Source organism: Pseudonocardia sediminis (genome assembly GCF_004217185.1).
In the GTDB taxonomy this organism is placed as follows: Bacteria; Actinomycetota; Actinomycetes; order Mycobacteriales; family Pseudonocardiaceae; genus Pseudonocardia; species Pseudonocardia sediminis.
This window is the reverse complement of record NZ_SHKL01000001.1, coordinates 228,385-284,752: the sequence shown is the minus strand read 5'-3', so window position 1 is coordinate 284,752 and position 56,368 is coordinate 228,385. Positions and strand designations below refer to the sequence as shown.

The 56,368-nt window shown below is 72.7% G+C and carries 55 protein-coding genes and 2 tRNA genes (2 of these 57 running past the window's edge); 17 read left to right on the top strand and 40 right to left on the bottom strand.

The window, feature by feature from the left end:
- On the bottom strand, nt 1-1,356 hold the 5' portion of the coding sequence (locus tag EV383_RS01385; protein WP_341273699.1) for a Na+/H+ antiporter. The gene continues 213 nt to the left of window position 1, outside the view; 1,356 of the gene's 1,569 nt are visible here — the first part of the coding sequence; its start codon is at nt 1,354-1,356; its stop codon lies off the left edge, out of view.
- Nucleotides 1,357-1,409: 53 nt separating this feature from the next.
- On the opposite strand from EV383_RS01385, the gene EV383_RS01380 reads away from it, so the two are divergent.
- Nucleotides 1,410-1,682: a UBP-type zinc finger domain-containing protein gene (locus tag EV383_RS01380; protein ID WP_130288223.1), complete on the top strand. Its 273-nt coding sequence runs from the start codon at nt 1,410-1,412 to the stop codon at nt 1,680-1,682.
- Between the two features lie 18 nt (nt 1,683-1,700).
- Here the strand turns inward: EV383_RS01380 and EV383_RS01375 are convergent, their stop codons facing one another.
- From EV383_RS01375 to EV383_RS01345, 7 genes are all read right to left on the bottom strand, one after another.
- Entirely contained in the window at nt 1,701-2,867 is a 1,167-nt protein-coding gene (locus EV383_RS01375; protein ID WP_130288222.1) for a serine hydrolase domain-containing protein, read from the bottom strand.
- Between the two features lie 200 nt (nt 2,868-3,067).
- Nucleotides 3,068-3,898: an HpcH/HpaI aldolase/citrate lyase family protein gene (locus EV383_RS01370; RefSeq protein ID WP_130288221.1), complete on the bottom strand. Its 831-nt coding sequence runs from the start codon at nt 3,896-3,898 to the stop codon at nt 3,068-3,070.
- Between the two features lie 60 nt (nt 3,899-3,958).
- Nucleotides 3,959-4,522, bottom strand: a complete 564-nt coding sequence (locus tag EV383_RS01365; protein WP_130288220.1) for a Uma2 family endonuclease — start codon at nt 4,520-4,522, stop codon at nt 3,959-3,961.
- A 59-nt stretch (nt 4,523-4,581) separates the two neighbouring features.
- Nucleotides 4,582-5,055, bottom strand: coding sequence for a MaoC family dehydratase (locus tag EV383_RS01360; RefSeq protein WP_242622837.1), 474 nt, complete (start codon nt 5,053-5,055; stop codon nt 4,582-4,584).
- 79 nt (nt 5,056-5,134) lie between these two features.
- Nucleotides 5,135-7,063: an AMP-binding protein gene (locus EV383_RS01355; protein ID WP_130288219.1), complete on the bottom strand. Its 1,929-nt coding sequence runs from the start codon at nt 7,061-7,063 to the stop codon at nt 5,135-5,137.
- A 71-nt stretch (nt 7,064-7,134) separates the two neighbouring features.
- On the bottom strand, nt 7,135-8,697 hold the full coding sequence (locus EV383_RS01350; RefSeq protein WP_242622836.1) for an acyl-CoA carboxylase subunit beta: 1,563 nt from the start codon (nt 8,695-8,697) through the stop codon (nt 7,135-7,137).
- Nucleotides 8,694-9,833 (bottom strand): acyl-CoA dehydrogenase family protein, encoded by a 1,140-nt coding sequence (locus tag EV383_RS01345; protein WP_130288218.1) that lies wholly within the window; start codon nt 9,831-9,833, stop codon nt 8,694-8,696. The genes EV383_RS01350 and EV383_RS01345 overlap by 4 nt, the downstream gene beginning before the upstream one ends.
- Before the next feature lie 104 nt (nt 9,834-9,937).
- Between EV383_RS01345 and EV383_RS01340 the strand changes: the two genes are divergently transcribed.
- A complete protein-coding gene (locus EV383_RS01340; protein WP_130288217.1) occupies nt 9,938-10,540 on the top strand; it encodes a TetR/AcrR family transcriptional regulator in 603 nt (200 codons plus the stop codon).
- A gap of 7 nt (nt 10,541-10,547) precedes the next feature.
- Here the strand turns inward: EV383_RS01340 and EV383_RS01335 are convergent, their stop codons facing one another.
- On the bottom strand, nt 10,548-11,528 hold the full coding sequence (locus EV383_RS01335) for a zinc-dependent alcohol dehydrogenase family protein (protein ID WP_165438196.1): 981 nt from the start codon (nt 11,526-11,528) through the stop codon (nt 10,548-10,550).
- A gap of 285 nt (nt 11,529-11,813) precedes the next feature.
- Between EV383_RS01335 and EV383_RS01330 the strand changes: the two genes are divergently transcribed.
- A complete protein-coding gene (locus EV383_RS01330; RefSeq protein ID WP_130288215.1) occupies nt 11,814-13,262 on the top strand; it encodes a lipopolysaccharide biosynthesis protein in 1,449 nt (482 codons plus the stop codon).
- Here the strand turns inward: EV383_RS01330 and EV383_RS01325 are convergent.
- From EV383_RS01325 to EV383_RS01290, 8 genes are all read right to left on the bottom strand, one after another.
- Nucleotides 13,259-14,800 carry a DICT sensory domain-containing protein gene (locus EV383_RS01325; protein WP_165438195.1) on the bottom strand — a complete coding sequence of 514 codons (1,542 nt, stop codon included), beginning with the start codon at nt 14,798-14,800 and terminating at the stop codon, nt 13,259-13,261. The two genes, EV383_RS01330 and EV383_RS01325, sit on opposite strands and share 4 nt — an antisense overlap.
- 211 nt (nt 14,801-15,011) lie before the next feature.
- A complete protein-coding gene (rutA, locus tag EV383_RS01320) occupies nt 15,012-16,064 on the bottom strand; it encodes a pyrimidine utilization protein A (RefSeq protein WP_130288213.1) in 1,053 nt (350 codons plus the stop codon).
- Between the two features lie 13 nt (nt 16,065-16,077).
- The gene (locus tag EV383_RS01315) at nt 16,078-17,130 is read right to left on the bottom strand and encodes an LLM class flavin-dependent oxidoreductase (RefSeq protein WP_207223400.1); all 1,053 of its coding nucleotides are present in this window, start codon (nt 17,128-17,130) and stop codon (nt 16,078-16,080) included.
- Entirely contained in the window at nt 17,120-18,514 is a 1,395-nt protein-coding gene (locus tag EV383_RS01310; protein ID WP_130288212.1) for an MmgE/PrpD family protein, read from the bottom strand. Before EV383_RS01310 ends, EV383_RS01315 begins: the two co-directional genes overlap by 11 nt.
- A 54-nt stretch (nt 18,515-18,568) precedes the next feature.
- Nucleotides 18,569-20,230, bottom strand: a complete 1,662-nt coding sequence (locus tag EV383_RS01305) for an amidase (protein ID WP_242622835.1) — start codon at nt 20,228-20,230, stop codon at nt 18,569-18,571.
- On the bottom strand, nt 20,227-21,390 hold the full coding sequence (locus tag EV383_RS01300; protein ID WP_130288211.1) for an acyl-CoA dehydrogenase family protein: 1,164 nt from the start codon (nt 21,388-21,390) through the stop codon (nt 20,227-20,229). Before EV383_RS01300 ends, EV383_RS01305 begins: the two co-directional genes overlap by 4 nt.
- Nucleotides 21,390-22,613: a CaiB/BaiF CoA transferase family protein gene (locus tag EV383_RS01295; RefSeq protein WP_130288210.1), complete on the bottom strand. Its 1,224-nt coding sequence runs from the start codon at nt 22,611-22,613 to the stop codon at nt 21,390-21,392. Before EV383_RS01295 ends, EV383_RS01300 begins: the two co-directional genes overlap by 1 nt.
- On the bottom strand, nt 22,610-23,134 hold the full coding sequence (locus EV383_RS01290; RefSeq protein WP_130288209.1) for a MaoC family dehydratase: 525 nt from the start codon (nt 23,132-23,134) through the stop codon (nt 22,610-22,612). Before EV383_RS01290 ends, EV383_RS01295 begins: the two co-directional genes overlap by 4 nt.
- Nucleotides 23,135-23,279: 145 nt before the next feature.
- Here EV383_RS01290 and EV383_RS01285 point away from each other — a divergent pair, with 145 nt between their 5' ends.
- On the top strand, nt 23,280-24,074 hold the full coding sequence (locus EV383_RS01285; protein ID WP_130288208.1) for a FadR/GntR family transcriptional regulator: 795 nt from the start codon (nt 23,280-23,282) through the stop codon (nt 24,072-24,074).
- Nucleotides 24,075-24,099: 25 nt separating this feature from the next.
- Here the strand turns inward: EV383_RS01285 and EV383_RS01280 are convergent, their stop codons facing one another.
- Both EV383_RS01280 and EV383_RS01275 read right to left on the bottom strand, forming a co-directional pair.
- Nucleotides 24,100-24,687, bottom strand: coding sequence for an NADPH-dependent FMN reductase (locus EV383_RS01280; RefSeq protein ID WP_130288207.1), 588 nt, complete (start codon nt 24,685-24,687; stop codon nt 24,100-24,102).
- Nucleotides 24,688-24,713: 26 nt separating this feature from the next.
- A complete protein-coding gene (locus EV383_RS01275; RefSeq protein WP_130288206.1) occupies nt 24,714-25,289 on the bottom strand; it encodes a TetR family transcriptional regulator in 576 nt (191 codons plus the stop codon).
- A 94-nt stretch (nt 25,290-25,383) separates the two neighbouring features.
- On the opposite strand from EV383_RS01275, the gene EV383_RS01270 reads away from it, so the two are divergent.
- Nucleotides 25,384-26,421, top strand: a complete 1,038-nt coding sequence (locus EV383_RS01270) for an NAD(P)-dependent alcohol dehydrogenase (RefSeq protein ID WP_130288205.1) — start codon at nt 25,384-25,386, stop codon at nt 26,419-26,421.
- Nucleotides 26,422-26,437: 16 nt separating this feature from the next.
- Here EV383_RS01270 and EV383_RS01265 read toward each other — a convergent pair whose 3' ends face one another.
- The 4 genes from EV383_RS01265 to EV383_RS01250 form a co-directional block, all read right to left on the bottom strand.
- Nucleotides 26,438-28,045, bottom strand: coding sequence for an AMP-binding protein (locus EV383_RS01265; RefSeq protein ID WP_207223399.1), 1,608 nt, complete (start codon nt 28,043-28,045; stop codon nt 26,438-26,440).
- Nucleotides 28,046-28,246: 201 nt separating this feature from the next.
- On the bottom strand, nt 28,247-29,209 hold the full coding sequence (locus EV383_RS01260) for a TIGR03557 family F420-dependent LLM class oxidoreductase (protein ID WP_130288204.1): 963 nt from the start codon (nt 29,207-29,209) through the stop codon (nt 28,247-28,249).
- Nucleotides 29,210-29,261: 52 nt separating this feature from the next.
- Entirely contained in the window at nt 29,262-29,447 is a 186-nt protein-coding gene (locus EV383_RS01255) for a hypothetical protein (protein WP_130288203.1), read from the bottom strand.
- 81 nt (nt 29,448-29,528) lie between these two features.
- Nucleotides 29,529-30,467 (bottom strand): NADP-dependent oxidoreductase, encoded by a 939-nt coding sequence (locus tag EV383_RS01250; RefSeq protein WP_130288202.1) that lies wholly within the window; start codon nt 30,465-30,467, stop codon nt 29,529-29,531.
- Between the two features lie 445 nt (nt 30,468-30,912).
- Between EV383_RS01250 and EV383_RS01245 the strand changes: the two genes are divergently transcribed.
- The 3 genes from EV383_RS01245 to EV383_RS01235 are packed head-to-tail and all read left to right on the top strand — an operon-like array spanning nt 30,913 to nt 32,424.
- Entirely contained in the window at nt 30,913-31,323 is a 411-nt protein-coding gene (locus EV383_RS01245) for an STAS domain-containing protein (protein ID WP_165438194.1), read from the top strand.
- A gap of 33 nt (nt 31,324-31,356) precedes the next feature.
- Nucleotides 31,357-31,797: an ATP-binding protein gene (locus EV383_RS01240; RefSeq protein WP_130288200.1), complete on the top strand. Its 441-nt coding sequence runs from the start codon at nt 31,357-31,359 to the stop codon at nt 31,795-31,797.
- Nucleotides 31,798-31,803: 6 nt separating this feature from the next.
- Nucleotides 31,804-32,424 (top strand): DUF7002 family protein, encoded by a 621-nt coding sequence (locus EV383_RS01235; RefSeq protein ID WP_130288199.1) that lies wholly within the window; start codon nt 31,804-31,806, stop codon nt 32,422-32,424.
- On the opposite strand, the gene EV383_RS01230 is transcribed toward EV383_RS01235, so the two are convergent.
- Genes EV383_RS01230 through EV383_RS01205 form a run of 6 tightly spaced genes read right to left on the bottom strand, consistent with a single transcriptional unit; the run spans nt 32,403 to nt 39,199 of the window.
- The gene (locus tag EV383_RS01230) at nt 32,403-32,879 is read right to left on the bottom strand and encodes a (2Fe-2S)-binding protein (protein ID WP_130288198.1); all 477 of its coding nucleotides are present in this window, start codon (nt 32,877-32,879) and stop codon (nt 32,403-32,405) included. The two genes, EV383_RS01235 and EV383_RS01230, sit on opposite strands and share 22 nt — an antisense overlap.
- 1 nt (nt 32,880) lies before the next feature.
- Nucleotides 32,881-33,693, bottom strand: a complete 813-nt coding sequence (locus EV383_RS01225) for an FAD binding domain-containing protein (RefSeq protein WP_130288197.1) — start codon at nt 33,691-33,693, stop codon at nt 32,881-32,883.
- On the bottom strand, nt 33,690-36,014 hold the full coding sequence (locus tag EV383_RS01220) for a xanthine dehydrogenase family protein molybdopterin-binding subunit (protein WP_130288196.1): 2,325 nt from the start codon (nt 36,012-36,014) through the stop codon (nt 33,690-33,692). Before EV383_RS01220 ends, EV383_RS01225 begins: the two co-directional genes overlap by 4 nt.
- Nucleotides 36,011-36,775, bottom strand: coding sequence for an SDR family NAD(P)-dependent oxidoreductase (locus tag EV383_RS01215; RefSeq protein WP_130288195.1), 765 nt, complete (start codon nt 36,773-36,775; stop codon nt 36,011-36,013). Before EV383_RS01215 ends, EV383_RS01220 begins: the two co-directional genes overlap by 4 nt.
- Before the next feature lie 14 nt (nt 36,776-36,789).
- A complete protein-coding gene (locus EV383_RS01210; protein ID WP_130288194.1) occupies nt 36,790-37,590 on the bottom strand; it encodes an MBL fold metallo-hydrolase in 801 nt (266 codons plus the stop codon).
- Nucleotides 37,591-37,603: 13 nt separating this feature from the next.
- Nucleotides 37,604-39,199 carry a class I adenylate-forming enzyme family protein gene (locus tag EV383_RS01205; RefSeq protein WP_130288193.1) on the bottom strand — a complete coding sequence of 532 codons (1,596 nt, stop codon included), beginning with the start codon at nt 39,197-39,199 and terminating at the stop codon, nt 37,604-37,606.
- Between the two features lie 122 nt (nt 39,200-39,321).
- Here EV383_RS01205 and EV383_RS01200 point away from each other — a divergent pair, with 122 nt between their 5' ends.
- From EV383_RS01200 to EV383_RS01190, 3 genes are all read left to right on the top strand, one after another.
- The gene (locus EV383_RS01200) at nt 39,322-39,942 is read left to right on the top strand and encodes a TetR/AcrR family transcriptional regulator (RefSeq protein ID WP_130288192.1); all 621 of its coding nucleotides are present in this window, start codon (nt 39,322-39,324) and stop codon (nt 39,940-39,942) included.
- A complete protein-coding gene (locus tag EV383_RS01195) occupies nt 39,939-40,523 on the top strand; it encodes a TetR/AcrR family transcriptional regulator (protein WP_130288191.1) in 585 nt (194 codons plus the stop codon). The genes EV383_RS01200 and EV383_RS01195 overlap by 4 nt, the downstream gene beginning before the upstream one ends.
- Nucleotides 40,524-40,606: 83 nt before the next feature.
- Complete coding sequence (locus EV383_RS01190) at nt 40,607-41,254, top strand: maleylpyruvate isomerase family mycothiol-dependent enzyme (RefSeq protein WP_130288190.1); 648 nt, start codon at nt 40,607-40,609, stop codon at nt 41,252-41,254.
- Between the two features lie 38 nt (nt 41,255-41,292).
- On the opposite strand, the gene EV383_RS01185 is transcribed toward EV383_RS01190, so the two are convergent.
- Nucleotides 41,293-41,871, bottom strand: coding sequence for a hypothetical protein (locus tag EV383_RS01185; protein WP_130288189.1), 579 nt, complete (start codon nt 41,869-41,871; stop codon nt 41,293-41,295).
- Nucleotides 41,872-42,027: 156 nt separating this feature from the next.
- Here EV383_RS01185 and EV383_RS01180 point away from each other — a divergent pair, with 156 nt between their 5' ends.
- Nucleotides 42,028-42,843, top strand: coding sequence for a crotonase/enoyl-CoA hydratase family protein (locus EV383_RS01180; RefSeq protein WP_130288188.1), 816 nt, complete (start codon nt 42,028-42,030; stop codon nt 42,841-42,843).
- A 66-nt stretch (nt 42,844-42,909) separates the two neighbouring features.
- On the opposite strand, the gene EV383_RS01175 is transcribed toward EV383_RS01180, so the two are convergent.
- Nucleotides 42,910-43,656, bottom strand: a complete 747-nt coding sequence (locus EV383_RS01175) for a hypothetical protein (RefSeq protein ID WP_130288187.1) — start codon at nt 43,654-43,656, stop codon at nt 42,910-42,912.
- A 293-nt stretch (nt 43,657-43,949) separates the two neighbouring features.
- Between EV383_RS01175 and EV383_RS01170 the strand changes: the two genes are divergently transcribed.
- Entirely contained in the window at nt 43,950-44,831 is an 882-nt protein-coding gene (locus EV383_RS01170) for an SDR family oxidoreductase (protein ID WP_130288186.1), read from the top strand.
- Between the two features lie 25 nt (nt 44,832-44,856).
- Here EV383_RS01170 and EV383_RS01165 read toward each other — a convergent pair whose 3' ends face one another.
- Complete coding sequence (locus EV383_RS01165; protein ID WP_130288185.1) at nt 44,857-45,252, bottom strand: TOBE domain-containing protein; 396 nt, start codon at nt 45,250-45,252, stop codon at nt 44,857-44,859.
- A gap of 97 nt (nt 45,253-45,349) precedes the next feature.
- A complete protein-coding gene (locus tag EV383_RS01160) occupies nt 45,350-45,796 on the bottom strand; it encodes a winged helix-turn-helix transcriptional regulator (RefSeq protein WP_130288184.1) in 447 nt (148 codons plus the stop codon).
- 104 nt (nt 45,797-45,900) lie between these two features.
- Here EV383_RS01160 and EV383_RS01155 point away from each other — a divergent pair, with 104 nt between their 5' ends.
- Nucleotides 45,901-46,290: a tautomerase family protein gene (locus EV383_RS01155; RefSeq protein ID WP_165438193.1), complete on the top strand. Its 390-nt coding sequence runs from the start codon at nt 45,901-45,903 to the stop codon at nt 46,288-46,290.
- Nucleotides 46,291-46,415: 125 nt separating this feature from the next.
- Here EV383_RS01155 and EV383_RS01150 read toward each other — a convergent pair.
- The 4 genes from EV383_RS01150 to EV383_RS01135 form a co-directional block, all read right to left on the bottom strand.
- Nucleotides 46,416-46,488 (bottom strand) — tRNA-Arg (locus tag EV383_RS01150).
- 55 nt (nt 46,489-46,543) lie between these two features.
- Nucleotides 46,544-46,633: transfer RNA gene (locus EV383_RS01145), tRNA-Ser, on the bottom strand.
- Nucleotides 46,634-46,704: 71 nt separating this feature from the next.
- Nucleotides 46,705-48,708 (bottom strand): acetoacetate--CoA ligase, encoded by a 2,004-nt coding sequence (locus EV383_RS01140; protein ID WP_130288182.1) that lies wholly within the window; start codon nt 48,706-48,708, stop codon nt 46,705-46,707.
- A gap of 142 nt (nt 48,709-48,850) precedes the next feature.
- Nucleotides 48,851-49,546 (bottom strand): dienelactone hydrolase family protein, encoded by a 696-nt coding sequence (locus tag EV383_RS01135; protein WP_130288181.1) that lies wholly within the window; start codon nt 49,544-49,546, stop codon nt 48,851-48,853.
- Between the two features lie 61 nt (nt 49,547-49,607).
- On the opposite strand from EV383_RS01135, the gene hisC reads away from it, so the two are divergent.
- Complete coding sequence (hisC, locus tag EV383_RS01130; RefSeq protein ID WP_130288180.1) at nt 49,608-50,660, top strand: histidinol-phosphate transaminase; 1,053 nt, start codon at nt 49,608-49,610, stop codon at nt 50,658-50,660.
- A gap of 82 nt (nt 50,661-50,742) precedes the next feature.
- Here the strand turns inward: hisC and EV383_RS01125 are convergent, their stop codons facing one another.
- Together EV383_RS01125 and EV383_RS01120 are read right to left on the bottom strand one after the other, a co-directional pair.
- The gene (locus EV383_RS01125; RefSeq protein ID WP_130288179.1) at nt 50,743-51,021 is read right to left on the bottom strand and encodes a GlsB/YeaQ/YmgE family stress response membrane protein; all 279 of its coding nucleotides are present in this window, start codon (nt 51,019-51,021) and stop codon (nt 50,743-50,745) included.
- Between the two features lie 277 nt (nt 51,022-51,298).
- Nucleotides 51,299-52,009, bottom strand: a complete 711-nt coding sequence (locus EV383_RS01120; RefSeq protein ID WP_130288178.1) for a response regulator transcription factor — start codon at nt 52,007-52,009, stop codon at nt 51,299-51,301.
- Between the two features lie 272 nt (nt 52,010-52,281).
- Between EV383_RS01120 and EV383_RS01115 the strand changes: the two genes are divergently transcribed.
- Nucleotides 52,282-53,670 (top strand): glycoside hydrolase family 16 protein, encoded by a 1,389-nt coding sequence (locus EV383_RS01115; RefSeq protein ID WP_130288177.1) that lies wholly within the window; start codon nt 52,282-52,284, stop codon nt 53,668-53,670.
- A 112-nt stretch (nt 53,671-53,782) separates the two neighbouring features.
- On the opposite strand, the gene EV383_RS01110 is transcribed toward EV383_RS01115, so the two are convergent.
- The gene (locus tag EV383_RS01110; protein ID WP_130288176.1) at nt 53,783-55,828 is read right to left on the bottom strand and encodes a M3 family metallopeptidase; all 2,046 of its coding nucleotides are present in this window, start codon (nt 55,826-55,828) and stop codon (nt 53,783-53,785) included.
- Nucleotides 55,829-55,919: 91 nt separating this feature from the next.
- On the opposite strand from EV383_RS01110, the gene EV383_RS01105 reads away from it, so the two are divergent.
- On the top strand, nt 55,920-56,368 hold the 5' portion of the coding sequence (locus EV383_RS01105) for an acyl-CoA dehydrogenase family protein (RefSeq protein WP_165438192.1). The gene runs 1,879 nt beyond the window's last position; 449 of the gene's 2,328 nt are visible here — the first part of the coding sequence; its start codon is at nt 55,920-55,922; its stop codon lies off the right edge, out of view.

The following is a 56,368-nucleotide window of genomic DNA, read 5'->3' as shown; positions in this document are numbered from 1 at the left end:
GCCGCTCATCTGCGCGGTGTGGCGGAGCTTGCCGGCGATGTGCTCGCCGTTCTCGGTGCCCGCGGTCAGCTCGTCGAGACGGGCGATCGAGGCCTGCACCGCGTCGTACTGCGTCTGGGCCTCGGCGAGCAGGTCGGCCTGCCCGCCGGTGTCCCGGACGCCCAGGCGCCGGATCACCATCGGCAGCGTCAGGCCGTGCAGCAGCAGCGTCGCGACGGTGACGAAGAAGGCCAGGAACACGATCGTCTCCCGGCCCGGGACCTCCGCCGGGATCGCGAACGCCGCGGCGAGCGTGACCACCCCGCGCATCCCCGACCAGGAGATCACCGCCGGGACCCGCCACGGCGGCGGGGGGTCCCGCCTGCGGACGCCGGAGAACAGCACCCGCGGCAGGTACGTCGTCGGGAACACCCAGACGATCCGTGCCGCCACCGCGACCAGAGTCAGCACGACCCCGGCCAGCGCCAGCGGGCCGGGACGCCCGGCGGCGGCGAGCACCGAGGTCAGCTGCAGGCCGATCAGCGCGAACACCACCGACTCCAGGATGGTGTCGCTGGCCCGCCAGACGGCCTGCTCCTGCAGCCGCGTCGCGTACCCGCTCTGCGGTGCCCGGTGGCCCAGGTAGATCCCCGCGACGACGACGGCCAGGACGCCCGAGGTGTGCGCCACCTCCGCCACGAGGTACACCGCGAACGGGACGACGAGCCCGAGCGCGCTCTCCACGTCGGCGTTGCCCAGCCGCTGACGGACCCAGTGCACCACCCACCCGGCGACGAGCCCGATCGCGGTCCCGCCGACGGCCGCGAGCAGGAACATCCCGCCCGCCTCCCAGACCGTGACCCCGGTCCCGGCGGCGACCGCGACGAACACGCGGAACAGCGTCAGCGACGTCGCGTCGTTGACCAGGCTCTCCCCGCCCAGGATCGTCATCACCCGCCGGGGCAGCCCCAGCCGGCGTCCGACCGCGAGCGCGGACACCGCGTCCGGCGGCGCGACGACCGCCCCCAGCACCAGCGCCGCCGGCAGCGACAGCTCCGGCACCACCCACCACGCGGCCACCCCCACCGCGGCCGCGGTGAACACCGGCAGGCCGATCGCGAGCAGCGCGATCGGCCGGGTGTTGGCACGGAACCCCAGGTAGGAGGCGTCGAGCGCGGACGAGTACAGCAACGGCGTCAGCACCAGCAGCAGCACGACGTCCGGCTCGAACTCGATCACGCCGACGCCGGGCAGGAACGACGCCGCGATCCCGGCCACGACGAGCACCAGCGGAGCGGGCAGGTCGAACCGCCGGCACAGCCAGGTGATCGCCAGTGCGCCGAGGACGAGGCCGAGCAGGCCGAGCTCGGCGATCACGGTCGGGACGCGTCGGGAGGGGGCAGGGTCATGAGGAGCAGAATGGACCAACGATGAGCTGCGCACACACGACCGAGATCGACGTCGCCTCCTGGACCGAGCCCACCCCCGACGGATCCGACGGCTGCGTCGACTGCCGCGCGATCGGCGCGGACGTCTGGGCACACCTGCGGATGTGCCTGAGCTGCGGGCACGTCGCCTGCTGCGACTCCAGCCCGCACCGGCACGCCACGGCGCACAACCAGGAGACCGAGCACCCGCTGATGCGCTCGTTCGAGCCGGGCGAGTCGTGGCGCTGGTGCTACCCGGACCAGCGGATCGTCTGATCCGGGCGGCACCGGCGTCTACAGCGTCCGGGCCGCGTCCTCGAACTTCTCGAACAGGTCCAGGACGTGCTGGTCGGCGAAGGGCAGGATCTGGGTGACGACCAGGCCGCAGTTGCCCTTCTCCCAGTCGACCCAGTAGTAGGAGTTGCACAGCCCGGCCCAGAACAGGCTGCCCGCCGAGCGTCCGCCGGGGGTGTCCTCGACGTTGAGCATCCCCAGCAGGGACCACTTCTTCGTGGTGCCCGGCAGGAAGTCGACGTCGTTGGAACTGCCCGGGTCGACGGTCGCGATCTTGCCGATGGTCAGGTTCTCGATCTGGTTGCGCCGGGCCATGTCGACGGTCTCGGCGTCCAGGATGCGGACCCCGTCGAGCTCCCCGCGGCGCAGCAGCATCCGCAGGAACCGCAGGTAGTCGGCCGGCGAGCCGTACATCCCGCCGCCGCCCATCTGGAACTCCGGCTCCTGCGGGATCTCGAAGTCGATCGCGACGAGACCGTCCGGGGTGCGGACGTTCATCCCGGCCAGCCGGGTCCGGTGCTCGCCGCTGAGGGTGAACGTCGTGTCGCGCATGCCCAGCGGGTCCAGCACGTTCTCCCGCAGGTAGTCGCCGATCCTCTGCCCGGACACCGCCTCGACGGCCTTGGCCACCCAGTCGATGTTCATCCCGTACTCCCAGCGGGTGCCCGGGTCGAACAGCAGCGGCGTGGTCAGCGTGGCCTCCTGGCACGCGATGATGCCGGGCAGCTCGTTCTCGGTCTGGTAGCGCAGGACGTTCGCGTTCCAGAAGTGGTAGCCGTTGCCGGCCGTGTGCGAGAGCAGGTTCCGCAGCGTGACGTCGGTGCGGGCCGGGCGGATCCGCGGGGTGCCGTCGTCGTCGTAGCCCTCCAGCACCTGCGGGGCGGCGAGCTGCGGGATCAGCCTCCCCATCGGGGCGTCGAGGTCGAGCTTCCCGCGCTCGACGAGCTGCAGCGCCGCGACGGCGATGATCGCCTTCGTGGTCGAGGCCAGCCACGCCACCGTGTCGGGCGCGATCGGCTCGGTACCGACGCGGTGCCCGAACGCGCCGGAGTAGGTCTCGCCGTCGGCGTTCGCGACGAGCCCGACGACGCCGGGCACCGTCCCGCTCCCGGCCGCTTCGGACAGAAGGTCGTCGATCTGCTGTGCCGCGCCGACGGTCTGGGTCATGACAGGTGCCTCCACGCTGAGGTCAGGACGTACGTCGCAAGGACGCTAACCCTGCACCTGTGACCCACACCACCATCGAGGAGAACGACACCGCAGCCACCCGGCCTCTCCTCGCACGGATTCCGGTGCCCTCGCACACGAAATATCGCGTGCGAGGGCACCGGATCGGCTGCGAGACGGGGTCGGATCGGCCGGGCGGGTCAGGCGGGGCGGCCGGCCCGGGCCAGGACGGCTCGGGCCAGCGTCAGGTGCACGGCGTCGACCATCTGGCCGTCGACGAGGCCGACCCCGGACTCTCCCGCCTCCAGGACCTTCTCCGCGTGCGCGATCTCCTCGTCGGTCGGGGTGAAGACCTCGTGCGCGAGCGTGACCTGCGACGGGTGCAGGCAGATCTTGCCGCGGTAGCCCAGCTCGAGGCCCTGGCGCGCGTCGGCGCGGAACGCGTCGTCGTCCTTGACGGCGGTGACCACCTGGTCCAGCGACGCGACCCCGGTCAGGCTCGCGGCCAGGGCGACCTGGCTGCGCGCGTAGAGCACCTCCAGCCCGGCCGCGGTGCGCCGGCCGCCGATGTCGGCGATGTAGTCCTCGGCGCCGAAGTAGGCCGACTCCGGCCCGGCGGCGAGCAGCTCACGGGCGTCGGCCACACCGAGCCCGCTCTCCAGCCCGGCGACGATCACGGTCCCCGGCTCCAACGCGTCGCGCAGCGCCGTCAGCTGGGCGACGTGCTCGTACTTGGGCAGCAGGACACCGTCCACGTGCCCGGCGGTGACCAGCTCGGCGAGGGCCGTGACGTCGTCGTCGTGCCAGGGGGTGTCGGGCGCGTTGATCCGGATCAGCACCGCGTCCGCGCCGGGCCGGGAGGCCGAGAGCGTCTCCGCGGCCGTGGCGCGGGCACCCTCCTTCTCCGAGGGCGCGACGGCGTCCTCCCAGTCGAGGACGACGGCGTCGGGGTGCACGCGCTCGACCTTGGCCACCATGTCCGGACGGGTGGCGGGGACGAACAGCAGGCTGCGCGGGACGAAGTCGGTCATGGGACGGAGCCTGCCCGATGCATCGGCAGGGGTGCAGCGTGGATCAGGAACGAGGGCGGATCAACGACGGGTGAGGGACTCCAGATCGAGCGAGACCGGGTGCCCGGCCACAGTGAGGTCGACGGTGCCGGTGGCCTCGGCGACGAGCTCGTAGTCACCGTCGACGAGGACGTACGCGGTGAGGGTCGTGGGCGCGTCGAGGTCGAGGATCCAGTACTGCGGAACGCCGGCGTCGGCGTACTCGGAGAACTTCAGCACCCGGTCCACCCGTCGGCTGCCGTCGGAGAGGATCTCGACGGCCAGGTGCAGGTCCGCGGCCCGGTAACGGTGTGGATTGCTGTCGACGAGATCGGTCGACGCCACCACGACGTCCGGGACACGGATCGTCAGTGGCTCCTCCGCCAGCAGGACCTCGACCTCGTGCAGCCCGCTGAACGTCGTCGGCAGATCGGCTTCCAGAGCGTTCACCAGGCGTCGCTCGGCTCTCTGATGCAGGGAGTAGGGCTGTGCCGCCATCACCAGCATCCCTTCGACCACTTCCAGCCGGAGGGTCTCGTCCTCGGGCAACGCCTCCCAGTCCGGGAGCGTGAGCTGGTGCCGCGGCCAGGACAGTGCGTCCGTCATCGCGGGCCTCCCTTCCGTCCCGGTCATGGTGGCACGGGGTACCGACAGTCCTGCGGAGGTCAGGCGGGCCGGCGGTGCATCAGACCCGTACGCCGGACCGTGCAGACCAGCTCGTCACGCTGGTTGTGCGCGCGGTGCTCGATCACGACCAGGCCGGCGTCGGGCCGGGACTTCGACGCCCGCGACTCGACGACCTCGCTCTCCACCCGCACCGTGTCGCCGGCGAACACCGGCGCCGGGAACGCGATCCCGTCGAGCCCGAGCTGGGCGACGATCGTCCCCAGCGTCAGCTCCGGCACCGACAGCCCGACCACGAGCGCGAGCGTGAACATGCTGTTGACCAGCGGCTTCCCGAACTCGGTCCGGGAGGCGTAGTCCGCGTCCAGGTGCAGCGGCGCGGGGTTCATCGTCATCGTGGTGAACAGGACGTTGTCGGTCTCGGTGACCGTGCGACGCGTCGCGTGCTGCACCACCAGCCCGACCTCGAGGTCCTCGAACCACTTCCCGGACACGGCCCGGCCGTCGTCGGTCACCGGCACTCCTCACGTTCGACCGACGAACGGCACGCCCGTCGGATCCTTTCCGACGAACGTGCCGCTCGTCGGCCTGATCTCAGCTGCCGCGGACGACCGCCGTGACGGCGTCCAGCGCGGACGGGTCCTCCATCGCGCTGGTGTCGCCGGTCGGCCCGCCGTGCACGATCACATCACGCAGCAGGCGTCGCATCGTCTTGCCGGTGCGCGTCTTCGGCATCGACGGCGTCACGTGCACGGCGGCGAGACGCGCGTAGCCACCGATCTCGCCGGTGACCTGCGTGTCCAGCTCGATCCGCACGGCGTCGGCGTCGGCGCCGGAGGCGAGGGTGACGAACGCGATCGGCACCGTCCCCTTCGTGTCGTCCGGGACGCCGACCACGGCCGCCTCGACGACGCCGGGGTGCGCGGTGACCACGGCCTCGATCTCCATCGTGGAGATCCGGTGTGCGGCCACGTTGATCACGTCGTCGGCCCGGCCGAGCACCCAGATGTGCCCGTCGTGGTCGAGGACGGCCTCGTCGTTGGTCGCGTACTTGCCGGGGAACCGGGAGAAGTAGGTGTCGAGGTAGCGCTGGTGGTCGTCCCAGACGGTGCGGGCCAGCGTCGGGAACGGCGCGGTGAGCACCAGGTGTCCCTTGACGCCGGGCGGGACCGGGTTGCCGTCGTCGTCGAGGATCTCGTAGGCGTGCCCGGGCACCGGGGTGCCGACGGAGCCGGCCTTGATGTCCTCGGCGCCGTACACCGGGTAGGTCCAGGTCGAGCCGGTCTCGGTCTGGCCGTAGGCGTTGACCACCGGGACGTCCAGTGTGGACGTCGCCCAGCCGAACGTGTCGCCGTCGAGCGGCTCGCCCTGCACGGTGATCAGCTTCAGGCCGGGCAGCGGGTGCGCCGCGGCCAGGTCGTCGCCGAACTTGCGCAGCATCCGGAGCAGCGTCGGTGCACAGAGGACCTTGGTGACGGCGTGCTTGGAGCACACCTCGTAGAACCGCGACGTCGTCGGGGTGTCCAGCGCCCCCTCGTAGCAGGCGATCGTCATCCCGCAGGCCAGCCCGCCGACGACGGCCTGGATCGGGAACGTCAGCCACCCGACGTCCGCGGCGACCCAGTAGACGTCGCCGGGCTCGTAGCCGGCCTGCCAGTGCGCGTTCGCCCAGGTGCCGAGCAGGAACCCGCCGACGGAGTGCACGACGCCCTTGGGTCGCGACTCGGTGCCCGAGGTGAAGATCAGGAACGACGGCTCGTTCGGGTCCAGCGGCACCGCCGGCGTCCCGGCCGCGCCGGACTCGAGCACCGCGGCGTAGGCGTGCTCGCCGTCGACGAGCGGGACGGCGTTCCCGGTGCGGTCCACCACGACCGTCGCCTCGACCGTCGGGGTCCGGTCCCGCGCCGCGCGCAGCGTGGAGAGCAGCTCGATCGGCTTGCCGCGGCGGTAGATCGCGTCCGCGACGACGACGACCTTCGCCCGCGCCGCCTGGATCCGCGACGCCACGGCCTCCTCGCCGAACCCGGAGAACAGCACGGTGTAGATCGCGCCGATCCGGTTGCAGGCGTGGATGGCGGTGAACGCCTCGACCAGGTTCGGCATGTAGATCGCGACGACGTCGCCCTTGGCCACACCGAGCCCGAGCAGGCCCGCGGCCAGGCGGTTCACCTCGTCGGCGAGCTCGGCGTAGGTCAGCGTCCGGGAGTCGCCCGGCTCGCCCTCCCAGACGACGGCGGCCCGGCCGGCCGTCGCGGGGTCCTCGGCCCACCGGTCGACGCAGTTGTCGGCGACGTTGATCCGCCCGCCCTCGAAGTAGCGGAAGTCGCTGATCTCACCGGTGCGCACCGTCGTCCACGGGGTGGACCAGCGCTGCTGGTTCGCGACCCACTCCCAGTACGCGTCCGGGCCGCCCAGCGCGCGGGCGGCGGCGAGCGACTCGACACGGTCGGGAATGGTCCACTCCGGACGGAGCGGCACGACCGGCGTGTCCAGCAGGGAGCTCAGGCTGTCGGTGTCGGACATCGGCGTCCTCCGAGGGGGTCGGGGTCGTGCGCGGATATCGCTGTCAGAGCAGCGATATCCGCGCACGGGGGTTAGACGGGGCTGACGGGGTGGTGGCGGCGGCCGGGGGTGCGGGTCCAGCGGTCGGCGTCGACCATCCGGGCGGAGAGCTCGGCACGCAGCCGTTCGGGTTCGACGACGGCGTCGACGACCAGGTCCGACCCCATGCGCAGCAGGTTGATGTCGGCCTGCTGCTCGACCGTGCGGGCGGCGACGAACTCCGCGCGCTCGGCCGGGTCGGAGATCGCGGCGATCTTGTTGGCGTAGACGGCGTTGACCGACGCCTCGGCGCCCATCGGGCCGATCGTGGCGGTGGGCAGCGCGAGCGTGGCACGCGGCTCGAAGCCGGGCGCGCACATCGCGTAGAAGCCCGCGGCGTAGGCCTTGCGCAGCACGACGGTGTACTTCGGCACCTCGGCCGAGGCCATCGCGACGATCATCTTGGCGCCGTGCCGGATGATCCCCTGGCGCTCGACCTCGACCCCGACCATGAACCCGGGAACGTCCTGCAGGAACACCAGCGGCACGTTGAACGCGTCGCATAGCGAGATGAAGCGGGCCGCCTTGTCCGCGGAGTCGACGAAGATCGCGCCGCTGCGCACCGCGGGCTGGTTGGCGACGATCCCGATCACGCGCCCGTCCAGGCGGGCGAAGCCGGTGACCATCTCCTCCGCCCAGCGGGCCTTGATCTCGAAGAACGTGCCCTCGTCGACGAGCCGGTCGATGACGGTGCGCACGTCGTAGGCGGTGTTCGGGTCCTCCGGGACCAGACCGGCCCAGTCCTCGCGCTCGGGCTCGCGCGACGGCGCGGCGGCGGGCGGGGAGCGGAAGTCGTTGGGCAGGTAGGACAGGAGGAGCCTCGCGGCCGCGATCGCCTCCCAGTCCTCGTCGAAGACCTCGTCGCCGCAGCCGGAGACGGTCGCGTGCATCATCGCGCCGCCCATCTCCTCCAGCGTGGTCCTCTCGCCGGTGACCTTCTCCGCGACGCGCGGGCTGGCCAGGTACATCGAGGCGTTGCCGTCGACCATCCCGACCCAGTCGCAGAACGCCGGCATGTACGCCCCGCCGGCCGCGCTGGGGCCGTGCAGGCAGCACAGCTGCGGCACCCGCCCGGACAGCTTGACCTGCATCTGGAAGATCGCCGACGCACCGCGACGGCCCGGGAAGAAGCCCATCTGGTCGGTCAGCCGCCCACCGGCGGAGTCCACCAGGTAGACGACCGGGAGCAGGTCGCGGTCCGCACGCTCCAGGATCCGGACCTGCTTCTCGCACGTCAGCTCGCCCCAGGACCCCGCCTTGACGGTGAAGTCGTGCGCGATCACCGCGACCGGGCGGCCCTCGACGCGTCCGACACCGGTGATCACGCCGTCGGCCGGGAGCCCGGCGTCCATCGCGGTCGCCAGCAGCCCGTCCTCGACGAACGAGCCCGGGTCGAACAGCACCGCGAGCCGGTCGCGGACCGGGAGCTTGTCCGGCCAGCGGGCCGGGTCGCCGCCGGCGCGGGCGCGCTCGGTGGCGCGGACGACGTCGTCCGCGCTCGGTGCCGCGTCCGGCACCTCCACCGGCGCTGCGGCGAGGTCGGGCTCCGCCGTCACGAGTGCATCCCGCGGGTCATGATCTCCAGCTGGATCTCGTCGGTGCCGCCCCCGATCCGGAGCACGCGGACGTCGCGGTAGTGGCGGGCGACCGGGGACTCGTCGAGGAAGCCGGCGCCGCCGAAGAGCTGCACGGCGTCGTCGGCGACCCGGTTGGCCATCACCGCGGCCAGGTACTTGGCCCGGGCGACCGACTGCCCGGCCTCCGGGTGACCGGCGTCCAGGCGCGCCGCGGCCTGGTAGGTGACCAGCCGCGCGGCCTCCAGCTCGATCTCCATCTCGGCGATCCTGTGCCGGATCGTCTGCAACGCCGAGAGCGGAGCGCCGAACGCCTCGCGCTCGGAGACGTAGCGACGGGCCAGGTCCAGGCACTCGGCGGCGTGCCCGACACCCATCCCGGCCAGCGCGATCCGCTCCAGCTCGAAGCCGTCCATGATCTGGTAGAAACCGCGGCCCTCGGCGCCGACGATGTCCTCGCGGGACACCTGGACGCCGTCGAGGACGACCTCGCGCGTGTCCGAGGAGTGCCAGCCCATCTTCTTCAGGGGCTTCGAGAACGACAGGCCGGGCGTGCCCTTCTCGACCGCGAACAGCGTGATGCCGCGGTGCCCCGGCTCGCCGGTGCGGGCACCGACGACGAGCACGTCGGCCAGGCCGGCGTTGGTGATGAACATCTTGCGGCCGTCGAGGACCCAGCCGTCGTCGGACGCCTTCGCCCGGCTGGTGATGCCGGCGACGTCGGACCCGGTGCCCGGCTCGGTCACCGCGATCGCGGCCACCGCCTCGCCGGAGGCGATCGGGGCGAGCCAGCGCTGCTTCTGGGCGTCGCTGCCGTAGCGGACGAAGTGCGTGCCGGCCATGTACGCGCTGACCAGCGGGCTGATCGCGATCCCGCCGCCGGCGCGGGCCAGCTCCTCGGACACCAGCGCCACCGCGAGGCTGTCGCCCTCGCTGCCGCCGAACTCGTCGGGCGTGCAGAGGCCGAGGATCCCGGCGGCGCCGAACTGCTTCCACAGCTCCTGCGGGAACACACCGGTCGTCTCGGCCTCGTCCACCAGCGGGCGGACCTGCTTGTCCACGAACGCGCGGCAGCTGGCCGCGAAGTCCGCGTGCGCCTCGTCGAGCTCCCAGGTCATGTGGTCTCCTCGCCATCGAGAAATTTGTCGACCGACCGGGCGGTCGGGACCAGTAGAGTGACCGCGACCACCCCCTGTCAAGGCCCGACCGGAAGGAGAGACACGTGAGTGCCGACGTGCAGACCAGCCGTGCGGACCGTCAGCGTCTCCGCGTGCTCGCCACGGCGGCGGACATCTTCAGCCGCCGCGGGTTCCGGGCCACGTCGATGAACGAGATCGCGGCCGCGGTCGGGCTGTCGAAGCCGACGCTCTACCACTACTTCCGCAGCAAGGAGGAGCTGCTCGTCCGGCTCTACTCCGACGTGCTGGACGAGAGCCTGGCGATGGCGCTGGACGTGGTGGACTCCGAGCCCACCCCGCTGGAGGCGGTCCGCGAGCTGATCCGCTCCCGGGTCGTCTACACCTGCCGCCGCCAGGCGCTGCTCAAGGTGTGCTTCGAGGAGGAGAACGAGCTGCCGGTCGACCTCGCCGAGCAGCTGCTGCGCCGCCGTCGCGCGTTCGAGGACCTGTTCAACGCCGCCCTGGACGCCCACCTGCGCGCGCATCCGGACGTCGAGATCGGGATGACGCCGAAGGTCTGGGTGAACATGGCCCTGGGCGCGGCGAACTGGACCTACAAGTGGTTCCGCGAGTCCGGCGAGTACACCCCCGAGCAGCTCGGGGACCGGATCGCGGCCAGCCTGACCGCCGGGATCACCCCGGCCTGAGAACGGTTCAGGGCTTCAGGACGATCTTGCCGACCTGGGCGTTGGACTCCAGGTACTCGTGCGCCTCGACGACGGAGTCCAGGCCTTCGAAGACCCGGTCCACCTGCGGCGCGAAGTCCCCGGCCGCCAGGCCCGCGGAGATGAACGCCGCGGCCCGTCGCAGCCGCTCGGGGTCCTTGGCCATCGCGAACAGCGTGAAGCTGCGCATGACGAGGTCGGGCAGCGTCTCGGTCGGGAACACCGCGGGCTCGCCGGAGAGGCGGCCGTGGATGACGATCGTGCCGCCGGGACGGACCGCGCCGGCCATCGTCTCCACCCCGGGCCCGGCGACGGCGTCGAACACGACGTCGAGCCCGCGCCCGCCGGTGATCTCGCGGCAGCGGGCCACCAGGTCCTCCTCGCCGGTGGCGATCACCTGCGCCGCGCCGGCCTCGATCAGCCGTCCGGCCTTGGCGTGGGTGCGGCTGGTGGCGATCGGGACGGCGCCGATCCGGTTGGCCACGGCCATCGCGGCCAGGCCGACGCTGCTCGACGCGGCCGTGACCAGCATCGTGTCGGCCGGGCGCAGCACACCGGGCTCGAGCAGCCCGGCGTAGGCGACGAGGAACGGCATCCACACCGCGGCACCGGTCACCGCGTCCACCGGGCGCGGCACCATCGCCCGGGCCGGGACGACCGCCTTCTGCGCGTAGACGGTGTAGTCGTTCATCGAGAACGCGGGCACCACGCTGACCGGGTCGCCGACCGACCACCGCTCGACGCCCTCCCCCAGCGCCGCGACCGTGCCCGCCGCCTCGTAGCCCAGACCGGCCGGCAGCCGCGTCGGCTCGATGTAGGTGCCGGTCCGGAACATCGACTCGGCCCGGTTCAGCCCGATCGCCTCGACGTCGACGACGGCCTCGCCGGGACCCGGCGTCGGGTCCGGCTCGTCGACGACGGACAGCACACCCGGACCACCGAACTCGGTGAAACGCACGACCTTGGTCATGACCCCCATGCTGCCGTGCCGCCGGGCGGCGCGGAACGGTCCGGGAGGAGAGGTCCGGCCCGGTCCGTCGGAGCGGTTCCGGCATCACCCGCAGTGTGCTTACCGGACATTTCTTCTACTATCCGGGATAAGAGTGAACGACAATTCATTCCTACGATCGGGTGATGATGGCCACTGGGAAGCAACCCCAGGTGGAGGCCGGTGCACAGGCCCGTCCGGATATCACTCGCCATCCATTCGGGGGCCGGTTGTCACACCGTCGCCACCATCGGCGATGCTCTTGTCGTGGGTATTCGCGAGAACGACTCCGGGACGGCCGAGGAGACGCACCGCATGTGGTCTCCGTTCTCGCAGCCCACCCTGCCGGTCCGCCTCCCGCAGGAGAGCGGCGCCCTGCGGACGCAGGACAACCTGATCGTCCCGCCGGAGGTCGGCGGACCTCCCCTGCCGGAGGCGAAGGGCCTGGCGGCCTGGAACGCCCCGGTGCACCGCGACGGCCTCGCGCTGGTCGTCAGCTCCGGGCTGAGCTCGATCGTCGGCCTCGGCTACTGGGTCCTGGTGGCCCGGCTGTTCTCCCCGGCCGAGGCGGGCGTCAACTCCGCCGCCCTGGCCACGCTGGCGATGCTCGGCGGGATCGCGCACCTGAACATGCAGAACGCGCTGCTGCGGTTCGTCCCGGTCGCCGGGCCGCGCTCGACGAAGCTCGTCACCGTCGGCTACGTCATCGCGATCGCGGCCGCGGCGCTGATCGGGGCCGGGTTCGCGCTCGGCGCCCCGCTCTGGGCACCGGAGATGGTCGGCGTGGCCGGGCTCGGCGCGCTGGTCGTGTTCTTCATGATCGGCACGCCGCTGATGGCCCTGTTCGACGTGCAGGACAACCTGCTGACCGGACTGCGCAAGGCGATGGTCGTGCCGCTGGAGAACCTGCTGTTCTCCCTGCTCAAGGTCGGCCTGCTGCTCGTCGCCGCGGTGCTGGCGATCCCCGGCGGGATCGGCATCTCCTGGATCGCCGCCACCGGCGTCGCCGTCGTCGTCGTGAGCATCTGGATCTTCTCGTCGGTGCTGCCGAAGCACTCGGCCACGACGCGCGAGACCGAACCGGTGACGGTGCGCGGGATCGCCCACTTCGCCGGGATGGACTACGCGGGCTCGATCTTCTGGCACGCCGCGATCTACGGCCTGCCGCTGCTGGTGCTGGCCCGCCTCGGCGCGCCGGACGCCGCGACCTACCAGATCGTCTGGACCATGACGATGGCGATCTACCTGGTCGTCACGGGTATGACCCAGTCGATGGTGGCCCACGGGGCGACCGATCCGGCCGGTGCCGACGCCGCCCGGCGGTCCACCACGAAGCGCGCGCTGATGCTGACCGTGCCCGCCGTCGCCGTGCTGACGCTCGGCGCCTACCCGATCCTGTCGATCTTCGGCGAGCACTACACCGAGACCGGGACGGGCGCGCTCGTCCTCGCGTCGCTCTCGGCCCTGCCCAACATCGTCACCGCGTCCGCGCTGGCCGCGGCCCGGGTGCAGCGCCGGATGCGGGTGCTGTTCGGTGTGCCGGCCGCGATCGCGACGATCGTGATCGGGATGTCCTGGGTCGTCGCGCCGTGGTGGGGGCTGACCGGGGTCGGCCTGTCCTGGCTGGTCGGGCAGACCGTCGTGGCCCTGGCCCTGCTGGTGCACGGCCGGGTGATGCACGGCAACGCCCTGGCCGCCGCCCCCTCGGCGGGTTAGCCGAGACCGTCGAACCGGTGGCCGTTCCACCGGTCGGACAGCACCGCCCGGAACGGCCCCGGCTCACCCCAGACCGGCTCCCCGTGCACCCCGTCCGAATGCCCGGACTCCGAGCGCACGGACTCCGGGCGCACGGACTCGAACTCTCCCGTGGCGACCTCGGCCGACGCGTGGTTCCCGGTCGACGGCTCGTCCCGGACGTACTCCTCGACGGCGGGGTCGAGCGAGGACCCGTCGTCGCGCGGACGGGGCGTCGGGACCGGCGACGGGGCGGCGGTGGGCGCGTCGCCGACGACGCAGATCGTGATCCGGTCCCCGGCGGTGCTCGTCCCCGCGTCCACCGGGCCGGTGTCCGTCCCGGCCTCCAGACGCTCCAGGGCCCGGCGCAGGTCGGCCAGCGGCAGCGGCCGCGCACGGGTGACGACCGTGGCGAGCCCACCGGCCAGCGAGACGTACGGGTACCCGTCGGAGGCCAGCGCGAGCTGCTCGACGATCTCGTCGCAGACCGTCGCCAGGTGCATCTCGGAGGCTCCCGGGACGACGACGAGGAACTCCCGCTCGGACAGCCGCACCGCCGCGTCGACGGGCCCCAGAGGCTCGGTCATCGCGGCCGCGATCCGGCGTGCGGCGTGGTAGGCGGCGCGCTGGTTGCCGACGGCGTGCTGCACCGCGGGCAGCTCGAACATCGCCAGGCCGACCGGCAGCGCCGTCGTCCCGCCGGTGTCCGACCACCGCTGCAGGAACTCCGGGGTGGTCAGCCCGCTCTGCTGGTCGACCCCGACGGTCGCGCGGGCCGCGGCCGCCGCGTGCGCGTCGGTGAGCTGGGCACGCAGCCGGGCGCTGCCGGCGCGGGCGGTGTCCATCCGGTCGGCGAGGTGCAGCGCCGCCGTGCTGAACCAGCGTTCCTGCGGCGAGCCGGCCGATCCGGCCGGGTCGGCACCGGCCGGCATCACGCGCATGAGCAGCCGGTCGATGACCTCCAGGGTCCCCGGGTGCAGGCGCGCGCCGAGGGTGAGGCGCAGGCGGGCGAGCTCCACCCCGGACTGCACCCGGGAGAACCCCCACCGGGCCAGGAACCTCCGGCCGGCCTCCAGGGAGCGGGCGTCCGGATCGAACTCGTGCCGGTCGGTGGCCACCAGGAACGCGCCCGCCGAGTCCGAGAGCGCCACGATCGCCCACTCGTCGACCAGCGCCTCGGACGGGTCGAGCGCGACCTGCTCGACGCCGTCGGGGAGGTCGTGGGCGGGTGCGTCGCAGAACCCGACGGCGACCCGGACCCCGGCCTCGGCGAGGTCGCGGTAGACCGACCGTTCGCGCTCGAAGTACTCCATGCGCTGGAAGAGCCCGATCACGACGGTCGGTCCGTCGACCGGCGAGGCCAGCACGGCCCGCTCGATCGCGTGCGACACCGCGATCAGCGAACGCTTCGTCATGGCCTCGGGACGCCGTCCGGACACCTGCGCCCGGGCCCGCTCGATGTCGGACCCGGTCGGCGCCGTCTGCGCCGACACCCATGCGCGCAGGCGGTGCTCGCTCACCGGCGCTCCCGGGTCCTCGCGTACACCGTCCATCGTCATCGAAGCCCCCACTACACAGAGTCAGCAGATGGCTACGCCGAATGGCGTAACCATCGGCGCTCAGGTTTCCGAAGGCCCGTCGCGTTGTCGCAGCGAGTGGGGCTCTCAGCGTTGAGAAGGGGGTGTCGTGCGGCGAGCGGCCCGCCAGCGGCGGCGGACACGGTCCGTGGGCTCAGCCGAGCAACGGCTTCACCCGCGTGCCGAAGTCGTGGACGCCCTTCTCGAAGTCGTCGAAGGTGAACATCATCCCCTTCACACCGGGCATCTCCGCGACCTGGTCGATCTGGCGGGCGACGGTCTCGTAGGACCCGACGAGGGTGGCCATGTTGAAGTTGACCGCCCCCTCCGGCAGGTTGATCGTCCGCGCGGTGCCGGACCCGTCGGCGGTGGTGTCCTTGCCGCCCTCGTCGGACATGTAGCCCAGCGCCCCGGCGTCGGCGCCCGCGTTGTAGGACGCCCACTTGGCCTGGGCCTCCTCGTCGGTCTCGGCCATGATCGCCATGAACAGCGGCAGCGAGCCGACGTCGCGCCCGGTCTTCTCGGCGAACCCGGCCAGCTTCTGCGTCGGCTCGCGGTAGACCTGCGGGTCGTTGACGCCCGGGGACAGGATGAAGTTGTAGTCGCCGTACTCGGCGCAGAACTGCATGCCGCGGTCGGACTGCCCGGCGCAGACGATGTTGACGTGCCCGGACGGGCGCGGGGAGAGCACACAGTCGTCCATCTGGAAGTACGTGCCGTCGAGGTCGCAGCGGCCCGTCTCCCACAGGTCGCGCAGCACCTTCACGTACTCGGTCGAGTAGTCGTAGCGGTAGCCGAAGTAGTCGTCACCGGGCCACAGGCCCATCTGCTCGTACTCGCCCTTGGCCCACCCGGAGACGATGTTGACGCCGAACCGGCCCGGGGCGATCGAGTCGATCGTCGAGGCCATCCGCGCCACCAGCGCCGGCGGCAGCGTCAGCACGGCGGTGGAGGCGTAGAGCTGGATCCGCTCGGTGACCGCGGCCAGGCCCGCCATCAGCGTGAACGACTCCAGGTTGTGGTCCCAGAACTCGGTCTTCCCGCCGAACCCGCGCAGCTTGATCATCGACAGGGCGAACGCGAAGCCCTGTGCCTCGGCCTCCTGCACCACCCGCTTGTTCAGGTCGAAGGTCGGCTTGTACTGGGGGCTGTTCTCGGAGATCAGCCAGCCGTTGTTGCCGATCGGGATGAACACGCCGAAGTCCATTCGAGGACTCCCTTCACTCGTGGCGGGTGGGACCTGCGGCGGCCGGGGTGGACCGCAGGACGGGGGCGACCTCGCGGGCGATCAGGTCGAGCGAGGCGAGCGCGTCGGAGACCGGCATGCCGGCCCAGTCGGTGCGCAGGACGAAGTGGTCCACGCCGAGCTCGTCGCGCCACGGCAGCAGCGCCGCGAGGCAGTCCTCGGGGGATCCGATCACGAACCGGTCCTGGGCGAGCTCGTCGTAACCGGTACGGAACGAGTCGTTTCCGGGCAGGACACGGTCCTGGCCCCAGTCGGCGTAGACGGCGTACTTGCCGGCCAGGTGCGGGCGGGCCAGCTCGACCGCCTGCTCCCGGGTGGGCGCGCAGTAGATCTCGCGCATCAGCGGCAGCTCCCGCAGCGGGCCGCGACCGGCCGCGGCGCGCTCGTCGTGGAACAGCCCGAGCTGGCGCCGGATCGTCGACGTCGTGGCGTGCGGGTTGATCATCCAGGTGTCGGCGAGGCGCCCGGCCCGGCGGACGGCGGCGTCGGAGTTGGCGGCCATCCAGACCGGCGGGTGCGGGTCGGCGACCGGGCGCATCGTGGCGCGGACGCCGTCCAGACGGGTCCACGGCAGGTCGGCGTGGACCTCCTCGCCGCTCCAGAGCTCGCGCACCAGCCGAAGGTTCTCGGTGAACCGGCGCACCTTCTCCCCGGCCGGGACGCCGAACGCGGCGTACTCGACGTCGCGGTAGCCCAGCCCCACGCCGAACACCGACCGCCCGCGGCAGATGACGTCCAGGCTCGCGTAGGCCTCGGCGGTGTCCACCGGGTTGTGCAGCGCGAGCAGGTGGATGCCGGTGCCGACGGTCATGTCCCCGGCCTCGGCCGCGACCCGGGCGAGCCAGGGCAGCGGCTGGATGTGGGCGAGCGTCTCGCTCAGGTGGTGCTGCCCGCCGAAGACCGAGTCCAGGCCGCCGTCACGGGCGGCGCGGACCAGGGCGAGCTGGTCGTCCAGCACGGCGAGCGGGTCGGCGTCGGCCCGCCGCTGGTGGGTCAGGAACAGGCCGACCCGCACCTCACCCGGCACGGCACGCCTCGGCGAAGTCCGACGCCGGGCGGTCGTCACCCAGGGCGAGGACGGCGGCGCGGACCCGGTCGGTCGTCGCGTCGCCGGCGACCCGGCCGATCGTGCCGCGGAACTTCTCCTCGATCTCGGCGTTGGTCAGCGGGCGCTGGTCGTGGCCACGGTTGACCTGCTCGCGGTGGGCCAGAACCCGGCCGTCGGAGAGCTTGATCTCCAGCGCCCCGGAGTAGGCGGCCGGGAACGCGCTGTCCGGGTCGTCGTGCACCCGCACCTTCTGGGCCAGCGCGCGGATGCCGGCGTCGGCCAGGGCGTCGTCCTCCAGCTCGGCGAGGGTGAACCGGCCGCGGACCAGCGAGGCGGCGACGGTGAACGGCAGGCTGAACTTGGCGTCGTACTCGTCGCGCGGGGCCCACTTCGCGGCCTCCGGCTGACTGACCACCCTGCCCGGCGTCGGGTGGATCCCGGCGCGGACCGCGACGACGTCCTCGGGGCGGATCCCGTGCGCCTCGCGCAGCGTCAGCGCGGCGTCGGCGAAGGCGTGGTTGAAGTGGCAGATCGGGTAGGGCTTGACCGCGGTGCGCATCAGCTCCCACGTCGTACCCAGCCCGGCACCGACGGCCTCCGGGTGGGTCTCGCGCCCGGCCAGGTGCGTGGCGTAGAGCCCGAACCGTCCCTCGTAGACGGCCGGGGGCCCGCTCCACCCGGCTTTCGCGAAGCTCGCCGCCGTCAGCCCGGACATCGCCGCCCACCCGGGGTGCAGGCGCTTGGTCCAGGACCCGTCCTCGAGGAACTCCAGCAGCCCGGCCGACATCGACCCGACGACGCCCTGCGCCGCGGCGAGCTGCCCGGCGTCGAGCCCGGTGACCTTGCCGGCCGCCGTCGCCGCGCCGAACGCGCCGGCCACCGCCGTCGGGTGGAAGCCGACGTCGTGGAACCCGCCGGCGCCTCCGATCCCGACCCGCGCCGAGACCTCGACGCCGAGCACGTAGGCCAGCAGCAGGTCCGCGGTGCTCGCCCCGGTCGCGACGGCCGCAGCCAGCGCCGCCGGCAGGGCGGCGGCGCTGACGTGGGTGACGGCCGGGATGTGGGTGTCGTCGAAGTCCATGCCGTGGATGAGCACGCCGTTGAGCACGGCCGCGTCGCGGGCGGTGAGCCGGTCGGACATGCCGAGCACCGGGTGCTCACCGCCGCCGAACGCGGCCAGCGCGTCGCGGGCCACGGCCGGGAACCCGTAGGCGGTGGAGGCGAACGCGAGCCCGACGGCGTCGAGCACCAGGTACCGGGCGCGTTCCAGGACCTCGGCCGGGACGTCGTCGATCCCGGCGGCGGCCACGAACTCGCCGACCTGCCCGGCCAGCGACAGGCGGGTGTGGGTGTCGGTCGTCACAGCTCCTCCTCGAGTGGGACGAAGATACGTCAGACATTTAGCGACGGGAAGGGGTCATCCGATCCGGTCCGCGAGCGGCGGCGTGCGCAGGTGGTGCTCGGTGCGCTCCTGGAACCACGCCGCGACGGCCAGCGCGACCCCCTCCCGGTGCGGCGGGGCGATCAGCTGCGCCGACGTCGGGCAGCCGTCCGGGGCGAACCCGGTGGGCAGCGCCAGCCCCGGGGCGCCGGTGAGGTTGCCGAGCATCGTCGAGCGCGACTGGGCCGCGTAGAGCGGATGCTCGACGCCGTCGACGCGCACGGTGCAGTCGGGCAGGACCGGTGCCGTCGACGGGGTGGTGGGCACGACGACCAGGTCGGCGCGCGCGAACACCGCGTCCAGCTCGGCCTGCAGCTCGACCCGGAACTGCAGCGCGCGCAGCAGGTCCGCGGCCGGGGTGGTGATTCCCTGGCTGATCCGGCGCACGGTCACCGGGTCGTAGTCGTCCCAGTGGTCGGCGTCGAACCGGTGCAGCGCGGCAGCCTCGGCGAACACGACCTGGTAGCCGATCGGCAGCGCGGCCGCCGCGGACGGGATCTCACCGGCCACGACCGTCGCCCCGCCGCCCACCAGCTCGGTGACCAGCGCCGCGACCCCGTCGCGCACGGCGCCGTCGCACAGCTCGGTGAGATAGCCGCCGGGCACCGCGACCCGCAGACCGGACAGGTCGGCGGGAACGGACGGCGGGGCGAACGGGGTGAGCTCGCCGATCCTCGGGTCGGTGCCGTCCGGACCGCGGATCACCGACAGCAGCAGCGCCACGTCGCGGGCGCTGCGGGCCAGCGGGCCGACCGTCTCGGTCGTCCAGGACAGCGGGACGACGCCGGTGCGCGGCACCGTGCCCGCCGTCGGCTTCAGGCCGGTCAGCCCGCACCAGGCCGACGGCAGCCGCACCGACCCGCCGACGTCGGTGCCGATCCCGAACGGCACCGCCCGGGACGCGACCGCCGCCGCCGTCCCGGTCGAGGAGCCGCCCGCCCAGCGCCGCGCGTCCCACGGGTTGCGGCAGGCGCCGAAACGGCGCGGGTGCGGCCCGCCGACGGCGAACTCGGTGGTCGCGTCCTTGGCGATCGCGATCGCGCCGGCGTCCTCCAGCCGGGCGACGACGGTCGCGGACGCCGCGGCCGGGGTGTCTCCGCGGCGCAGGGAGCCCGCCGTGGTGGGGACCCCGGCCAGGTCGAGCACGTCCTTGACGGTGAACGGCACGCCCTCCAGCGGGCGCGCGGTGCCCTCGGCCCAGCGCCGGTCGGACTCCGCCGCCCTCTCCGCGGCCCGCTCGTCCAGGGCGACGATCGTGCAGTTCAGCGCGGCGTGCGCGCCCGCCAGCCGGGACAGGGCCGTGGCGACGACCTCGCCCGGGCGGGCCGTGCCGCCGCGGTACGCGTCGAGCAGGCCGGTCGCATCGAGCAGGTGCGGTGCGGCGGCGGAGGGGCTGCCGGGCGCGGCACCGCTCGCCCGCGGTGTCCACGCGTCGGTCCGGTTCGCCCACTCCCGCGTCCACAGGTCGCCGCGGGCCGGGTCCGCCGCGGCCGGGTCGACCGGGCGGGCCCGCAGCGCCGCGGCGGCCGCCTCCGCCCCGGCGACGGCGGCGTGCATGTCCGCGACCTGCGCGTCGTCGAGCCGGAAGCCCAGCCGCACGCTCTGCGCGGCGAGTGCCGCCGGCTCGGGCGCGGTCACTTGATGGTGGCCTTCCCGGACAGCAGCGCCTTCGCGACGACCCCGCGCAGCACGTCGTTGGTGCCCTCGCCGATCGACATCAGCGGGGCGTCGCGGTAGAGCCGCTCCACCTCGAACTCGGTCGAGTAGCCGTAGCCGCCGTGGATGCGCATCGCGTCGGTCGCGCACTCCAGCGCCGCCTCCGAGGCGAAGATCTTCGCCATCCCGGACTCGGTGTCCATCCGCACGCCGTCGTCCATCCGCGACGCCGCCCAGTACGTCATCAGCCGCGCGGCCTGCAGCTTCACCGCGATCTCGGCCAGACGCAGCTGCACGGCCTGGAAGTCGCCGATGGCCTGGCCGAACGCCTCCCGGTCGCGGGCGTAGGACAGCGCCTCGTCGTAGGCGCGCTGGGCGATCCCGACGCTGCGGGCGGCGATGTTGATCCGCCCGGTCTCCAGCGACGACAGCGCCTGCTGCAGCCCGCGGCCCTCGACGCCGCCGAGCAGCTGCGACGACGGCACCCGCACCCCGGTGAGCACGACCTCGCAGGACTCGGTGCCCTTGTAGCCGAGCTTGCCGATGTCCTGGGTGACCTCGAACCCGGGCGAGTCGGCCGGGACGAGCAGGATGCTCATCCCCTTGTGCGCGGGCGTGGCGTGCGGATCGGTCTTGACCAGCACCGGCAACGGGTCGGCGTGGCGGGCGTTGGTGATCCACATCTTGGTGCCGTCGACGACGTAGTCGTCCCCGTCGCGGCGCGCGGTCGTGCGGATGCCCTGCAGGTCGGTGCCGGCGCCGGGCTCGGTCAGCGCGATGCCGGTCCGGCGCTCCCCCGTCGCGAGCTGCGGCAGGTAGGCGTCCTTCTGCTCCTGCGTGCCGTGCTTCGCGAGCATCCAGCAGGTCACCGAGTGGCTGCCGAGGATCCCCGCGATGCCCATCCAGCCCCGCGAGATCTCCTCGAACGTCAGGGCGAACGAGACCGTGTCCGCGTCCAACCCGCCGTACTCCTCGGGCACCGCGAGCCCGAACAGCCCGAGCTGCTTCATGCCGTCGACGATCTCGGTCGGGTAGCGCCCGGAGTGCTCCCACTCCCGGGCGACCGGCACGATCTCGCGGTCGACGAACGTGCGCAGCGTGTCCCGGTAGAGGCGCTGCTCGTCGCTGAGCTGGAAGTCCATCAGATCTCCTTCTCGGCGCCGGCCGCACCCAACGCTCCGGATCGACGCAGCGCCGCGATCTTGTCGTCGTCGTAGCCGAGGCCGCGCAGGACGGTCTCGGTGTGCTCGCCCATGCCCGGGGCGGCGCGGGTGGGGGCGCGGTCGTCGCCGGGCGGGCCGACGCGCACCGGGGACCGCAGGGTCCGCACCGTCCCGAAGTCGGGGTGCGGCGTCTCCGCGACCAGGTCCCGCTCGACCGTGTGCGGGTCGGTCAGGGCGCCGGCGACGTCGTGGATCGGCGCGCACGGGATCGAGGCGGCGTAGAGCGGGGCCAGCCAGTCGGCGACGGTGCGCGTCCGGAAGATCCCCTCCAGGATCGGCAGGATCTCGTCGCGGTGGGCGTTGCGGTCGGCGAACGTGGCGAACCGCGGATCTCCGGCGAGGTCCGGGCGGTCCATCACGACCGTCAGGCGCTGCCAGAACTTCTCCTTCGGCGCGGCCACGACCAGCCAGCCGTCGGCGGCCTCGAACGCCTGGAACGGGATCAGCGACGGGTGCGCCGAGTGGCTGGTCCGGACCGGCTCGTAACCGGCCGTCATGTGCCAGGCGCCCGGGTAGGTCAGCAGGCTGACCGCGGTGTCGTAGAGGCTGACGTCGCAGTCGGTGCCGACGCCGTCGCGTCGCGCCGCGTGCACGGCGCCGAGCAGCGACAGCGCCGCGGCGTACCCGCCGGAGTAGTCGACGAGCGAGAGCCCGGTCTTCTGCGGCGGCCCACCCGGCTCCCCGGTCAGCGACATCCATCCGGCCAGCGCCTGCAGCACGTAGTCGTAGCCGGGCTCGCGCGATCGCGGCCCGGTCATCCCGAACCCGGTCAGCGAGCAGCAGACGATCCGCGGGTTGACGTCCTTCAGGTCGTCGTAGCGGATGCCGAGCTTCTCCGGGACGTCGCCGCGCAGGTTGGAGTAGACGGCGTCGGCGGAGCGCACCAGGTCGTGGAACACCTCGCGGCCCTGCGGCGTGCGGATGTCGAGCGTGATCGAGGTCTTGTCCCGGTTGAACGACTGGAAGAACAGCGAGTCGCCGTCCGCGGCGTAGGGCGGGACGCTGCGCCCGACGTCGCCGCCGGCCGACGGGTCCTCGATCTTCACGATCTCCGCGCCCAGCTCGGCCAGGTGCATCGTGCCGAACGGGCCGGCGCCGTACTGCTCCAGCGAGACGATCCGGACGTCTTCGAGCGGCCTCATGCGCCCTCCACCGTCAGCGGCTCGGCGGCCTGCGGGAACAGGCCGGCCGCGTCGCCGTGGCCCTGCTTGTGGACGTAGAACGTGCGCCGGAACGTCAGCACCGGCACCGCGTCCTGGTTCAGCGTCCGCGTGCGGATCGTGACCAGCCCCGCCGTCGGGCGGCTCGCCGACTCGCGCCGGTCCAGCACGATCGACTCCGACCAGATCGTGTCCCCGACGAACACCGGCGCGGTCAGGCGCAGCTCGTCGACACCGAGGTTGGCGAACGCGTTCTGCGAGGTGTCGGTGACCGACTGGCCCATCGCGATCGCGATCGTCAGCGGGGACGCGACGAGCATCCGCCCGAACTCCGACGACGCCCCCACCTGCGCATTGAAGTGCGCCTGGTTGGTGTTCATCGTCAGCAGCGAGAACCAGGTGTTGTCCGCCTCGGAGATCGTCCGCCCGAGCGGGTGCTGGTAGACGTCGCCGACCGCGAAGTCCTCGTAGAACCGTCCCTGCCAGCCCGGCCGCACCGCCATCGCCGCTCCTCCGTTCGACTCACCTCCCCGGGACGCTAAAACGTCTGACATTTCTGGTCAACGGTTGTCGCGACCGGGGGACCACGGGTCCGGCGCGGGTACGCTGCGCGGGCCGTCCGACCCCCGGCCCGGAGCGTGAGCCCGCATGTCGCCCAGCCAGGACCCCGGTACGGCGGATGCCGGGACCCCGGCCGGCGCCGCGCCGACGGCCCGGCTGCGGGTGCAGCGTGTGCGTCCGGCGTACCGCCAGGTCGCCGACGACCTGCGCTCGCAGATCATGCGCGGGGTCGTCCCGCCCGGGGACCGGCTGCCCAGCGAGCCGGAGCTGGCCACCGCGTTCGGGGTCAGCCGCAGCACCGTGCGCGAGGCGTTGCGGGTGCTGGCCAGCCAGCACCTGATCGAGACCCGGCGCGGGGTGCGCGGCGGGTCGTTCGTCGCGGCTCCGGACCCGGCCCGGGTGGTGGAGGACGTCGGCGGCGCGCTCGGGGTCCTGGTCACCACCCCGCACCTGCGGATGGAGGACCTGCTCGAAGCCCGTCTCCTGCTCGAGCCCGCGGCGGCCCGGCTGGCCGCGCAACGGGCGGACGCCGAGACCGTCGAGGCGGTCCGGATCGCGGCGGAGGCACCGCGCGACCCGCAGGACCCGACCGGCTTCGTCCCGCACCTGGACTTCCACACCACGGTGCTGATGGCCACCGGGAACCTGATGTTCACGATGATGGGCCAGCCGGTGCACGACGTCCTGCGCACCCAGCTCGACCGCGACCGGGTCGCGCGCAGCGAGTGGGACGAGGTCGACGAGTGCCACCGCGTGATCGCCGCGCACATCGCCGCCGGCGAGGACGTCGCCGCCGAGGAGGCGATGCGCAGCCACCTGCTGGACCTGCGCGTCCTCTACCACCGGGCGGCGCGCTGGCGGGGGCCCGGGCAGCAGACCTGAGCGGGTCTCAGGCGTCGTTCCGCCCTCAGGCGTCGTTCAGGGCCTTCCGGGGGATCTCCGGTCCGTCGGTGCCGATCAGGTCGCGGGGCACCCGGGCGGCGAACTCGACCACGTTCGCGGCGAGGCGCCGCAGCTGACGGCGGATGTCGTCGTCGACGAGCTCGCCCGCCGAGAAGTGGGTGTTGTTCGCGTAGACGGCGCCGGGCACGGCGTAGGCGCGGAAGAACCCGACCAGCGGCTTGAGCTCGTGCTCGATGGCCAGGAAGTGGTGGTCGGTGCCGCCGGTGGCGATCAGCCCGACCGGCTTGCCCTCCAGCGCGTCGTTCGGCAGGACGTCGAAGAGGTTCTTGAGCCGGCCGGTGTACCCGCCGCGGTACATCGGCGTGCCGACGACCAGCGCGTCCGCGGCGACGACCCGGTCGATCACGTCACGGGTGTCGCCGGTGTAGGTCGCCGGGTCGCGGCCGTCGCTGAACTGGACGTCGTGGTCGCGCAGGTTCAGGACGTCGGCACTCACCTCCGGGTAGGCCCCGGCCTGCTCGACCGCGGTCCGCACCGCGATCAAAGTCTTCGACGCTTCCGACGGACTGCCCGAGATGCCCAGGAACTTCACCGGCCCGACGCTATCCCCGCGCCGCGTCACCCGCCGGGCGCGAACGCCCCGCGCACCGCGCGGGCCAATGCGGCACGGCGGCGGTCGTGGTCGGCGGCCGCGTCGTCCGGCGCGGCGGCGACCGTCACGCTGGCCGGGGACCAGGCCATCGACATCGCGATGACCATCGAGTAGATCTCGGCCGGCTCCGACCCGGGGTCGATGCGCCCCTCCCGCTGCGCCCGCGCGATCGCGGCGAGCTTGCCCGCCACGTCCTCGGCGGCGTCGATGAGCAGGTCCCCGGCCGGGAGCCGTTCGAGCCGGGCCCAGGTCGCGAGGAGCACGACGCCGGGCCGTTCCAGGTAGGCGTCGTAGAGCCGGACCGCGTAGCCGGGCAGGTCGTCGGCGTCGAACGGCACCAGGTTCGTGATCAACGTGAGGTGCTCGCGGAAGACGGCGTCGAACAGCCCGTCCTTCGAGTCGAACCAGGCGTAGATCTGCGCCTTGTTCGCCGGGGCGGCGGTCGCGATCCGGTCGACCCGAGCGCCCGCGATGCCGTAGGTCGCGAACTCCTGGGCCGCGGCGTCGAGCAGCCGTCGCCGTGTCGCCTGTCCGTCCCGCATGTCACGACGGTAACAAACCGTTTGGTTTGCAGAGCCGGCCGAGCAGGTCTAGCGTCGGCGGCAAGAAACCGAACAGTTTGTTTGAGGGGTCGCCATGCACGACGTGATCGGCTACGCCGCCGCCTCGCCCGGGGCGGATCTCGCGCCGTGGACGTTCGCCCGCCGCGACCCCCGGCCCCAGGACGTGGTCGTGCGCATCACGCACTGCGGGATCTGCGCGACCGACCTGCACGCGGTGGGCGCCGGGAACCCGGACGACTTCCCGCTGGTGGCGGGGCACGAGATCACCGGCGTCGTCACCGGGACGGGGTCGGAGGTGACCCGCTTCGCCGTGGGCGACCCGGTCGCGGTCGGCAACATCGTCGACTCCTGCGGGAAGTGCGTGGAGTGCCGGGCGGGCCGCGAGAACGACTGCGCGGAGTTCCCGACCCTGACCTACGGCGGCGCGGACCACGTCTCCGGCGGCGTCACGAAGGGCGGCTTCTCGACCGAGTACGTCGTCGACGAGCGCTTCGCCCACCGGATCCCGGATGGGCTCGACCCGGCCGGCGTCGCCCCGCTGATGTGCGCGGGCATCACCACCTACGCCCCGCTGCGGCGGTTCGGGGCGGGCCCGGGCACGAGGGTCGGGATCGTCGGTGTCGGCGGGCTCGGGCACGTCGCGATCAAGCTCGCCCACGCGATGGGCGCCGAGACGGTCGCGTTCACGACGTCGGAGGCCAAGGCGGACGCGGCACGCGCCCTCGGTGCCGACGACGTCGTGCTCTCCACCGACGCGGCGGCGATGGCCGCCCAGGCGCGGCGCTTCGACCTGATCCTGGACACCACCGGCGTCGCGCTCGACCTCGCGCCCTACTTCGCCGCGCTCGCCGTCGACGGGACGTTGTGCCTGGTCGGGATCCCGCCGGGCGAGCTGACGATCGACCCGATGAGCCTGATCGTCGGCGAGAAGCGCCTGGCCGGCACCGGCAGCGGCGGCATCCCGTCGACCCGGGAGATGCTGGAGTTCTGCGGCGAGCACGGCATCACCGCCGACGTCGAGGTCGTCGGGACCGACCGGATCGCCGAGGCGATGGCACGCCTGGGACGCAACGACGTGAGGTTCCGGTTCGTGATCGACATGTCCGTCTGAGGGCCGACGGCCGGGATCAGTCCCGCAGCGCCCGTCGCATGATCTTCCCGGTGGTGGTGCGGGGCAGCTCGTCGAGGAACGCGATCTCCCGCGGCACCTCGTGCGGGGCCAGCCGCGACCGGACGTGCGCGCGGAGCTCGTCGGCGAGTTCGTCGGAGGCGGTGACGCCGGGGCGGAGCACCACGAACGCCTTGGGCACCTGCCCGCGCCGCTCGTCCGGCACGCCGATCACCGCCGCCATCGCCACCGCGTCGTGTCCGCCGAGGCTCTGCTCGATCTCGCCCGGGCCGATCCGGTAACCGGCCGAGTTGATGACGTCGTCCTTGCGGGAGGCGAACCAGATGTAGCCGTCGGCGTCCTGGTGGGCGAGGTCGCCGGTGAGCAGCCAGTTCCCGTGGAACTTCGCCGCGGTCGCCTCGGGGTTGCGCCAGTACTCGAGCATCGTCGACGGGGTGCGCCGGTCCACCGCCAGCTCGCCGACGGTGTCGATCACCGGCTCGCCGTCGTCGCCGAGCACGACCGCCGTCGTCCCGGGCAGGCCCTTGCCCAGCGACCCGGGCCGGACCGGGTAGACCGACGCGCAGTTGCCGATGCAGGCGTTGAGCTCGGTCTGCCCGTAGCCCTCGTTGACGATGGCGTCGAAGAACTCCTCGCTCCACGCCAGCAGGTCCGCGCCCAGCGCCTCCCCGCCGGAGCAGATCGCGCGGAACGCGAACCCGCCACCGGCGATGCCGGACGCGCGGATCACCCGCAGGGCCGTGGCCGGGAGCAGCGTCAGCGTCACCTCGAACTCGCGCATCAGCCAGACCGCACGCTCGGCGGTGAACGCGGGCTCGCGGTCCACGACCACCGGCAGCCCGTGGAACCAGGCCGGGACCAGGACGTCCATGATCCCGGCGATCCACGCCCAGTCCGCCGGCGACCACAGCACGTCCTGGCGCTTCGGGTAGAACTCGTAGATCGTCTCGAACGCGGGCAAGTGCCCGAACACGATCCGGTGCGCGTGCAGCGCGCCCTTCGGGTCACCGGTCGTGCCGGAGGTGTAGATCAGGAACGCCGGGTCCTCCGCCGCCGTGTCGACCGGCGTGAACTCCGGTGACGCCGCATCGAGCGCCGCCTCGTAGGAGTCCTCCCCCGTACCCCCGATCACCAGCAGCGGTACCGGCTCGCCGCCGTCGTCGAGGGCTTCACGCACCTTGTCCGCGTTCGCCGACGCCGTGACGACGGCCTTCGCCCCGGCGTTGCGCAGCCGGTAGCGCAGGGCGTCCGGCCCGAACAGCGACGACAGCGGCAGCGCGACCGCGCCCATCCGGAACATCGCCACGAACCCGACGCCGGTCTCGAACGACGCCGCGCTGACCAGCCCGACGACGTCCCCGGGCCCGATGCCGAGCGCGGTCAGGGCGTTGGCCAGCCGGTTCGACGCCGTGGTGACCTCGCCGAACGTGAAGTCCCGCGAGGTGCGGTCGGCCTCGACGACGGTCAGCGCGCGGGCCTGCGGGTCCTGGCGGTCGGCGCACGCCACCCCGAGGTTGAACCGCTGCGGGATCGCCATCGTGGAGAAGTCGACCTGGCTCCACAGCTCGTCGTAGCTCGCGGCCGGTCGGAGGAACGGCTTCTCCACGGTGCCTCCCGGGTCCACGACGATGGGGAGACCCACGGTAGGGCGACCGGCCCGCGCCGGATAGCGCCGTCCGGAGGCCGAACGCGATGGCCCACGATCGGCAGGCCCGCGAGCTGACGGACCTGCTGCTCGGCCTGGCCCGGGCGGCCCGGGCGGCCGGGCCCGGTGGAGGCCCTGGCGCTGCTCTGAACCGCCCGCCGGTCAGCCGGAGAGTGCCCGCACCGGGCCGGACAGCTCGGAGGCGAAGAAATCGAAGAACCCGTCCATGTCGGGACCGGCGTTGATCAGGGCGAGACGGTCGTAGCCGGCGTCGGCGAACTGGCGGACGACCGTCATGTGCGTCTCGACGTCGGGGCCGGCGCCGAACACCTCGCGCATGTCGTCCTGCCGCACGAACGCGGTGGCGGCCTCGAAGTTGCGCACGTTCGGCAGCTCGGACTGGACCTTCCAGCCGGTCGGCCCGAACCGGAACTTGTCGTGCGCGGACTCGATCGCGGCCTGCTCGGTCGGTGCCCAGGCCAGGGGGACCTCGGCGTAGCGGGGACCGACCCCGCCCGCGGCCGTATAGGCGTCGATCAGGTCCGTGCGCGGCTCGGTGACGAACAGGGCGTCACCCAGCTCGGCCGCGATCCGGGACGCCTTCGGCCCGCCGGACGCGACCGCGATCAGCGGCGGGGTCTCGGGCAGGTCGAACACCTGCGCGTCCTCGATCGAGAGGTGCTTGCCGCGGTAGGTCCGGTACCCGCCGGACCACAGCAGCCGGATGATCTCCAGCGCCTCGCGGAGCATCTCGTGCCGGACGCCGACGACCGGCCACTCGGCGCCGGTGACGTGCTCGGAGAGCCGCTCACCGGACCCGACGCCGAGGACGAACCGGCCGTCGGAGAGCAACGAGGTCGTCGCGGCGGCCTGGGCGATGATCGCCGGGTGGTAGCGGATCGTCGGGCAGGTCACCCCGGTCGCCAGCTCGATCCGCTCGGTGCGGGCCGCGATCGCGGCGAGCATCGACCAGGCGAAACCGGAGTGCCCGTGGCTCTCCAGCCAGGGGTGGAAGTGGTCGCTGATCTCGACGAAGTCGAAACCGGCCTCCTCCGCCCGTACGGCCTGGCGGACCATCTCCTGCGGGGAGAAGGCCTCAGCGATCAACTTGAACCCGATCTGCACCGGTCCACACCTCTCGTCGACGACGAGAGGGTGGTACCCGGCACGGTCGGAATCAGTCGGACTTCGGTGCCCGCTGCGTCAGATCCTCACCCACCAGTGGCGGCTCGTCGGGGAGGACACCGGGCTCGTTGCCGGCCTCGTCGGCGTTCTTTCCGGGAGCCTGCCGCTCCACCGTGTTCTGATTGTCCAGGAACTCCTGGCTGTCCGGGTCGGGTGCGTTCTCCACGCTGTCTGCCATGACCGCGTGTTCCCGGTCACTCGTTCGATATGCGACCTGTCTCACACTGAGACGGGTCGACCTCCCCGTCGAACGGGCGGATCAGGGGATCAGGACGATCTTCCCGCGGGTGTGGCGCTGCTCGACGAGACGGAAGGCCTCGCGCACGTCGTCGAGTCCGAAGGTGGCCGCGACCGGCACCTCGAGGTCCCCGTCGGCGGCCAGAGCGGCGAGGGCGGCCATGTTGTCGGCGGTCGCCGCGTCCGTCGTACCCGAGCCGTGCACACCGTGCTTCTGCAGCGCGTCGAAGTCGATGATCGTGTTGATCCGGTCGGCCGGGACGCCCAGCTCGATCGCCGTGTCGACGTAACCGCCGCCGAACACGTCGACCCAGGCGTGGATCTTGTCCGGAGCGTCGTCGCGGAGGCGCTGCAGCGTCTCGGCGGCGTCGGCGCCGTAGGCGATCGGGGTCACGCCGAGCTCGCGCAGCCACTCCTGGTTGGCCTCGGAGGCGATGCCGACGACCTCGACGCCGCGGCGCAGCAGCAGCTGGGCGGCGATCGCACCGACTCCACCCGCCACCCCGGACACGACGACCGTCTCACCGGGCTGCGGGTCCACGACCTCGACCGACGCGACCGCGGCCATCCCGGCCACGAACAGCGAACCCGCGACCTCGAACGGCAGCCCGGCCGGCTTCGCCACGACCTGTGACGCCGGTACCGCGACGTGCGTGGCGTGGCTGGCGCGCTCGTCGGTCCAGCCCAGGACCTCGTCGCCGACGTCGATCCCGGTCACCTGCGCGCCGACGGCGCTCACCACGCCGGCCAGGTCGCTGCCCTGACCCGACGGGAACGTCGCCGGGAACATCTCGGCCATCGCGCCGCTGCGGATCGCCGCCTCGCCGGGGTTGATCGACGCCGCGCGCACCTCGACCACGACGCCGTCCGGCGCCGCTCCGGGGGTGGGCACCTCGGCCACGTAGAGCACGTCGACGTCCCCGTAGGAGTCGAACCGCACCGCTCGTGTCGTACCGGTCATCTCGCTCACGTCCTTCCGGTCGTGCTCGGGCCACGCCGGTCCGGGCCTCCCCCGCTGCAATGCCTCCCGTGCCGTCACACATGCCCGGGGCCACCGGTGATCCGGGCCACACCATCCCGCGGCCGCGCCGTCCGTCGCGCGACCGGCGATGATCATGAGGATCGATTCCGGTGACCGGGTCGCCTACTCAGGACGAGATCGGTCACACGACCTGACCCCACCGCGGTGAAGACGCTCACCTGCGGTGACGCCACAACCCCCTGACGTGCACGGACGGACGGATCTGAGATCCCGGAAGTGCCCGTGGACATCGACTCAGGGGTCGGTACGGTAGAAGCATTCCTTATCAGCCGAGATGCACCGGATCCGCGCCGCGACGCCCGTCGTGCGCCGTGAGGGGTGCACACCGTGTCGTCCGGAGGACAGTGCCGTGGGCGGTGAGCCGTTGACGGGTTCGCAGCAGGACGTCCGCACCGAGACGAGCTGGCCGCAGCCGGAGTCCCGGATCCTCGTCGACGAGTCCGAGCCGCGCAGCGGCGTGCGGGTCCTCGGTGTCGCCGGTGAGATCGACCGGCTGGAGGCCGAGGCGATCCTGGCCCGCCTGGACGCGCTGCTCCGGGCCCCGGACGCGCGGCTGGTCGTGCTCGACCTCAGTGCGGTCCGGTTCATGGGCTCGCACGGCCTCACGACCGTGGTGCACGCCCAGCGGATCGCCACCGCGCTCGGACGCACGCTGCGCGGGGTCACCGGCGCGGCGAACCGCGCGGTGTCCCGGCCGATCACGATGACCGGCCTGGACTGGGTCATCGACTGGTTCACGAGCGTGCCCGAGGCCACGTCGACGGAACGGCCGTGAACCCGGCCGGCCCCCACCGGGCGTCGCACGCACGTGGTTGAGCCGCTCCGGATCGTCCTGCCCTGCGAGGCCTCGTCCGCCGCGACGTCCCGGCGCGAGATGCGGGCCTGGCTGCTCGAACTGTGCGGCCCGGACCAGCTGTGCGACACGTGTGACGACCTGGTGTTCGCGGTCAGCGAGGCCGTCACCAACAGCATCGACCACGCCTACCTGACCCGGCCCACCGGTCCGGTGTCGCTCCGCTGCGCGGTCGAGGAGTCCCCCGACGCCGCATCCGGCCTGGCGGTCGTCGTGCAGGTCGGGGACGAGGGTGCGTGGCGGACCCCGCCGGAGGACCCGGGAGACCGCGGCCGCGGGCTGATGATGATGCGGGCCAGCGTCGACGCGATGGACGTGCAGGTCCACGTGTCCGGCACCACGGTCGTGCTGCGCACCGATCTGCGCTGCCCGTCGCTCGTCCCGTCGGGGGCCTGACCGTCCGTGCGGGTCGACGACCTGGTGCGACGGGTGCCGCGGCTGTTCCACACCACCTCCGCGCAGGCGTGGCCGGGCATCCGCGCCCACGGCCTGCTCACGGCCGATGCGCTGGTCCGGCTCTTCGAGGCCGACGAGAATCTCCTGACCCGGCGACGTCCGGTCGCGCACCGGCTCACCCACCCCGAGCACGGCGTCGCCCGGCTCCGCGACCAGCGGCCGATGAACGAGAAGCACCTGGCCCGGATGCTCGACGGCACCGCGATGACCACCGCCGACTACCTGCGCCGGATCAACACCATGGCGTTCCTCTGGGCCGACCCGGCGCGGCTCGACCAGCTGCGGAGCCTGCCCCGCTACGCCGGCGAGACGCACCTCGTGCTCACCGTGGACACCGCGTCACTGCTCGGCGCGCACCTCGACGACGTCGTGCTCACCCGGATCAACTCAGGGGCCGCACTGTTCCCGAGCGGGCGCCGCGGGCCGGAGACGTTCCGGTCGGTGGCCGACTTCCCGGACTGCGACCGGGTGGTCGAGCTCGCCGTCTCGGGCGGGGTGCCGGACCTGGACCGGCACCTGCTGCGGGTGCAGCGGTGGCACGGGGATCAGGTCGAGGACCTCGACTGATCACGCCCCGCGGCCTGCACGGCGTCGACGATGCCCTGGTAGCCGGTGCAGCGGCAGATGTTGCCGGCCATCTCGGCGCGGATCGTCTCCCGGTCCGCGTCCGGGTGGGTCTCCAGCAGGTGCGCCGCGGTCAGCAGCATGCCCGGCGTGCAGAAGCCGCACTGCAGGCCGTGATGGGCGACGAACGCCTCCTGCAACGGGTGCAGCCCGCCGTCGTCGTCCTGCAGTCCCTCGACGGTCGTCACGTCGGCGCCGTCGGCCTGCACGGCGAACATCAGGCACGCCCGCGCCGGCGCCCCGTCGACGAGCACGGTGCACGCCCCGCACACGCCGTGCTCGCACCCCAGGTGGGTTCCGGTCAGGCCGAGGTCCTCGCGCAGCGCGTCGGCCAGGGTCCGGCGCGGCTCCACGTCGAGCCGCGTCGTCTCGCCGTTGACGGTCAACTGGACGTCCATCTCACTCCCCCGGCCCGACCCGGGCGAGTGCCCGGCGGACCATCTCGGCGGCCATCGCGCGCCGGAACGGCACGGACCCGTGCAGGTCGGCGGTGGGTTCGATCTCCTGCGACGCGGCCTGCGCGGCGTCGCGGGCCGTCCCGCCGCCGGCCAGTACCTCCTCCGCGGCGTGCGCCCGGACCGGTGCCGCGGACACCCCTCCCAGGGTGACCCGCAGTCCGTCGCCGAACCCGGTGACCACGGCGGTGACCAGCGCGAAGTCGCCGTGCCGGCGGGCGAACTCGGCGAACCCCCAGCGGTCCGGACGTGGGAAGCGCACCGAGGTGATCATCTCGTCGTCCGCGAGCGCGGTGGTCATCATGCCGGTGAACAGGTCCGCGGCGTCGAGCTCGCGCAGCCCGTCGGGCCCGGCGACGGTGACCGTGGCGCCGGTCGCGACGGCGACCACCGGCAGCTCCGCCGACGGGTCGGCGTGCGCCAGGCTGCCGCCCGCGGTGCCCCGGGTGCGGATCGCGGTGTGCCCGATCCAGCCCGCGGCCTCGGCGAGCAGCGGGTGCTCGTCCTGGGCCTCGAGCAGCGCGTGCCGGGTGAGCGCGCCGACCCGCAGCGCGCGGGCGTCCACCTCGACCGACGACAGGCCCGGGATCCGGTTGACGTCGACCAGCACCGACGGCCGCGCCATCCGCATGGCCATCACCGGCACCAGGCTCTGCCCGCCGGCGAGGATCTTCCCGTCGCCGGCGGCCTGGCGCAGCGTCGTGACCGCCTCCTCGACGCTCGACGGGCGGACGTAGTCGAACGGGGCGCACTTCATACCCGGACCACCTGCCCGTGCAGCGCCTCCCAGACCCGCGACGGCGAGACCGGCAGCGTGTCGATCTCGACCCCGAGCGCGTCGTGCACCGCCCCGGCCAGCACGGCGTTCGGCCCGAGCGTGCCGCCCTCCCCGACCCCGCGGACCCCGAGCGGGTTCGCCGCCGGCTGCGCGACGTGGCCGATCACCATCTCCGGGATCTCGGCGCTGGTCGGCATCAGGTAGTCCAGCAGCGTGCCGGTCGAGAGGTTGCCGTCGGCGTCGTAGACGAGGTGCTCGTAGAGCGCGCCGCCGATGCCCTGCGCGATCGATCCGGCGATCTGCCCGTCGACGATCTGCGGGTGCATCGCCCGTCCGGCGTCCTCCACGCAGACCCACGACAGGATCGCCAGCTCACCGGTCACCCGGTCCACCTCGACGGCCGCGACCTGCGCCCCGGCCGCGAACGCGCCCCGGACCGGGTCGTAGAACCGCGTCGCGTCCAGGCCGGGCTCGATGCCCTCGGGCAGCCGGTTCGACTCCAGGTAGGCGACGCGCGCGACCTCGGCCACCGAGATCCGGGGCTCCGGCTCGCCGACGACGGAGATCTGCCCACCGGCGACGCGAAGGTCGTCGGCGGAGGCCTCCAGCAGCCCGGCGGCGAGGTCGAGCAGCTTGACCTTCACCGCCTCGGCCGTGCGGTGTGCGGCGCCGCCGCCGATCACGGCCTGCCGCGAGGAGAACGCGCCGAAGCCCCACAGCGAGGCGTCGGTGTCGCCGATGCGGACGTCGACGTCGTCGTAGCCGACGCCGATGCCGTCGGCGACGATCTGCGCGACGGTCGTCTCCAGGCCCTGGCCCTGCGAGGTGACGCCGGAGAACACGGTGACCCGTCCGTCCGGGTTGATCCGCACGGTGCACGCGTCGTGCCCGGTGCGGAACGGCATCCGCGGCCCGGCGCTGGCGGCCCGGCCGAGGCCGGTGAGCTCGTTGTAGAGCGCGACGCCGATCCCGATCGGAGCCTCCCCCGAGGCCCGGCGACGCTCCTGCTCGGCGCGCACGGCCGGGTAGTCGATCAGGTCGAGGGCCTTGTCCAGGCACTCGGCGTAGTGCCCGGAGTCGTCGACCAGCTTCGACGGCATCTTGTAGGGGATGTCCTCGGGCATGATCACGTTGCGGCGCCGGATCTCGATCGCGTCCAGCCCGAGCCGCGCCGCGGCGGAGTCGAACATCGCCTCCATCGCGTAGACGCTCGCCGGTCGGGCCACCCCGCGGTAGGGCCCGGACGGCGCGGTGTTCGTCGCGACGCCGCGGACGGTGCAGCGGTAGTGCGTCAGCTTGTACGGCCCGGACAGCAGGCCACCCGCCATCAGCGGCTCGATCCCGGCCGTCCACGGGTAGACCGAGTAGGCGCCGACGTTGCAGGTCACGTCCGCGTCGATCCCCAGCAGCGTGCCGTCGCCGTCGAACGCGGCGCGCATGCGGTAGCGGTGGTCGCGGGCGTGGGTGGCGGCGAGCAGGTGCTCGGCGCGGTCCTCGACCCACTTGAGCGGGACGCCCGGCATCGCGCGCGCCATCAGGCACAGCGCGACGTCCTCGGGGTAGAGCACGGCCTTGACGCCGAACCCGCCGCCGACGTCCGGGGCGATCACCCGGACGTCGCCCTCCGGCAGGCCCATCAGCTCGGCGATCATGTTCCGGACGATGTGCGGCACCTGGGTGCCGTTCCAGAACGTGAGCTTGCGGTCGTGCTCGTCGAAGACGGCGACCCCGGCGCGGCACTCCATCGGGTTGCCCGCGTGCCGGTTGGTGACCAGGTCCCGCTCGACGACGACGGCCGCGCCGTCGAACGCCGCGTCCACCTCGCCCGCGGTGAACGTGCGCTCCAGCAGCACGTTGTCCGGCGCCTCGGCGTGCACCGGCTCCTGCGGCGGCTCCCACGCGCACACGGTCGGCGGGAGCGGGTCGTAGTCGACGTCGACGAGCTCGCACCCGTCCTCGGCGCGGTAGCGGTCGGCCGCGACGACGGCGGCCACCGGCTCCCCGGCGAAGCGCACCTTCCCGTGCGCGAGCACCGGCTGCCCGGTCTCCACGTACGACGGCAACGCGGACTGCGCACGCAGCACGACGTCGGCGAAGTCCGCGCCGGTGAACACCCTCGTGTCCGCCGGCGTGGACACGTCCACCGACGTGATCCGCGCGTGCGCCACCGGGCTGCGCAGGAACGCGACGTGCCGCATCCGCGGCAGCTCGAGGTCGGTGACGAACCGGCCGTGCCCGGTGACCAGGCGCTGGTCCTCCTTGCGGCGGACGCTGCGGCCCAGGGACTCGCCGCCGCTCACGGCATCGCGTATCCGCCGTTGACGGACACGACCTGGCCCGTCGTCCAGGAGGAGAGCGGCGAGGCGAGCATCAGCACCATCGGCGTGACGTCGTCGGGGTGCCCGAAGCGGCGCAACGGGTACATCGCGAGGACCTTCTTCATCTGCTCGGCCTCCGGCGTGCCGGCGTGGGCGTCGAAGTGGTCGGTGCGCACCAGCGCCAGCGACACCGCGTTGGCCCGGATCCCGAACCGCGCCAGCTCCTTGGCCAGCGACCGGGTCAGGCCGACGGTGGTCGAGCGGGCGGTCGCGGTGACCAGCAGCCCGGACTCCCCCACCCGCCCGGAGTCGCCCATCAGGTTGACGATCGACCCGGCCTTCCGTTCCGACATCCTCGTGGCGACGGCGTGCGTGAGCTGCAGCGTCCCGGTCACCGTGACGTCGATCTGCGGTGCCCAGTCCTCCGGTGTGGACTCCAGGAAGCGCTGCTTCTTCGTCACCGCGGAGTTGTTGACCAGCACCCCGATCGGGCCCAGCTCCGACTCCACGCGCTCCACGATCTCCGCCACCGCCGCGGCGTCGCGGGTGTCCCCGCCGACCGCGATCGCGTTCACCCCGAGCTCGGCGGCCTCGGCCGCGGCCTTCTCCGCCCCCTCGGCGGAGGAGTGGAAGTGGAACGCGACGTGCGCGCCCTCGGCCGCGAACGCCAGCCCGATCGCCCGGCCCAGTCCCTGCCCGGCGCCGGTGACCAGCACCGTCGTACCCGCCAGCTGCAGATCCATCTCTCGTCCTCTCCTCAGACCGACCGGAACGCGCGGTGGCCGCCGGTCGTGACGACCCGGCCGAACCGCAGGTCCGGGAAGTGCGCACCGACCACCAGGTCGGAGGTGTCGGCGACCTCGTCGGCGAGCGCGTTGCGCACGGCGCTCGCGGCGACCGGGTCGACGTCGAACACGGCCTCCCAGTCGCGTTCGGCCAGCTCCACCACCGAGTGCACGACGTCGCCGAGCAACAGCGCGCGCTCGTCGCCGTCGGAGACGACGTAGACCGTGGAGCCGGGCGTGTGCCCGGGGGTGTGCCGCGTGCTCAGGCCCGGGGCCAGGGAGACGTCGTCGGTGAACGTCTCCAGCCGGCTCTCCAGCGGGGTCAGCTTCCGGACCGCGCCCGGCTCGGCGTCGGCCGAGGTGACGAAGTGTGCCCAGTCGTCGGCGTGCACCCGGTAGGTGGCGTTATCGAACACGACCTCGCCCTGACGGGTCGCCCAGCCGACGTGGTCGAAGTGCAGGTGGGTGAACACGACGTCGGTGACGTCGTCGGGCGCGACCCCGTACCCCCGCAGCGAGTCCAGGAACCCGCCGCCGGAGTACTTGCCGTTGTCGATCCCGCCGACGCCGACGTCGACCAGCACGGTCCGGTCGCCGGTCCGGACCAGGAACCCGCCCAGCGGCAGGTGCAGCACGCCGTCGCCGTCGACCTGGTCGGCGTGGCACGACCACGCCTCGTCCCCGGACACGCCGGGGCGGCTCAGGACATCCGTGGCCACCTCGCGTCCCGTGCCGTCCCGCACGGGCAGGATCTCGACCGCACCGATCTTCACCGGCCCACCTCCACTAACGCTCATTAGTCAGACTGGCCATCTCGTCCCGCAGCCGGAACCGGAGGATCTTCCCGGACCCCGTGCGCGGGATCGTCTCCACCTCGACCAGCCGGGCCGGGACCTTGAACGACGACAGCCGCTGCCCGGCGCCGGCCAGCACGGAGTCGTGGTCGAGCGCGCCGGGCCCGCGCGGCACGACGAACGCGACCGGCACCTCGCCCAGGTGCTCATGCGGCACGCCGACGACGGCGGCGTCGGCGACGGTGTCCAGCGCCAGCAGTGCGTCCTCCACCTCGGCCGGGTAGATGTTCTCCCCGCCGCGGATGATCAGCTCCTTGGTCCGGCCGCTGATCCGCAGGTAGCCGTGCTCGTCCCGGCGGGCGAGGTCGCCGGTGCGGTACCAGCCGTCGACGATCGCGGCGGCCGTCGCGTCCGGCAGATGGTGGTAGCCCGGGGTGACGTTCGGACCCTGCACCCAGATCTCGCCCTCCTCGCCCGGGAGCACGTCGCGCTGCGTGGCGGGGTCGACCAGACGCACGGTCAGGCCCGGGATCGGCAGCCCGCAGGAGCCCATCACCCGCTCGCCGGTCGGCCAGTTCATCGTGACCATCGTCGAGGTCTCGGTGATGCCGTAGCCGTCGAGCAGCGGGACCGAGAACGCCTTCTCGAAGCGCTCGTTGACCGCGGCGGCCAGGATCGCGCCGGCCGAGATGCACATCCGCAGGCCGGGAGCGTCGAGGACGTCCAGCCGGTCGACCATGTAGTGGAACATCGTGGGGACGCCGGGCATCACCGTCACGTCGCCCTCGGGTCCGCCGGTGAGACGCTGCGCGACGTCGTCGACGGAGAACCGGGGCAGGATCCGCTCGCTCGCGCCGACCGCGGCCACCCCGAGCACGCACAGCACCAGCGCGTAGGAGTGGAACAACGGCAGCGGCGAGAGCAGCACGTCGTCCGGACCGATGCCGACCGGCGCCCAGCACGCGGCGACGACCCAGAGGCATCCGCGCTGGGTGAGGTAGACGCCCTTGGGACGGCCGGTGGTGCCGGAGGTGTAGAGCATCCAGGCCGTGTCGTCGAGGTCCAGACAGTCCCGCGGGTCCTCCGCGGCCGGTGTCGCCAGCAGGTCGGCGTACCGGATCTCCCCGTCCGCTCGCCCACGGCCGTCCGGGCCCGCCCCGGCGTTCGCACCCGGCTCGTCGTCCGCCACGACCACCACCGCGAGCAGGTCCGCACCGACGGCCAGCTCCCGCACCACGCCGAGATGCGCGGCGTCGGTGACGACCACCCGGGCGCCGCTGTCGGCGAGCACGTGCTCCACCTCGGCCACCGGCGAGGCCGGGTTGACGCAGACCGCGACCGCCCCGGCCCGCGGCACGGCCAGGTAGGACTCGGCGACCTCGACCCGGTTGTCCAGGTAGAGCAGCACCCGGTCCCCGCGTTCGACGCCTATCCCCTGCAGGTGCCCGGCCAGCCGGGCCGTGGTCGCGGCGAGGTCGGCGTAGGTGATCGTCCGGACGTCGTCGACGAACGCGATGCGCTCCGGACGCTCGGCCGCGTGACCGGCCAGGATCTCGTGCACCGGCCGGATGTACTCGGTTCGCAGCACCGTCGCTCCTCGATCCCCGTCGACCCGGCTAGCTAACGATCGTTCGTCGAGGAGCAAACCAGACCGCCCGGGGACGCGCAAGGCTCCGGGGGCGCCCCGTGTCCGCGGCTAGGGTGGCCCGCATGTGCCCGGCCGCCGACCCGTCCGCCGCCGCGCCCGCACCGCCCCGGACGGCCGTGACCAGGGAGTCCGTGCTCGACGCGGCCCTGACCCTGTTCGCCGAGCGCGGCTACCACGGCACCCCGCTCAGCGAGATCGCCGCCGCGCTCGGCATCCGCACCCCGAGCCTCTACAACCACATGGGTTCCAAACAGGACCTGTTGGAGACGATCCTGACCCGGACCCTGGACGACGTCCTGGACGGATTCGCCGACGCCGTCGACGGCCTCGGCACCCCGGCGGAGAAGCTGCACGCGGCAACCCGCGTCTACGCCCTGCGCCACGCGACGCACCGGCGTGAGGCACTCGTCGTCAACCGGGACGCGGGCGGCCTCGACGAGCCGGACCGGTCCCGGATCCGGGACCGCCGCCGCGAGCACGAACGGGCGGTCCGGGCGATCATCGCCGACGGCGTGCGGGCCGGTGAGTTCCAGGTCGGCGACCCCGCTCTGGCGTCGTTCGCGATCCTGGAGATGAGCGTCAGCATCGCCCGCTGGTTCCGCGACGACGGTCCGCGCACGGCCGCGCAGGTGGCCGACGAGTTCGCCGGGTACGCGCTGCGGATCGTGCGGTACCGGCCGTGACCCGGGCGCCCCTGACCGGCGAGTCCGTGCTGGACGCGGCGCTGACGCTGTTCGCCGAACGCGGCTACCACGGCACAGCGCTGAGCGAGATCGCCGCCGCGCTCGACGTCCGGACGCCGAGCCTCTACAACCACATGCGATCCAAGCACGAGCTGCTGCACACCCTCGTCGAGCGCACCGTGACCGGGGTGCTGGAGGACTTCCACGCCGCCGTCGACGGCCGCACCGACCCGCTCGACCGGCTGCACCACGCGACGCTGGTCTACGCCCGCCGGCACGCCACGCACCGCCGCGAGGCGATCGTCGTCAACCGGGACACCGGCAGCCTCGACGAGCCGCACCGCAGCGCCATGCAGGACCTGCGCCGCGCCCACGAGCACGGGCTGCGCGAGATCATCGTCGACGGCGTGCGCGCCGGCCGGTTCGCCGTCGACTCCCCCGCGCTGGCCTCCTTCGCGATCCGCGAGATGTGCGTGAGCATCGCGCGCTGGTTCCGCGACGACGGCCCGGTCGGCCCGGACCAGGTCGCCCGCGAGTACACCGAGTTCGCCCTGACGATCGTCGGCGTCGGACGGGTCTGAGCGGCGCTGTCCCCGCGGTGCGTTCGGCGCTACCGTCCTCGCTCCACCCGCGGCGAGGAGCCGCATGCGCCGAGGAGCCGAGCATGGACCGCGAACAGATCCGGCTCGCCGTCGAGGCCGAGCGGATGGGCCTGGCCGACCTGCTCGACGACCTGTCCCCCGAGGACTGGCGGACGCCGTCGCTCTGTCAGGGGTGGACGGTGCGGGAGGTCGTCGCGCACCTGACGCACGCGACCCGGCTGTCCGCACCGGCCGCCGTCGGCGCGATGGTCCGCGCCCGGTTCGACGTCAACCGGATGATCGGCGACGCGGCCCGCGCCCGCGCCGCGCAGTTCGAACCCGCCGAGCTCGTCGCCCAGCTCCGCGAGACGGCGGGATCCGCGCGCCGTCCGCCGGGCACGAAGCCCGCCGACCCCCTGGTCGACCTGCTCGTGCACGGTCAGGACGTCGCGCGTCCGCTGCACCGCGACCGGCCGATGGATCCGGAGCGGGTCGCGGTGGCGCTGAGCCACGTGTGGGCCAGCTCGTTCTACCGCACCCGCACGCGCTTCGACGGCGTGCGGCTGGTCGCGACCGACTCGGAATGGGCGGCGGCGACCGGGCCGGCGGTCAGCGGGCCCGGCGGCGAGCTGCTGCTGCTCATGACCGGGCGTCCGGCCGGGCTGGACGGGCTCGGCGGCGAGGGGCTGGCCGAGGCGGCGAAGCGGGTGGGCGCCCGGTCGTCCCCGTGACCGGCCCCCGGCAGCCGGACGTCTCGGTCGCCGGCGTCTCAGTAGCCGGGCGCGCGCTGCCCGTCGGTCTTGAGCTCGTCGCCGACCCACACGTGCACGATCGGGACGTCGGGCGTCAGCACCGTGACGACCAGCTCGTACGTGCCCGGGCCGGGTGGGGTGAAGTCCTTCGTGTAGCTGTCCCACTCGCACCGGCCGTCGCTCGGGCAGCGCTGGTCGAGCGTGCGGGGCTCGTCGACCAGCACCCGTCCGGCCGGGTCGTTGAGCTGCACCCGGACGTCCGCCGCGTCGGTCACGTCGGTGTCGGTCTTCGGCGCGACCATCAGGCTGTGCATCGCGCCGGGGTGCTCGACCGGGATCGCGAACGAGATCGGCCGCGGGACCTGCGCGCCCGTCCCCTCGGCCTCGATCTCGTAGAGCGTCTGCTCCGCGACGCCGGAGTCGAGCAGGTAGGCGAGCCCGCCGAACGCGGCGCAGCAGCCGAGGATGACGGCGGGGGTGGTCCATCGGACCGAGCCCAGCCGCACACCGTCGCGCATCTGGGAGTAGACCGCGCACACGGCGAACAGGACGCCGCACGCCAGTGCCGAGAGGAACAGGATCGTGCTGGTGTCCACGTGACCTACCGGGGTGCCGTCTGCGTCGTCGCGACGGTGGTCGTCGGCTGCGGCACAGGCGTTACCGGGCGGCTCCGACCACCCCGCCCCCGGGTTAGCCTGCCGCGGGAACGCCCGGCGGCACGATGAACGGGCAACAAGGCTGAGGAGACGATCATGGGTGAGCCGACGACGCTCGCGGTCGAGGTGACGGACGGGGTCGCGCAGCTGCGCCTGGACCGTCCCGCCGCGGCCAACGCGATGAACCGGGCGATGTGGTTCGAGCTGCGCGACACCGTCCGCGCGCTGGACGCCGACCCGGCGGTGCGGGTCGTGGTGATCTCCGGCAACGGCCGCAACTTCTGCGCCGGGATCGACCTGGAGATGCTCGGCGGGCTGCGCGAGGCCGCCGGTGGCGACTCCCGCGGGCACGGCTCCGACGAGCTGCGGCGGATCATCCTCGACCTGCAGGACTGCCTGACCAGCATCGAGAAGTGCCGCAAGCCGGTGATCGCCGCCGTGCACGGGGTCTGCATCGGCGCCGGCCTCGACCTCGCCGTGGCCTGCGACCTGCGCTACGCCTCCGAGGACGCGAGGTTCGTGCTCAAGGAGGTCGACATGGGCCTGGCCGCCGACGTCGGCGTCCTGCAGCGGCTGCCCCGCATCGTCGGCGAGGGCGTCGCCCGCGAGCTGGCCTACACGTGCCGCCCGGTCGGCGGCGCCGAAGCCGCCCAGCTGCGCCTGGTCAACGAGGTGCTCCCGGACGCCGACGCCCTACGGGAGCGGGTCGCGACCCTCGCCGGCGAGCTGGCGGCCAAGTCCCCGCTCGCGATGCGCGGCACCAAGCACGCCATCACCTACGCCCGGGACCACTCCGTCGCCGACGGTCTCGAGCAGATCGCCACCTGGAACGGCGCCACGCTGATCTCCGCCGACCTGGAGGAGGCCCTCGCGGCGTTCGCCGAGAAGCGTCCCGGCAGCTACCGGGACTGACCCCGGAGACGGGAACGGGGCCGCCCTCCCGGCAGAGGCGCGGCCCCGTTCTCGCAGGTCGGGGTCCTAGCGGACGACGACCACGTGGTCGTTGGTCCGCGCAGCCGGGTCGACGACCGGCGACGGGGTGATACCGCGACGCTCGTCCTCGGCCTTCGAGGCCTCGAGGGACTCGTCGACCCGGCGGCCCGGCGACGTCGCGGCCGCGGCGGCATGCGCCCCGGCCGAACGCTCGTCGCTCACGGGACGTGCGACGACGACGGTCAGGCGGTCCGCCTCGACGTCGCGGTCGGCCTTCTTCGCCTTCACCTTCTTCGCTGCCTTCTTCTCCGCCTTGCTCTTCTTCCCGGCCTTAGCGTCCAGGTCGGACTTCTTCTTGCCCTCGGCCTTGTCGGCCTTCCTCTTCGCCTTGGCCTTCTCGGCCTTCTTCTCGGCCTTCTTCTTCTCGGCCTTCTTCTCGGCCTTGGCCTTCTTCTTCGACTTCTTGCCGGGCTTCGCGTCGTCGGCGACGGCCTCGACCTCGTCCGCGGCGTTCGCGACGACCTTCGCGGCCTTCGACTTCGTGCCCGAGCCCTTCTTCGCCTTCTTCTCGGCCTTGGCGGCCTTCTTGTCGGCCTTCGCCTTGCTCTTCTTGCCGGACTTACCGTCGGACCCGACGGATCCGGCTGCATCGGCGGCCTGCTCGGCGGCGATCTCGGCACGGATCGCGGCGCGCTCGGCGCGCTCGGCCGCGGTCTCGACCCGGGCGGCGGTCGCCTCCCGCTTGTCGGACTTCGACGGACGGACGCCGGGCACCTTTTCGCGCAAGCTCATTCTGGACGAACACCTCTCGAGACAGGGTCGATGACGGTCCGCACGGTCCGTGCGGCGCATCGGGGGATGCCGCATGGTGAACGATCGGTGAACCGGCGGCAGCGAAACGATAACCGCAAGATCACCAGCTCGCAGACCCTGGGTCGTGATCCACCGCCAGGCGCCGTCCACGTCACACCCCCGGACCCTCCCGGACCGAGAGCACTGCTCTTGTGATCCGGCCCGCGCCGTGGCACTCTCGAACAAGAGAGCAGTGCTCTTTAATCAAATCGACGATCTCGAAGGTGGGAGCAATGGCCGGAACAGTGCTGGTGACGGGTGCGACGGGGAACACCGGCGCACCGCTCGTCGACCTGCTGGTGCGCCGCGGCGTGCAGGTGAGGGCCACGGTGCGGTCGGAGAGGGACCTCGCACGGTTCGCCGGCGCCGGGGTCGAGGCGGTGGTCGCGGACTTCGACGACGCCGGCTCGATCGCGGCGGCCCTGGACGGGGTGGAGCGCACCTACCTGGTGACGCCGTCGTCCGAGCGGGCGCAGGAGCAGCAGGAACGGTTCGTCGACCTCGCCGCGGAGGCCGGCGTCGCGCAGATCGTCAAGCTCTCGCAGCTGGCCGCCGACGAGGACTCGCCGGTCCGGTTCCTGCGCTACCACGCGGCCGTCGAGCGCCGGATCCGTGAACGGCGGATCGGGTTCGCGTTCCTGCGGCCGAACCTCTTCTTCCAGGGCCTGCTCGCGATGGCCGGCCCGATCCGCGAGCAGGGCCGGTTCTTCGCGCCGATCGGTGACGTGCCGATCAGCGCCGTCGACGTCCGCGACATCGCCGCCGTCGCCGCGACGGCCCTGACCGAGCCGGGGCACGACGCCGCGGTGCACACGATCACCGGCCCGGACGCGGTCACGCACGCGCAGATCGCCACCGCGATCTCGGCCGCCGTCGGCCGGACCGTGACGTTCGTCGACGTCGACCCGGAGAGCTTCGCGGCGAGCCTGCGCGGGGTGCTGCCGGACTGGCAGGTCGACGGCCTGGTCGAGGACTACGCCCACTACGCCCGGGGCGAGGCCGCGGACGTCACGACGACGGTGTCCGACGTGACCGGGTACTCCCCGCGGTCGGTCACGGGTTTCGCGACGGACCACGCGGCCGCGTTCACGGCACTCGAGCCGGCCGCGCCCTGATCGGACGGACCGGCTCGGGGAGAGGTCAGCGGGGCGTCTCGACGACGACGTTCGTGGACTTGATGACCGCGACCGCCAGCTCCCCGGGCGCGAGGCCGAGTTCGTTGACCGCCTCGGTGCTCATCAGGGACACGACGCGGTGCGGCCCGCACTGGATCTCGACCTGCGCCATCACGGTGTCGGCGGTGACGGCGGTGACCAGCCCGACCATCCGGTTGCGGGCCGAGGAGCGGATCGACGACTTCTCGCCGGGCAGGGTGGCGTGCTCCCGGCTGAACGTGGCCAGGTCGACGCCGTCGATCACCTTGCGGTTCGACGCGTCGGTGCGGACCGACAGGTGCCCCTGGTCGACGTAGCGGCGCACCGTGTCGTCGCTGACGCCGAGCAGCTCCGCCGCGTACGAGATCCTGAACATCGCCACGCCCCGATGCTAGGACCACCGGCGATGTCCCCGGACCTCGCCCCGGTCCGAGCGCGCCACGATCCACCGATCGGGGCGCCGCCGCGGCGGATGCGCCCTACCAGGCGGCGGGCTCGAACTCGGCCGTCATGTCCCGCCACCCCACCGGCTCGGCGCAGTGGGCGCAGGTCATCCGGGGCTCGGCCGCGTGCCCGCAGCCGCGGTGGACCAGCCGCACCGGCGGGACGTCGTTCTCGTACTTGTCGCCCCACGCCATGACGGCGACGAGCACCGGATAGAGGTCGGCCCCCTTGGGCGTGAGCCGGTACTCGTGACGGGGCGGGTTGTCCTGGTAGCGCACCCGGTCCAGGACGCCCGCGTCCACCAGCAGACGCAGCCGGTCGTTGAGCACGTTGCTGCCCAGCCCGAGCTTGGACCGGAAGTGGTCGTAGCGGCGTTCGCCGCGGAAGCACTCGCGCAGGATCATCATCGTCCAGCGCTCGCCGATCACCGACCAGGTCCGGGCGACCGAGCAGTAGACGTCCTGCAACTCGTCGTGCTTCATGCCTCCAGAGTAGGACACTTTTCGAGTCCGTCGAGCTTGCAGGCACCATCCGGCGACGCTACGGTCGGACTCGAATCGAGTTCGACCACTCCCGGGAGGCCACCGTGCCGTACTACCAGTTCACCGTTCCGACCGGCGGCGCGACACTGCAGCACAAGGCCGAGGTCGCCGCGGCGATGACGAAGGTGCACTCCGAGGTGACCGGTGCGCCCGGGAAGTACGTGCACTGCTCGTTCGTCGAGGTCCCGGCGGGGAGCATCTTCGTCGCCGGCGAGCCCGTCACCGGCCCACGACTGGTCGGGCTCATCCGCTCGGGCCGCTCCGCCGAGATCCGGGGCGAGCTCCTGCACGGTCTGGCCGACGCCTGGTGCGCGATCACCGGTGACGCGAAGGAGGACGTGGCCGTGTTCCTGCACGAGGTCCCGGGCGCGAACGTCCTGGAGGAGGGCGTGATCCTTCCGGAGACGGCCGACGACCCGGGCGCCGTGCTCTGAGCTCATGATCAGACCTCCGGCTGCGATGCGCGACAACCCTGTCGCCTGTCGCAGCCTGAACGACGATCATCGACCGAAACGAGATCAGCCCCGACCGGCGGTGCCGGTCGGGGCTGATTCCTGTGTGCGCCCGAAGGGATTCGAACCCCTAACCTTCTGATCCGTAGTCAGATGCTCTATCCGTTGAGCTACGGGCGCATGTGTTCAGTTGTGCTGTCGCCGCCCGACCCCGGGGGGTCCGGCCGCGCCAGTGCGGAGGCTCCGGGATTTGAACCCGGGATGGGGGGTTACCCCAAACCGCATTAGCAGTGCGGCGCCATAGACCAGACTAGGCGAAGCCTCCCCGGCGCCTCACGGCCACCAGCGAAGCCAAGAGTACACACCGGCATCCACCGGTTTCGACCCGGGTCGGGATCAGCGTCCGGCCAGGTCGAGGAACGGTGCGAGGGAGTCCGGGTTCTGCAGGGCTCCGGTGCTGACGGCCTTCTCGGGCGCGGTCCCGGCCAGGATCTTCTTCACCGGGACCTCGCACTTCTTACCGTTCAGGGTGCGCGGCACGGCGTCCACGACGATGAACCGGTCCGGGACGTGCCGCGGGGACAGCTCCTTGCGCAGGGCCTTCCTCAGCTCCGGCTCGACCTGCTCCAGGCTCGCGCCGGCGTCGAGGACCAGGAAGCAGAGCAGCGAGCCCTCCTCCTTCGCGCCCAGCGACGTCGTGTCGATCACCAACGAGTCCGCGACGCCGTCGAACGCCTCGACGACGGCGTAGAAGTCCGCGGTGCCCATCCGGACCCCGCCGCGGTTGAGCGTGGAGTCCGAGCGGCCGTAGATGACGTAGGAGTTCCGCGGGGTGCGCCGGACCCAGTCGCCGTGACGCCAGCGGCCGGGGAAGTCCTCGTAATAGGCCTCCCGGAGTCGCGAGCCGTCCGGGTCGTTCCAGAACATCACCGGCATCGACGGCATCGGCGTCGTGATCACGAGCTCGCCGACGTCGTCGAGCAGGTCGGTGCCGTCCTCGCCGAGAGACCGGACATCGGCACCGAGCGCGGCGCACGACAGCTCCCCCAGCCACACCGGGACCGTCGGGGCAGAGCCCAGGAACGCCGCGCAGACGTCCGTGCCGCCCGACACGGAACAGATCTGGATGTGCTTCCCCGCCGCGTCGGCGATCCAGCGGAACCCCTCCGACGACAGCGGCGCGCCGGTGGAGCCGAGTGCGGCCATCGACGACAGGTCGTGCTCGTCACCGGGGCGCAGGCCGGCCTTGAGGCAGGACTGGACGTAGGGCGCGGACACCCCGAACAGCTTGACCCTGTGCTTCGCGGCGAGCTTCCACAGCGCACCCAGGTCGGGGTAGCCGGGGCTGCCGTCGAACATCACCAGCGTCGCCCCGACGAGGAGCCCGCCGATCAGGAAGTTCCACATCATCCAGCCGGTGGTGGTGAACCAGAAGAAGCGGTCACCGGGGCCGAGCCCCTGCTGCAGCCGCATCGCCTTGAGGTGCTCGAGGACGATCCCGCCGTGCCCGTGCACGATGCCCTTGGGCAGGCCGGTCGTGCCCGAGGAGTAGAGCACCCACAACGGGTGGTCGAACGGGACCGGCGTGAACTCCAGCGGCGCGTGCTCGGCCGTGAACTCCGCCCACGGGGTCGTCCCGTCGAGGGTGGCGTCGGGGTCGAGGTAGCCGACCAGGACGGTCTCGCGCAGGCTCGGCATCTGCCCACGCAGCGCCGCGACGTTCTCCCGGATGTCGTAGGCCTTGCCGCCGTAGCGGTAGCCGTCGACGGCGACCAGGACCGCCGGCTCGATCTGGGCGAACCGGTCGTGCACCGCGCGGGCGCCGAAGTCGGGGCTGCACGACGACCAGATCGCGCCCAGGCTGGCCGCGGCCAGGAACGCGACGAGCGTCTCGACGCTGTTCGGGGCCAGCGCGACCACCCGGTCGCCCTTGCCGACCCCGGCCCGGACGAGCCCGGCGCGGGCGCGTCCGACCTGGTCGCGCAGCTCGGCGTGGGTGACGGTGCGCTCGAGGCCGTCCTCGCGGACGAACTGGATCGCGACGTCGTCGTCGGCGCGGCCGGGGCCCGGGGTCAGCGAGTGCTCGGCGTAGTTCAGCGTCGAGCCGGGGAACCACTCCGCACCCGGCATCTCGCGGGAACCCAGCGTCGCCGTCGGCTTGTCGTGGAACAGCACGCCGGAGTACTCGGCGACGGCCGACCAGAAGCCGTCCAGGTCGCGGACGGACCAGTCGTGCAGGGCGGCGTAGTCGGTGACGTCGCCGATCTCGACGCCGCGCTCGTCACGGACCCAGGCGGCGAAGTGCGCGATCTCGGTGTCCGGTGCGGTGGCCGGGTCCGGCCGCCACACCGTCTCCGGGCTGTCCGTCTCGAGTGCGGTGCCGGTCTCTGCGGACGTCATGGCCCCAGCTTCGCCGACGACGCGCCGCGGTGCCAGTGGTCTCCGAGGACCCGTCGTCCGCACGCCCTCGTGCGCGGAAATCGTTGCCCTGGCAGTGCCCGTCCCCGATTACACAGCCGCGCACGGGCGCGTCAGCGCGTTCTCAGCGCAGGTGCGAGTCGAACCAGTTGAGGACGCGCTGCCAGGCGTCGGCGGCGGACTCGGGGTCGTCGTCGAAGCGGTAGCCGCTGCTCGGGTAGACGATCAGGTTCGTCGCCACCCCGGACCCGGCCGCTGCGGCGCGCAGCTTGTCCAGCGCGCCGGGGTCGGTGGCCTCGGAGTAGATGCCCAGCCACGGGCAGGTCAGCTCGGGTGCGGCGTCGACCAGCGACGGGACGCTGCCCGCGGGCGCCTTCTCGATCCCCCCGCCGGCCACGGTGACGGCGGCACCGAGGGTGCGGTTCGCGGCGACGATCAGCGCGACCGTGCCGCCGAGGTCGAAACCGAGGACGCCCATCCGGTCGCTGGACACGTCGTGCTCGGCCAGCCAGCCGAACGCGGTGTCGCAGTCGCTCATGACCTGCTCGTAGTCCAGACGCCCGACCTGGTCGGCGACCTGGGCGTCGTCGGTCTCCTCGCCCATCTCGTCGGCGTCGTCGCGGTGGTAGAGGTGCGGGGCCACGGTCAGCCAGCCGTCGCCCGCGATGCCGCTGACCAGGCCGCGGACCGAGTCGGTGACCCCCCGGGCCTCGTGCAGCACCACGACACCGCCGCGGACCGGGCCGTCCGGTTCGGCGATCGTCAGGCGCAGCTCGCTGCCGTCCACCAGCGGCACGGTCTCGGTGCGGATCTCGGTCATGGGCGTGACCCTTCCAGAGTGGTCCGACCCGGGTCATCCCCCAGCGGTTACCGTGACCGACATGACGCTGATCCGCCCCGATCTGGACTCCCTGCCGGCCTACGTGCCGGGCCGCACCGTCCCCGGGTTGATCAAGCTGGCCAGCAACGAGGTCGCCGACCCGCCCGCACCCGCCGTGCTGGACGCGATCGTCCGGGCGGCGGCCGACGGCAACCGTTATCCCGACCTCGGCGTCGTCGAGCTCACCGAGCGGATCGGCGCGCTGTACGACCTCGCGCCGGAGCGGATCGCCGTCGGGTGCGGCTCGGTGACGCTGTGCCAGCAGCTCGTGCAGGTCAGCTGCCTCGGACCGGGTGACGAGGTGATGTTCGCCTGGCGCTCGTTCGAGGCGTACCCGATCGTCACCCAGATCGGCGGCGCCGACGTCGTCACGGTGCCCCTCGACGGCGAGTACCGCCACGACCTCGACGCGATGGCCGCCGCCGTCACCGAGCGGACCCGCCTGATCTTCGTCTGCAGCCCGAACAACCCCACCGGGCCGGTCGTGCGCCGAGCCGAGTTCGAGCGCTTCCTGGCCGCGGTGGGGCCGGACGTCGTGGTCGCCCTCGACGAGGCCTACGCCGAGTACGTCACCGACCCGGACGCCGTCAGCGGGCGCCCGCTGCTCGACGCGCACCCGAACCTGGTCGTGCTGCGCACGTTCTCCAAGGCCTACCGGATGGCCGGGCTGCGGGTCGGCTACGCGCTGACCTCTCCCGAGCTGGCGGCGGCGCTGCGCAAGGTGTGCCCGCCGTTCAGCGTCAGCTCGGTGGCCCAGGCCGGCGCGATCGCCGCGATCGAGCACCGCGACGAGATCCTGGCCGACTGCGCGAAGGTCGTCGCCGAGCGGGACCGGGTGCGCGACGCGCTCCTCGCGGCCGGGTTCACGGTGCCGGCCAGCGAGGCGAACTTCGTCTGGCTCCCGCTCGGGGACCGCTCGGCCGCGTTCGCGGCGCACTGCGCGGAGCACAAGGTCGTCGTCCGGCCGTTCCCGCCGCACGGGGTGCGGGTGACGGTCAGCCGGCCCGAGGAGAACGACGCGCTGATCGCCGCCGCGACGGCGTTCACCGGCTGAGTCACCGGCCCCACGCGGGGTCCGCACACACGTCGGCCCGGCCCCGCGACGTCGTCGGGGCCGGGCCGGGTGCGGATGGTGCCTAGCGCTTGGCGGTGACCATCTTCGGGTAGAGCGCGGCGGCCGCGGCGACGGCGATCACGCCGACCACGATCTGCAGGATGATCTCGCCGATGTTCCAGACGCCGGCGGTGCCGAGGCCGAAGGCCTGGGCGAGCAGCGTGCCGATCACGACGCCGACGATGCCGGCGACGATCGTCAGCCACATCGGGATGGCCTGCCTGCCGGGCAGGATCAGCTTGCCGATCACACCGATGATCAGACCGCCGATGATGATTCCGATGATCCACAGGAACGTCATGGTTTTCCCTCCTCATGCCGGCCGGGCCGAGATGCCGAACGGCTGAGATGTGGGTAGCACGGTTCACGGGTTGCGATGCCGGTCCCACCCACGATGACGACCGAACAGTTATGCGACGGAGTCGTTCCGTCCACAATTCGTCACCCGAGCGGGTTAACGGTGTTTGACCTGCGAGTTCAGGGTCCACGACGAGCCCGCGGGCAATTTCCGGGAAACGTCATCGAGCGTCCTCCCGCCGTATGACCGGAATTCGATCACCGGTGCCGGTGGAATCCACTCACCCCTCGAGCTGGTAACCGGCTCCGCGCACCGTGCGGATCCGTTCCGGCCCGATCTTGCGGCGCAGGTAGGAGATGTAGACCTGGACCAGGTTCGCCGACACCGGCTCGGACCACGCCTGGTCGGCGAGGTCGTCGTGCGAGACGACCTCGCCCGGGCGGGCCAGCAGCGCGAGCAGCAGCGCGTACTCGGTCGGCGAGAGCGCGATCGGCCGGCCGTCGACCGAGACCACCTCGTGGTCGATCTCCACCGCGAGCCCGCCGTGGCTGAGCACCATCGGCGCCGGAAGACCCGCCGCGGCGCGCAGCCGCAGCCGGATCCGCGCGGTCAGCTCGTCGACCATGAAGGGGCGCAGCAGGAAGTCGTCGCGGTCCCCGCGCAGCAGCCCGACGAGCGAGCCGCGGCGCTCGCGCGAGGTGATCGCGACGACCGGTGTCGTCGGGGCCTCGTTGTGCAGCGCACCGAGAACGACACCGGGGTCGGGGCCGGGCAGCTCCATGTCGAGGACGACGAGTGCGGCGGCGGCGGAGCGGATGCCGTCGAGCAGACCGATGCCGTCGGACACGGGCACGACGGCGACGCCGTCGGCTCCGAGCTCGTGGCGCAGCCCGCGCTGCACCGACAGCGACGTGGCCGACGGCGGGAGCGCGAGCAGGACGGTGTGTGGTCGGGCGTGCGTGCGTTGCGACGGGATCAGGACGTCGGTCACGAACGAACCCCGTGGGGAGCGGAGGGCGTCATCCGACCCACTCTCGCGCCACCGGAGGCCAGTAACAATCGGCTAACGGTGCGACGGACACGGACGGGTTGCGCCGTTCGGCCCTGCCTGAGAACCACGTTGATCCGTTCGGAGTAGATCTTTGCGTCTCGCTACGCCAGGTGCTCGTTGAGCGCGCCAGGACTACCTGTCGGCGCGAGGAGGCAACCATCCTTCTCAGTTTGGCTGGTGACCGAACGTGACTCTCCATAGAGTCCCGCCCCATGCGACGGAAGAGTTCCGCTGCGGTGGATCAGCTCGACCCCCGAGAGCTGATCGCACGAGTCACCGCAGAGCACAGCTCCCCCACTGTGCAGACGGGCCGGCACCATGCGGTCACCCCTGATCTCGACCTCGGGACGGGTGTCCTGGTCGAGGACCGACCGACCGACACCGACGGTGCCGGTCAGCTGCCCACCCAGCGGACGTCCGGAACCGGCTCCCACCGGCTCCCCGACGACGACCTCGGCACCGACTCCGGCACCGGCGAGGACGCGCTATCCGCGGACTCCTCCGTGGTCGAGGTCGATCGCGAGGTCTCGACCCGTCGCTCCTCCGTGCGCAAGCTGGCGCCGCTGGGCATCGGCGGCGCCGCGATCCTGGCTGCGGCGCTGGTCTTCACGACGCTGCAGCCCGGTTCGCAGGCCCCCGACCTGAACTCGGCCCTGGTGAACGACGCCTCGGCGCGTCGCTCGTCCTCCGACACCAGCCAGGCGGCGTCCAACGCGTCGAACGGCGAGGCCGGGGCACGCACGCTGGCCGAGGTCACCCAGGGCGCCACCGACCAGATCGGCACCGCCGTCGCGGCCGAGAGGGCCGCCGAGAAGCGCCGGGCCCAGCAGGCCGCCGCTGCGGCCGCCGCCGCCGCGCAGGAGTCCGCGTCGGAGGACTCGGGATCGGGATCGAGCTCCGGCGGTGGGTCGGGCTCGGCGCCCGCCCGGCTCGCGGCCCCGGTGGCCGGTGCCGCCCAGGTCGCCGGCGAGGGCGTGCAGACCGCGCTGAAACAGGGCTGGGCCGCGGCCGGCGGCGACGAGTTCACCGGTGGTGGCCTCGGGGCGAACTGGAGCGCGTACGACGGTCCCGGCCACGACGGTCAGGGCCGCCGCACCCCGGACGCGGTGTCGATGGAGAACGGCAACCTCGTCATCAAGGGCGACTCCGAGGGCAACACCGGCGGCATCTCCTGGGGCGAGGGCCAGAAGTACGGCAAGTGGGAGGTGCGCGCGAAGTTCCCGAAGGGCGACAAGCAGTACCACCCGGTGCTGCTCCTGTGGCCGGACTCGGGCCAGTGGCCGGAGGGCGGCGAGATCGACTTCGCGGAGACCAACAGCGCGGCCGACGACGTCTCGTTCTTCCTGCACTACGGGTCCGACAACTCGCAGGACTCGGCGAAGAAGAGCCTCGACATCACCCAGTGGCACAACTACGCCGTGTCCTGGACCCCGGAGGGCATCACCGGCTACATCGACGGCGTCCAGTGGTTCCAGAACACGGACTCCTCGACGCAGCCCCCGGGTGCGATGCACCCGACCATCCAGCTCGACTACTTCCCGGACGGCGGCTCCCCCGAGCCGACCGAGATGCAGGTCGCCTGGATGCGCCAGTACAAGTAGGCCTTCTCCCCCGCGGAGCGATACCGGCTCCGCACACCGCGAACCGCCCGTCACGTCCAGCGCTCCCCACCGGACGTGACGGGCGGTTCGGTGTCTCCGGGCCCGGCTTCGCTCAGCTCCCGGTCGTCGCCAGGCCGCGGCGCTCCAGCAGCGGCCCGATCTCCGGATCGCGCCCGCGGAACGCCCGGTAGGCCTCCATCGGGTCGACGGCGCCGCCGCGGGAGAGCAGCTCGCGACGGAACCGATCGCCGTTCTCCCGCCGCAGGCCCTGGTGCTCGGTGAACCAGGCGCCGGTGTCGGCGTCGAGTACCTCGGCCCAGATGTAGGAGTAGTAGGCCGCGCTGTAGCCGCCGCCGAACACGTGGTTGAAGTAGGTGCTGCGGTAGCGCGGGGCGATCTGCGGGTGCGCGACGCCGGCGGCGGCGAGCGCGTCGGCCTCGAACGCGAGCACGTCGTCGGCCGTCGCCGGCCCGCCGTCCGGGGTGATCCGGTGCCAGGCCTGGTCGAGCAGCGACGCGGCCAGGTACTCCGTGGTGGCCTGACCCTCGCCGTAGCCGCGGGCGGCCAGGGCGGCGTCGAGCAGCGCCGTCGGCAGCGGCTCGCCGGTCTCGTGGTGACGGGCGAACCGGGCGAGCACCGCCGGGTCCTCCAGCCACATCTCGTTGACCTGGGAGGGGAACTCGACGAAGTCGCGCGGCACGGACGTACCGGAGAACGTCGGGTAGCGGACCGAGGAGAACAGCCCGTGCAGGGCGTGCCCGAACTCGTGGAACAGGGTCCGGACCTCGTCCAGGGTGAGCAGCGCCGGCTCGCCCGGGGCGGGCTTGACCAGGTTCAGGGTGTTCATCACGACCGGGTGCTGGTCGAGCAGCGTCGACTGCGACACGAGGCTGTTCATCCACGCCCCGCCGCGCTTGCTGGGCCGCGCCCAGAGGTCGGCGCCGAAGAGCCCCAGCACGGAGCCGTCGGCGTCGGTGACCTCCCAGTACCGGACGTCGGGGTGGTAGACGGGCAGGTCGGTGCGCTCGGTGAGGGTGATCCCGTACAGCTCGCCGGCGGCGTGGAAGACGCCGTCGTGGATCACCCGGTCGACCTCGAGGTAGGGCCGCAGCACGGAGGCGTCGACGTCGAAATGCTGCTTGCGGTAGCGCTCGGCGTAGAACGCCCAGTCCCACGCCTCCAGCGGGTGGCCCGCCAGCCCGGCGAGCTCGGCCGCCTCCCGGTCGGCGTTGGCGACCGCGGCCGGGACGAGACCGGCGAGCATCTCCCCGGCGGCCTCTGCGGTGCGCGCCGTCGCGTCGTCGATCACGTACGACGCATGGTCGGGGTAGCCCAGGAGCCGGGCCCGCTCGGCGCGCAGCGTCGCGGTGCGGCGGATGAGGTCGCGGGTGTCGTGCGGGCCGGGCTCGGAGCCGCGCCCGACCGAGGCCCGGTGCAGCTCCTCGCGCAACGCACGGTCGGTCAGCGACGCCAACGCGGGCTGCTGGGTGGGCAGCACCATCGTCAGCAGGTAGCCGCCGTCGTACCCGCGGTCGGCGGCCGCTCCGGCCGCCGAGGTGATCGCGTCGGCGGACAGACCGTCCAGACGCGCGACGTCGGTGACGTGCACGGCGGCGGCGTTCGCCCCGGCCAGCAGGCGGGTGCCGAACTCCGTGGACAGCGTCGAGAGCTCCCCGTTCAGGGCCCGCAGCCGGGTCTGCTCGTCCGGGCCGAGACGGGCCCCGGCGCGCACGGCGTCGCGGTGATGGCGCTCGAGCAGGCGCAACGACTCCGGGTCCAGGCCCAGGTCGTCGCGCGCGGCGTGCAGGGCGTCGATCCGGGCGAACAGGGCCGGGTCCAGGCCGATCGTGTCCGAGTGCGCGGCCAGGCGCGGGCCGATCTCGGCCTCGATCTCCTGGATGGCCGGCGAGGTGTGCGCGCCGACGCGGGTGAAGAACACCCGCGCGACCCGGTCGAGGATCCGCCCGGAGCGCTCCAGGGCGACGATCGTGTTCTCGAACGTCGGCTCGCCGGAGGCGACGATCCCGGCGATCTCGGCGAGCTGGGCCTCCATGCCCGCGGTGAACGCCGGGAGGAAGTGCTCGTCGCGGATCCGGGTGAAGTCCGGCAGCTCGTGGGGCAGGTCGCTGGGCGCGAGGAACGGGTTGTCCGACGTCATGGCCCCAACCTAATCAGCCCCGACCGCGCCAGCGCGCCGTCACGGCACGGGTGATCTTGCCCCGGACCGGACGGTGAACGACGCTGACGGCGTGACCTTCGACTTCAGCGACGAGCAGGTCGCCCTGCGTTCCGCGGTGCGCGAGCTGCTCGACGACCACGCCGGGCGCGCCGCCCCTCCGGACACGACCGGGCCGGTCCTGGACCGGAAGCTCTGGGAACTGCTGGCCGAGCAGCTCGGGGTGGTGGGGCTGGCCGTCCCCGAGGAGCACGGCGGGGGCGGGGCCGGTCCGGTCGAGCTCGCGATCGTCGCCGAGGAGATCGGCCGCCGGCTGTCGCCGGTGCCGTACCTGTCCAGCGCCGTCCTGGCGGCGACGCTGCTCGCCGAGATGGGCGGCGGGGCCGCCGTGGAGTACCTGCCCGATGTCGCCTCCGGCCGCCGGATCGCCACCGTCGCCGTGGCCGGTGACGACGGGTGGAACGACACCGGCGGCTCCGGTGTGGTGGCGACGGGCGCCTCCGTGACCGGCCGCCGCCGCTG

Coding starts and splice junctions, on each gene's coding strand:
- EV383_RS01285 (WP_130288208.1), top strand. CDS start 23,280: ATGTCGCCCAGCCAGGACCCCGGTACGGCGGATGCCGGGACCCCGGCC.
- EV383_RS01170 (WP_130288186.1), top strand. CDS start 43,950: ATGGCCGGAACAGTGCTGGTGACGGGTGCGACGGGGAACACCGGCGCA.
- EV383_RS01225 (WP_130288197.1), bottom strand. CDS start 33,693: ATGAAGTGCGCCCCGTTCGACTACGTCCGCCCGTCGAGCGTCGAGGAG.
- EV383_RS01215 (WP_130288195.1), bottom strand. CDS start 36,775: ATGGATCTGCAGCTGGCGGGTACGACGGTGCTGGTCACCGGCGCCGGG.
- EV383_RS01180 (WP_130288188.1), top strand. CDS start 42,028: ATGGGTGAGCCGACGACGCTCGCGGTCGAGGTGACGGACGGGGTCGCG.
- hisC (WP_130288180.1), top strand. CDS start 49,608: ATGACGCTGATCCGCCCCGATCTGGACTCCCTGCCGGCCTACGTGCCG.
- EV383_RS01345 (WP_130288218.1), bottom strand. CDS start 9,833: ATGACCTGGGAGCTCGACGAGGCGCACGCGGACTTCGCGGCCAGCTGC.
- EV383_RS01365 (WP_130288220.1), bottom strand. CDS start 4,522: ATGACGGACGCACTGTCCTGGCCGCGGCACCAGCTCACGCTCCCGGAC.
- EV383_RS01295 (WP_130288210.1), bottom strand. CDS start 22,613: ATGAGGCCGCTCGAAGACGTCCGGATCGTCTCGCTGGAGCAGTACGGC.
- EV383_RS01135 (WP_130288181.1), bottom strand. CDS start 49,546: ATGACCGAGATCCGCACCGAGACCGTGCCGCTGGTGGACGGCAGCGAG.
- EV383_RS01270 (WP_130288205.1), top strand. CDS start 25,384: ATGCACGACGTGATCGGCTACGCCGCCGCCTCGCCCGGGGCGGATCTC.
- EV383_RS01115 (WP_130288177.1), top strand. CDS start 52,282: ATGCGACGGAAGAGTTCCGCTGCGGTGGATCAGCTCGACCCCCGAGAG.
- EV383_RS01160 (WP_130288184.1), bottom strand. CDS start 45,796: ATGAAGCACGACGAGTTGCAGGACGTCTACTGCTCGGTCGCCCGGACC.
- EV383_RS01200 (WP_130288192.1), top strand. CDS start 39,322: ATGTGCCCGGCCGCCGACCCGTCCGCCGCCGCGCCCGCACCGCCCCGG.
- EV383_RS01300 (WP_130288211.1), bottom strand. CDS start 21,390: ATGGACTTCCAGCTCAGCGACGAGCAGCGCCTCTACCGGGACACGCTG.
- rutA (WP_130288213.1), bottom strand. CDS start 16,064: ATGGACTTCGGCGTGTTCATCCCGATCGGCAACAACGGCTGGCTGATC.
- EV383_RS01230 (WP_130288198.1), bottom strand. CDS start 32,879: ATGGACGTCCAGTTGACCGTCAACGGCGAGACGACGCGGCTCGACGTG.
- EV383_RS01290 (WP_130288209.1), bottom strand. CDS start 23,134: ATGGCGGTGCGGCCGGGCTGGCAGGGACGGTTCTACGAGGACTTCGCG.
- EV383_RS01140 (WP_130288182.1), bottom strand. CDS start 48,708: ATGACGTCCGCAGAGACCGGCACCGCACTCGAGACGGACAGCCCGGAG.
- EV383_RS01370 (WP_130288221.1), bottom strand. CDS start 3,898: ATGACCGACTTCGTCCCGCGCAGCCTGCTGTTCGTCCCCGCCACCCGT.
- EV383_RS01125 (WP_130288179.1), bottom strand. CDS start 51,021: ATGACGTTCCTGTGGATCATCGGAATCATCATCGGCGGTCTGATCATC.
- EV383_RS01335 (WP_165438196.1), bottom strand. CDS start 11,528: ATGACCAAGGTCGTGCGTTTCACCGAGTTCGGTGGTCCGGGTGTGCTG.
- EV383_RS01250 (WP_130288202.1), bottom strand. CDS start 30,467: ATGACCGGTACGACACGAGCGGTGCGGTTCGACTCCTACGGGGACGTC.
- EV383_RS01275 (WP_130288206.1), bottom strand. CDS start 25,289: ATGCGGGACGGACAGGCGACACGGCGACGGCTGCTCGACGCCGCGGCC.
- EV383_RS01110 (WP_130288176.1), bottom strand. CDS start 55,828: ATGACGTCGGACAACCCGTTCCTCGCGCCCAGCGACCTGCCCCACGAG.
- EV383_RS01380 (WP_130288223.1), top strand. CDS start 1,410: ATGAGCTGCGCACACACGACCGAGATCGACGTCGCCTCCTGGACCGAG.
- EV383_RS01175 (WP_130288187.1), bottom strand. CDS start 43,656: ATGAGCTTGCGCGAAAAGGTGCCCGGCGTCCGTCCGTCGAAGTCCGAC.
- EV383_RS01355 (WP_130288219.1), bottom strand. CDS start 7,063: ATGTCCGACACCGACAGCCTGAGCTCCCTGCTGGACACGCCGGTCGTG.
- EV383_RS01375 (WP_130288222.1), bottom strand. CDS start 2,867: ATGACCCAGACCGTCGGCGCGGCACAGCAGATCGACGACCTTCTGTCC.
- EV383_RS01255 (WP_130288203.1), bottom strand. CDS start 29,447: ATGGCAGACAGCGTGGAGAACGCACCCGACCCGGACAGCCAGGAGTTC.
- EV383_RS01190 (WP_130288190.1), top strand. CDS start 40,607: ATGGACCGCGAACAGATCCGGCTCGCCGTCGAGGCCGAGCGGATGGGC.